The 55,791-nt window shown below is 55.3% G+C and carries 62 protein-coding genes and 1 pseudogene (2 of these 63 running past the window's edge); 18 read left to right on the plus strand and 45 right to left on the minus strand.

The genetic code is table 11. The annotated features are described in order from the left end of the window. The 15 genes in view from AC22LX_RS08965 to AC22LX_RS09035 are tightly spaced (at most 53 nt apart) and all read right to left on the minus strand, a layout consistent with a single transcriptional unit that may run on beyond the window. Positions 1–99, minus strand: the start of a protein-coding gene (locus tag AC22LX_RS08965) for a hypothetical protein (RefSeq protein WP_487333929.1). It extends 1,467 nt beyond the left edge of the window; only the first 99 of its 1,566 coding nucleotides appear in the window; it begins with the start codon at positions 97–99; its stop codon lies beyond the left edge, outside the window. Then, positions 99–2,633, minus strand: coding sequence for a hypothetical protein (locus tag AC22LX_RS08970; protein WP_487333930.1), 2,535 nt, complete (start codon positions 2,631–2,633; stop codon positions 99–101). Before AC22LX_RS08970 ends, AC22LX_RS08965 begins: the two co-directional genes overlap by 1 nt. Before the next feature lie 11 nt (positions 2,634–2,644). Further along, positions 2,645–3,187 (minus strand): virion core protein, T7 gp14 family, encoded by a 543-nt coding sequence (locus AC22LX_RS08975; protein ID WP_047075487.1) that lies wholly within the window; start codon positions 3,185–3,187, stop codon positions 2,645–2,647. Then, the gene (locus AC22LX_RS08980; protein WP_047062739.1) at positions 3,187–3,651 is read right to left on the minus strand and encodes a hypothetical protein; all 465 of its coding nucleotides are present in this window, start codon (positions 3,649–3,651) and stop codon (positions 3,187–3,189) included. Before AC22LX_RS08980 ends, AC22LX_RS08975 begins: the two co-directional genes overlap by 1 nt. Beyond that, positions 3,651–6,128, minus strand: coding sequence for a phage tail protein (locus tag AC22LX_RS08985; RefSeq protein WP_487333931.1), 2,478 nt, complete (start codon positions 6,126–6,128; stop codon positions 3,651–3,653). Before AC22LX_RS08985 ends, AC22LX_RS08980 begins: the two co-directional genes overlap by 1 nt. Further along, positions 6,128–6,733, minus strand: coding sequence for a phage connector family protein (locus AC22LX_RS08990; protein WP_487333932.1), 606 nt, complete (start codon positions 6,731–6,733; stop codon positions 6,128–6,130). The genes AC22LX_RS08985 and AC22LX_RS08990 overlap by 1 nt, the downstream gene beginning before the upstream one ends. Further along, positions 6,733–7,056 (minus strand): capsid staple protein, encoded by a 324-nt coding sequence (gene gp10 / locus AC22LX_RS08995; RefSeq protein WP_032723154.1) that lies wholly within the window; start codon positions 7,054–7,056, stop codon positions 6,733–6,735. The genes AC22LX_RS08990 and gp10 overlap by 1 nt, the downstream gene beginning before the upstream one ends. A gap of 50 nt (positions 7,057–7,106) precedes the next feature. Beyond that, on the minus strand, positions 7,107–7,454 hold the full coding sequence (locus AC22LX_RS09000; RefSeq protein WP_487333933.1) for a hypothetical protein: 348 nt from the start codon (positions 7,452–7,454) through the stop codon (positions 7,107–7,109). Positions 7,455–7,464: 10 nt separating this feature from the next. Beyond that, on the minus strand, positions 7,465–7,902 hold the full coding sequence (locus AC22LX_RS09005) for a Bbp16 family capsid cement protein (protein ID WP_487333934.1): 438 nt from the start codon (positions 7,900–7,902) through the stop codon (positions 7,465–7,467). Positions 7,903–7,955: 53 nt separating this feature from the next. Beyond that, the gene (locus tag AC22LX_RS09010; protein WP_336193789.1) at positions 7,956–8,942 is read right to left on the minus strand and encodes a major capsid protein; all 987 of its coding nucleotides are present in this window, start codon (positions 8,940–8,942) and stop codon (positions 7,956–7,958) included. Between the two features lie 14 nt (positions 8,943–8,956). Continuing rightward, positions 8,957–9,655: a peptidase gene (locus AC22LX_RS09015; protein WP_487333935.1), complete on the minus strand. Its 699-nt coding sequence runs from the start codon at positions 9,653–9,655 to the stop codon at positions 8,957–8,959. An 11-nt stretch (positions 9,656–9,666) separates the two neighbouring features. Continuing rightward, positions 9,667–9,990: a hypothetical protein gene (locus tag AC22LX_RS09020; RefSeq protein ID WP_047062726.1), complete on the minus strand. Its 324-nt coding sequence runs from the start codon at positions 9,988–9,990 to the stop codon at positions 9,667–9,669. Next, entirely contained in the window at positions 9,987–10,286 is a 300-nt protein-coding gene (locus AC22LX_RS09025) for a Bbp19 family protein (RefSeq protein WP_396265546.1), read from the minus strand. The genes AC22LX_RS09020 and AC22LX_RS09025 overlap by 4 nt, the downstream gene beginning before the upstream one ends. Further along, complete coding sequence (locus tag AC22LX_RS09030; RefSeq protein ID WP_487333936.1) at positions 10,283–11,962, minus strand: portal protein; 1,680 nt, start codon at positions 11,960–11,962, stop codon at positions 10,283–10,285. The genes AC22LX_RS09025 and AC22LX_RS09030 overlap by 4 nt, the downstream gene beginning before the upstream one ends. 14 nt (positions 11,963–11,976) lie before the next feature. Further along, positions 11,977–12,183, minus strand: a complete 207-nt coding sequence (locus AC22LX_RS09035) for a hypothetical protein (RefSeq protein ID WP_015370361.1) — start codon at positions 12,181–12,183, stop codon at positions 11,977–11,979. A 656-nt stretch (positions 12,184–12,839) separates the two neighbouring features. On the opposite strand from AC22LX_RS09035, the gene AC22LX_RS09040 reads away from it, so the two are divergent. Both AC22LX_RS09040 and AC22LX_RS09045 read left to right on the plus strand, forming a co-directional pair. Beyond that, on the plus strand, positions 12,840–13,271 hold the full coding sequence (locus tag AC22LX_RS09040) for a hypothetical protein (protein WP_032457426.1): 432 nt from the start codon (positions 12,840–12,842) through the stop codon (positions 13,269–13,271). Positions 13,272–13,370: 99 nt separating this feature from the next. After that, positions 13,371–13,550 (plus strand): hypothetical protein, encoded by a 180-nt coding sequence (locus AC22LX_RS09045; RefSeq protein WP_396265542.1) that lies wholly within the window; start codon positions 13,371–13,373, stop codon positions 13,548–13,550. Positions 13,551–13,579: 29 nt separating this feature from the next. Here AC22LX_RS09045 and AC22LX_RS09050 read toward each other — a convergent pair whose 3' ends face one another. The 15 genes and pseudogenes from AC22LX_RS09050 to AC22LX_RS09120 all read right to left on the minus strand — a co-directional run bounded on the left by AC22LX_RS09050 (position 13,580) and on the right by AC22LX_RS09120 (position 22,708). Then, positions 13,580–15,058 (minus strand): terminase, encoded by a 1,479-nt coding sequence (locus tag AC22LX_RS09050; protein WP_487333937.1) that lies wholly within the window; start codon positions 15,056–15,058, stop codon positions 13,580–13,582. Then, positions 15,055–15,639: a terminase small subunit gene (locus tag AC22LX_RS09055; protein WP_015370358.1), complete on the minus strand. Its 585-nt coding sequence runs from the start codon at positions 15,637–15,639 to the stop codon at positions 15,055–15,057. Before AC22LX_RS09055 ends, AC22LX_RS09050 begins: the two co-directional genes overlap by 4 nt. Before the next feature lie 57 nt (positions 15,640–15,696). Then, positions 15,697–16,026, minus strand: a complete 330-nt coding sequence (locus AC22LX_RS09060) for a hypothetical protein (protein WP_032723400.1) — start codon at positions 16,024–16,026, stop codon at positions 15,697–15,699. A gap of 75 nt (positions 16,027–16,101) precedes the next feature. Beyond that, positions 16,102–16,440, minus strand: a complete 339-nt coding sequence (locus AC22LX_RS09065) for a hypothetical protein (protein ID WP_487333938.1) — start codon at positions 16,438–16,440, stop codon at positions 16,102–16,104. 327 nt (positions 16,441–16,767) lie between these two features. Next, a pseudogene (locus AC22LX_RS09070) lies at positions 16,768–17,076 on the minus strand (DUF550 domain-containing protein); the annotation flags it as partial. Positions 17,077–17,224: 148 nt separating this feature from the next. Then, the gene (locus tag AC22LX_RS09075; protein WP_487333939.1) at positions 17,225–17,530 is read right to left on the minus strand and encodes a hypothetical protein; all 306 of its coding nucleotides are present in this window, start codon (positions 17,528–17,530) and stop codon (positions 17,225–17,227) included. Further along, positions 17,527–17,739: a hypothetical protein gene (locus tag AC22LX_RS09080; protein WP_487333940.1), complete on the minus strand. Its 213-nt coding sequence runs from the start codon at positions 17,737–17,739 to the stop codon at positions 17,527–17,529. The genes AC22LX_RS09075 and AC22LX_RS09080 overlap by 4 nt, the downstream gene beginning before the upstream one ends. Continuing rightward, on the minus strand, positions 17,739–18,260 hold the full coding sequence (locus tag AC22LX_RS09085; protein WP_487333941.1) for a phiTE_015 family protein: 522 nt from the start codon (positions 18,258–18,260) through the stop codon (positions 17,739–17,741). The genes AC22LX_RS09080 and AC22LX_RS09085 overlap by 1 nt, the downstream gene beginning before the upstream one ends. Positions 18,261–18,270: 10 nt before the next feature. Continuing rightward, complete coding sequence (locus tag AC22LX_RS09090) at positions 18,271–19,023, minus strand: hypothetical protein (protein WP_487333942.1); 753 nt, start codon at positions 19,021–19,023, stop codon at positions 18,271–18,273. Next, the gene (locus tag AC22LX_RS09095) at positions 19,020–19,691 is read right to left on the minus strand and encodes a hypothetical protein (protein ID WP_487333943.1); all 672 of its coding nucleotides are present in this window, start codon (positions 19,689–19,691) and stop codon (positions 19,020–19,022) included. Before AC22LX_RS09095 ends, AC22LX_RS09090 begins: the two co-directional genes overlap by 4 nt. Before the next feature lie 189 nt (positions 19,692–19,880). Further along, the gene (locus tag AC22LX_RS09100; RefSeq protein ID WP_193108695.1) at positions 19,881–20,225 is read right to left on the minus strand and encodes a DUF1064 domain-containing protein; all 345 of its coding nucleotides are present in this window, start codon (positions 20,223–20,225) and stop codon (positions 19,881–19,883) included. 136 nt (positions 20,226–20,361) lie between these two features. After that, positions 20,362–21,111 carry a DNA replication domain protein gene (locus AC22LX_RS09105; protein WP_320892871.1) on the minus strand — a complete coding sequence of 250 codons (750 nt, stop codon included), beginning with the start codon at positions 21,109–21,111 and terminating at the stop codon, positions 20,362–20,364. Further along, positions 21,101–22,138: a DNA cytosine methyltransferase gene (locus tag AC22LX_RS09110; protein ID WP_487333944.1), complete on the minus strand. Its 1,038-nt coding sequence runs from the start codon at positions 22,136–22,138 to the stop codon at positions 21,101–21,103. The genes AC22LX_RS09105 and AC22LX_RS09110 overlap by 11 nt, the downstream gene beginning before the upstream one ends. Then, positions 22,135–22,329: a hypothetical protein gene (locus AC22LX_RS09115; protein WP_071609827.1), complete on the minus strand. Its 195-nt coding sequence runs from the start codon at positions 22,327–22,329 to the stop codon at positions 22,135–22,137. The genes AC22LX_RS09110 and AC22LX_RS09115 overlap by 4 nt, the downstream gene beginning before the upstream one ends. Positions 22,330–22,477: 148 nt before the next feature. After that, positions 22,478–22,708, minus strand: a complete 231-nt coding sequence (locus AC22LX_RS09120) for a hypothetical protein (RefSeq protein WP_032723170.1) — start codon at positions 22,706–22,708, stop codon at positions 22,478–22,480. 154 nt (positions 22,709–22,862) lie between these two features. On the opposite strand from AC22LX_RS09120, the gene AC22LX_RS09125 reads away from it, so the two are divergent. The 10 genes from AC22LX_RS09125 (at position 22,863) to AC22LX_RS09170 (ending at position 27,858) form a co-directional block, all read left to right on the plus strand. Beyond that, positions 22,863–23,450 carry a helix-turn-helix domain-containing protein gene (locus tag AC22LX_RS09125; RefSeq protein ID WP_487333945.1) on the plus strand — a complete coding sequence of 196 codons (588 nt, stop codon included), beginning with the start codon at positions 22,863–22,865 and terminating at the stop codon, positions 23,448–23,450. Positions 23,451–23,603: 153 nt separating this feature from the next. Next, positions 23,604–23,753 (plus strand): hypothetical protein, encoded by a 150-nt coding sequence (locus tag AC22LX_RS09130; protein ID WP_162840112.1) that lies wholly within the window; start codon positions 23,604–23,606, stop codon positions 23,751–23,753. Beyond that, entirely contained in the window at positions 23,750–24,052 is a 303-nt protein-coding gene (locus AC22LX_RS09135; RefSeq protein ID WP_487333946.1) for a hypothetical protein, read from the plus strand. The genes AC22LX_RS09130 and AC22LX_RS09135 overlap by 4 nt, the downstream gene beginning before the upstream one ends. 211 nt (positions 24,053–24,263) lie before the next feature. Continuing rightward, positions 24,264–25,085: a PD-(D/E)XK nuclease-like domain-containing protein gene (locus tag AC22LX_RS09140; protein WP_487333947.1), complete on the plus strand. Its 822-nt coding sequence runs from the start codon at positions 24,264–24,266 to the stop codon at positions 25,083–25,085. Continuing rightward, positions 25,082–25,963 carry a RecT family recombinase gene (locus tag AC22LX_RS09145; protein WP_487333948.1) on the plus strand — a complete coding sequence of 294 codons (882 nt, stop codon included), beginning with the start codon at positions 25,082–25,084 and terminating at the stop codon, positions 25,961–25,963. Before AC22LX_RS09140 ends, AC22LX_RS09145 begins: the two co-directional genes overlap by 4 nt. 50 nt (positions 25,964–26,013) lie before the next feature. Beyond that, positions 26,014–26,262 carry a helix-turn-helix transcriptional regulator gene (locus AC22LX_RS09150; RefSeq protein ID WP_047062695.1) on the plus strand — a complete coding sequence of 83 codons (249 nt, stop codon included), beginning with the start codon at positions 26,014–26,016 and terminating at the stop codon, positions 26,260–26,262. Positions 26,263–26,371: 109 nt separating this feature from the next. Further along, positions 26,372–26,668 (plus strand): PerC family transcriptional regulator, encoded by a 297-nt coding sequence (locus tag AC22LX_RS09155; protein WP_032723171.1) that lies wholly within the window; start codon positions 26,372–26,374, stop codon positions 26,666–26,668. Beyond that, a complete protein-coding gene (locus AC22LX_RS09160; RefSeq protein ID WP_015370339.1) occupies positions 26,661–27,251 on the plus strand; it encodes an MT-A70 family methyltransferase in 591 nt (196 codons plus the stop codon). The genes AC22LX_RS09155 and AC22LX_RS09160 overlap by 8 nt, the downstream gene beginning before the upstream one ends. Further along, positions 27,248–27,550 (plus strand): hypothetical protein, encoded by a 303-nt coding sequence (locus AC22LX_RS09165; RefSeq protein ID WP_115234241.1) that lies wholly within the window; start codon positions 27,248–27,250, stop codon positions 27,548–27,550. Before AC22LX_RS09160 ends, AC22LX_RS09165 begins: the two co-directional genes overlap by 4 nt. Next, on the plus strand, positions 27,550–27,858 hold the full coding sequence (locus tag AC22LX_RS09170; protein WP_047075463.1) for a DUF7740 domain-containing protein: 309 nt from the start codon (positions 27,550–27,552) through the stop codon (positions 27,856–27,858). Before AC22LX_RS09165 ends, AC22LX_RS09170 begins: the two co-directional genes overlap by 1 nt. A 16-nt stretch (positions 27,859–27,874) precedes the next feature. Here AC22LX_RS09170 and AC22LX_RS09175 read toward each other — a convergent pair whose 3' ends face one another. The 3 genes from AC22LX_RS09175 to guaB form a co-directional block, all read right to left on the minus strand. Next, positions 27,875–29,125, minus strand: a complete 1,251-nt coding sequence (locus tag AC22LX_RS09175; protein WP_047062688.1) for a tyrosine-type recombinase/integrase — start codon at positions 29,123–29,125, stop codon at positions 27,875–27,877. 192 nt (positions 29,126–29,317) lie between these two features. Then, a complete protein-coding gene (guaA, locus tag AC22LX_RS09180; protein WP_015703162.1) occupies positions 29,318–30,895 on the minus strand; it encodes a glutamine-hydrolyzing GMP synthase in 1,578 nt (525 codons plus the stop codon). A gap of 69 nt (positions 30,896–30,964) precedes the next feature. Continuing rightward, complete coding sequence (gene guaB / locus AC22LX_RS09185) at positions 30,965–32,431, minus strand: IMP dehydrogenase (protein ID WP_015370334.1); 1,467 nt, start codon at positions 32,429–32,431, stop codon at positions 30,965–30,967. A 158-nt stretch (positions 32,432–32,589) separates the two neighbouring features. Here guaB and xseA point away from each other — a divergent pair, with 158 nt between their 5' ends. The 3 genes from xseA to AC22LX_RS09200 all read left to right on the plus strand — a co-directional run bounded on the left by xseA (position 32,590) and on the right by AC22LX_RS09200 (position 35,407). After that, entirely contained in the window at positions 32,590–33,963 is a 1,374-nt protein-coding gene (gene xseA, locus AC22LX_RS09190; RefSeq protein WP_487333949.1) for an exodeoxyribonuclease VII large subunit, read from the plus strand. Between the two features lie 80 nt (positions 33,964–34,043). Next, positions 34,044–35,072, plus strand: coding sequence for a M4 family metallopeptidase (locus tag AC22LX_RS09195; RefSeq protein ID WP_487333950.1), 1,029 nt, complete (start codon positions 34,044–34,046; stop codon positions 35,070–35,072). Beyond that, a complete protein-coding gene (locus tag AC22LX_RS09200) occupies positions 35,069–35,407 on the plus strand; it encodes a protealysin inhibitor emfourin (RefSeq protein WP_047043438.1) in 339 nt (112 codons plus the stop codon). Before AC22LX_RS09195 ends, AC22LX_RS09200 begins: the two co-directional genes overlap by 4 nt. Here the strand turns inward: AC22LX_RS09200 and AC22LX_RS09205 are convergent. The 11 genes from AC22LX_RS09205 to AC22LX_RS09255 form a co-directional block, all read right to left on the minus strand. Further along, positions 35,404–35,619 (minus strand): zinc ribbon domain-containing protein, encoded by a 216-nt coding sequence (locus AC22LX_RS09205; RefSeq protein ID WP_063447472.1) that lies wholly within the window; start codon positions 35,617–35,619, stop codon positions 35,404–35,406. The genes AC22LX_RS09200 and AC22LX_RS09205 overlap by 4 nt on opposite strands. A 117-nt stretch (positions 35,620–35,736) precedes the next feature. Further along, the gene (gene der, locus AC22LX_RS09210) at positions 35,737–37,215 is read right to left on the minus strand and encodes a ribosome biogenesis GTPase Der (protein WP_015370328.1); all 1,479 of its coding nucleotides are present in this window, start codon (positions 37,213–37,215) and stop codon (positions 35,737–35,739) included. Positions 37,216–37,328: 113 nt separating this feature from the next. Continuing rightward, a complete protein-coding gene (gene bamB / locus AC22LX_RS09215) occupies positions 37,329–38,507 on the minus strand; it encodes an outer membrane protein assembly factor BamB (protein ID WP_045392712.1) in 1,179 nt (392 codons plus the stop codon). Positions 38,508–38,517: 10 nt separating this feature from the next. Beyond that, entirely contained in the window at positions 38,518–39,138 is a 621-nt protein-coding gene (locus AC22LX_RS09220) for a YfgM family protein (protein WP_045392715.1), read from the minus strand. 34 nt (positions 39,139–39,172) lie between these two features. Beyond that, positions 39,173–40,447 (minus strand): histidine--tRNA ligase, encoded by a 1,275-nt coding sequence (gene hisS, locus AC22LX_RS09225; protein ID WP_015703166.1) that lies wholly within the window; start codon positions 40,445–40,447, stop codon positions 39,173–39,175. Between the two features lie 89 nt (positions 40,448–40,536). Next, positions 40,537–41,658 (minus strand): flavodoxin-dependent (E)-4-hydroxy-3-methylbut-2-enyl-diphosphate synthase, encoded by a 1,122-nt coding sequence (ispG, locus tag AC22LX_RS09230; RefSeq protein ID WP_015370324.1) that lies wholly within the window; start codon positions 41,656–41,658, stop codon positions 40,537–40,539. 26 nt (positions 41,659–41,684) lie between these two features. After that, complete coding sequence (gene rodZ, locus AC22LX_RS09235; protein ID WP_045392718.1) at positions 41,685–42,683, minus strand: cytoskeleton protein RodZ; 999 nt, start codon at positions 42,681–42,683, stop codon at positions 41,685–41,687. 274 nt (positions 42,684–42,957) lie between these two features. Then, positions 42,958–44,124, minus strand: coding sequence for a dual-specificity RNA methyltransferase RlmN (gene rlmN / locus AC22LX_RS09240; protein WP_015370322.1), 1,167 nt, complete (start codon positions 44,122–44,124; stop codon positions 42,958–42,960). A gap of 349 nt (positions 44,125–44,473) precedes the next feature. Continuing rightward, the gene (gene ndk / locus AC22LX_RS09245) at positions 44,474–44,905 is read right to left on the minus strand and encodes a nucleoside-diphosphate kinase (RefSeq protein WP_004866348.1); all 432 of its coding nucleotides are present in this window, start codon (positions 44,903–44,905) and stop codon (positions 44,474–44,476) included. Between the two features lie 160 nt (positions 44,906–45,065). Then, positions 45,066–47,390: a peptidoglycan glycosyltransferase PbpC gene (gene pbpC, locus AC22LX_RS09250; RefSeq protein ID WP_063447473.1), complete on the minus strand. Its 2,325-nt coding sequence runs from the start codon at positions 47,388–47,390 to the stop codon at positions 45,066–45,068. After that, a complete protein-coding gene (locus tag AC22LX_RS09255) occupies positions 47,391–52,334 on the minus strand; it encodes an alpha-2-macroglobulin family protein (protein WP_487333951.1) in 4,944 nt (1,647 codons plus the stop codon). Between the two features lie 204 nt (positions 52,335–52,538). On the opposite strand from AC22LX_RS09255, the gene sseA reads away from it, so the two are divergent. From sseA to AC22LX_RS09270, 3 genes are all read left to right on the plus strand, one after another. After that, positions 52,539–53,396: a 3-mercaptopyruvate sulfurtransferase gene (gene sseA / locus AC22LX_RS09260; protein ID WP_045392728.1), complete on the plus strand. Its 858-nt coding sequence runs from the start codon at positions 52,539–52,541 to the stop codon at positions 53,394–53,396. Between the two features lie 164 nt (positions 53,397–53,560). Then, entirely contained in the window at positions 53,561–54,211 is a 651-nt protein-coding gene (locus AC22LX_RS09265) for a DUF5066 family protein (RefSeq protein ID WP_045392731.1), read from the plus strand. Positions 54,212–54,310: 99 nt separating this feature from the next. Then, the gene (locus tag AC22LX_RS09270) at positions 54,311–55,153 is read left to right on the plus strand and encodes a hypothetical protein (RefSeq protein WP_049060899.1); all 843 of its coding nucleotides are present in this window, start codon (positions 54,311–54,313) and stop codon (positions 55,151–55,153) included. A gap of 72 nt (positions 55,154–55,225) precedes the next feature. On the opposite strand, the gene sseB is transcribed toward AC22LX_RS09270, so the two are convergent. Further along, positions 55,226–55,791, minus strand: partial view of an enhanced serine sensitivity protein SseB gene (gene sseB / locus AC22LX_RS09275; RefSeq protein ID WP_045392737.1) — the 3' portion only. It continues 211 nt past the right edge of the window; 566 of the gene's 777 nt are visible here — the last part of the coding sequence; its start codon lies beyond the right edge, outside the window; the stop codon is at positions 55,226–55,228.

A 55,791-nucleotide genomic window follows, 5' to 3' on the forward strand; every position in this document is an offset into this window, starting at 1 on the left:
GAATGTCGGTTCATAGTCTTCAGGACGTGCAGGATTAGTTGCAGTTTTATCATCGGTCCATGCTTGGCCTTCTGGCGCGAGTGAAAATACATCTGCCATTATTCAACCCTCACCACGATAGCCTGATTAGTTTTCGGATCGGTCGCCCAGCGGCCACTGCCGCTCACTAGGCGATACTGGTTATTACCAATATTCACCGGCGTAAAGTTTGAGGCTGCATTCACATTAAGCCCTGCATCCTTCAGCGCCTTCTGCGCAGAGACCGTGTACCGGTCTTTAAACGTTGATTTGTCCATCCCGAATGGCATAACCACATCACCACCATTAAATCCTTTGTACACACCGCCAGTAGCATATTGCGCAGCCTTCTCCACTACGTCTGAGTTAGCAGCATCTGTGCGTGTCATCGAGGCGTCACCAGACTGATAGGCGATCCCGGCATAAGCAGCTTTGAACAGGTTGTAACTTAGTTGGCGCGCCTGTGGGTTATTGGCAAATGCATTTCCTACCTGGTCATCAAACGCACGCTTGAGCTTGTCCTCACTCGGCAGTTGAACAGGTGATATGCCAGCATCTTTCATAGCCTTGGTCGGGTTAAGAAGCTGATCGCCAGCCAGAATAACCTTCGATACGTCGTACTTATTCATGGTTGGCTTGTAGCCAATAAACTGGTCGTAGGATATGACCGGGTTTCGGTTGTCATACTGGTTGTCTGGCGTGCCGAGAAGCAGCGCGGAATACGCTGTAGCGGCATTGTTCGGAGCGATTGCAGAGGCTACCTGACGCATAGCCGCCGGCGGTAATGTCTGGCCCATTGTCTGAAGTAGATTAATGGTCTGATCGACGTTTTGCGTTCCTCGCACCTGCTGCGCGAGCGTAGACGCTTCCTCACTTGAGAGAATTGGCGCAGATATCCCGATCTTCTGCAGGTCGGGTTGTGCTGAGAAACGGCGTGAAATTTCCTCAGTAACTGCCTGAGGGGTGTTGTTTTGCATTGGCCTGTATGCACCAATGTCCACGGCGGCGCCAAATGGGTTATTTTGCCGCTCTGAAATAACTTTTGTTGCAGCGGCGGTAACCTGATCATAAAGCGCGGCGCGCGAGGCGTACCCTTCACCTGTCTGTTCCGGCGTCGGCTTCAACTGGTTGACGTATGCCGTGATGCTATTGGTAGGCATGTTGCGGAATGAGCCAATGTACTGCCCGGCGATCTGCGTATTTTTGAACTCGGTGTATCGCTGGTTACCTTCTCGCACGCCATACGCCGCCAGAAACTCCTTCTCTCCTGGCGGGTCAGGGAACTCTACACCGCGCATATAGGCGGCCGTAGCATCGCGAACCACACCATCAATCTGTGTTCTGTATTCCGCCTGCTGCTGCTTGCGGATCTGGTCTGCCTGTCGCAGGAATGCTGCCTGTGATTCAGGAGACGCAGCATCAAAGGCGGCGTTGCCCGTGTAGCGCTTGTTACTGGTAGGAAGCTGTGAAAGCCCTAGCGCAGCGCTGACGCCAGTAGAAAGCTGCTCATTGCTATACGGCTGGCTTCCATTTTCATGCTTGATAATGGCGGCGCACAGCGCCTGCAGAGTATCAGGGTTTGAAGCATCAAGAGGCTGGTCGGCCTTTACTCCGAGTTGCGCACAGACGGATTTGATATAAGCGGCGGTGTCATTGTTATCTGTCGGCGGCGCCCAGCGATTGATAATCTCGCCAACGGTATCAATCCCCTGTCGCTGGTATGAAATCAGGTTACGCCCCAGCGCGCGGATCCCATGTTCCGGAGTCTCGAATTTTGCAAACCGGCCATCACTACCAGTTTGGCCTACCCATGGATTTGATGAACTCGCCTCGAGGTTCCCTGGGTTATTGTTGCGAACGCCGCGCGGGCCATCTGCTGATGCTTCACCACCGCCGGCGACAGCCCGCCGTGATCCGGCTACCGTGTCGCTTAACTCACCGTTGCTCTGGATAAAAGCGATCGAGTTTTCAGCAGACCATTGTGAAAGCGCGCTATCAGCTACTTTCTCTTTGAATTCTATTTTCTTGGCCTGGATCTGTTCAGGACTCCAGCCATGCGCCGCGCCGAAATCATCTATCTGCTGGAAAGCCTGCTGGTTTGCGAGAACGTAGTTTGCATTATCGCCATACATCGTTGCTGCAGTTTTGGCGCCAGTCGCCAGCGTGGCCTGAAACTGTCCCTGCTCATAAGCATTCAGTTGGCTTATTTCATGACGCCCGGCCTGCGATGTGAACTGAATACGCTGCTGCTGAGCCTGCTGCAAGAACCCCTGGCGGGCAGACTCAGGCAGAGTCATCGCAAGTTCCTGCGCCTTTGCGTCAAACAACTGGGTGTACTCCTGGCCTTTGCCAAGAGCGTTTTTACCCTGCTGATTGAGCAGACCGTTTTGCGGGTTAGTCATCAGGTCACTGGCGGTCTGCGTCAGTTGCTGTGATGCGTCCTGAGCCATTGCAACATCAGCGCGCTGTTTAGCCTGACCAAACAAGTCGATCGCCTGAGTGCCAACTGCGCCCAATGCATCGGTAATGTTTGGCTGGTTTACTGCCTGAAATCCCTGGGTTGATACACCGCGGCTTTCAACCTGGCGGCCGGTGACGGTAGGTACGACTGGCATGAATTATCTCCTTATCGCCCGGTTTTGGTGCCGACGGCCGCAGATATTGGTGCTGCGCTACTTTGCGTGAACGGGCTCCAGGTACCGCCAAATGTCTGGTAAGCACCAAAGGCTTTAAGCGGTGTAGACAGCAGGGTCATGGTCGCATTTGCCTTTCCAGCAGACCGAGCGGCTTTAGCCTCTGCGTCATAATTAACAGACTGGACCTGATACCCATACGCCTCACGCTGTGCGTTATTCACGGTTGTAAGCGCATCAAGCGTGCCAAACTGCGCGGTGTCGCCGAAAATATCCAGTGATGTACCAGTGCTTAAATCAGCACCTGTCGCACCCATCGTGGCGGCCTGGGTTCCCGCTGCTTGCCGGTTTCGACGTTGCACCTCTGCAGCCTGAATGTTGCCGCGGTTAACGGCATCCTGCGCCTGTGCTTCAGCAATATCCGCGTTCTGGCTAGCTACCGCTGACTGATATTTTGATTGCTGGTTCTGGTTGTAGGCTGACATTGCACCTATAACTAATGTCGCGCCGGCGGCGATCGTTGCTGGTTCGCACATTATTTTCTCTCCATGTGGAATCGATGAAACGGCAGGCCTTGCACGCCATACGGCGCCGGGTCTTCCAGGGTAAAACCAAGCCAGTGGAGCCACGCCTTTGCGACGTGGTTTCTGGCATCAACATAGTTTTCAAGATACGGGTAAACCGTCAGCATTGCATTGACCACTTTCCGGCAGCGGCGCAGGAATGTACGTTGATATTTTTCAAGTGAATCAGTGCCAACCAGCCAGGGGATGCCACTCCCACCAATCATTGACGCCGGCGCCACACCAAAGATTGTCACCACCTTGCCATTAACCAGCCCGGCGCAGCAGAACGTTGATGTTTTGAGGCCGCATTCCAGCACTCGTTTTGCGCTCCAGCCATTGGTTGCAGAAAACTCCTGCAGGTCAGCGGCGCGCACTAAGGGGAGAATTTCGGCGATATGTGCAGCCGTGGCCGGGACGATTTGAGCATTAATCATCAGAAGCCTCCCACCGTAATACGCGGGATTACAGCCAGGACAGAAAGCGGTAGCGGGTCAGTCTGGCGGATCTTTAAACGTCCGTTCTTTTCCCAAATGCTGTCCAGTTTCACTTCTACTTTCCCGGTAGCGTCTTCAACAGGATCGTCGTAAAACTCAAACTCGCGCTGTGGGTATTCATACCACTGGCCGCCGGGCGTAGACGCCCATATTCCTCGGCTGGCATTTACTACCAGCGTTACAGTGTTGATCAGCTGCTTCTTATCCAGCAGCGTTTCCTGCCCGTTAATATTGATGTCCAGCGTTTCGAATTGTGCGTTTATCGGCAACCCGATATGCACAACACCGCCAGGCTTTTCGAGCGTTACGGCGCCGCCGGTGACGACTTTCTGCGGCTCTACGCTGGCGTCGGAAAGAATGTTGACGGTCTGCCCTTCCAGATGCTCAAGCCCTGAGAAGGTTTGTCTGGCCATTGTCCAGTTTGTAGTTGCGTTATTTTGGAGAACTTCCGGAATATCGCGGTTTGCGGTTATGGTTACTGAGTTGCCGCTTTCCACTGAAATAATGTCACAACGCAACTGCTTGGCTACGTCAGTGCCATCAACCGGATCCGTCCCGGTATACGGAAACTGTATCTGTGCGCCGACGTCGCCGGCGGAAAAGTACGAGCTACCGCTCATCGTCAGAGTGTACGGCACCTGATAACTCCAGTTTCCGCTTCCGCCGCTTATCGTTGCTGTTCTGCCTTCAGTGTTGCGGCCATCATAGCTGAGCCCACTATCAACAAAGAAAGCATCGAGGTCGTTAGTAAACTGCCTACTGGACAGCCGCTCAATGTAGCGTACAACCTGCCCGTTAATGGTTCTGTTCACCACAAAGTAAATGGCGTCTTCACTGCCTTCACCGATGCCGCAGGTGCTTTCATATTTGCCGGCGCTGGATTGCGGAGACCAGGCAAAAACCTGCTGGTCACGCAGATATGTCAGGACCAGTAATTTACCGTCATCACGCACGCAGAACGCGCTGGAGAAAGGCACGATACAGAATGACCAGTCAACAATGCTGCGCTTCTGGAAAAGGTGGTTAGCGAGTATTGTCAGGTCATTACCCTGGAACCCATCAACATCAAACGAATAGGCCAGGTCCCGCACAACGCTACCCTTTTCCTGGATAAACAGCGCGATGTTTGAAACCGCTATCGGAGGCACATCGCTGCTACCATTTGAACCCTGGGAACTCAGAGAGAAAGAGGAAGGCGTAAGTACTTTGTTCTGATCGCCGGTGGCAACAAATTCCCCGCCGGAGGTAAGAACAACCAGTGATCCAACATCAATAAGATGGCGGATTTCGTTCACCTGGCGCCCGGCGTAGGTATAAACGATCCGATCATCATCCTGTACCGGGTTACTTTTCCCGAAGTCTTTATAGTCGCCAGTACGGCTTGCCCAGATGGTTTGCGGATAAGCTGAGGAAGCTGCAAAGTACAGCCGCTGCTGGTAATAGACAACTGTCGCCGGATAGCCATTGACGCTGTTCCATGCATACCGCGCCCACTTATAGCTCGCCTTGTCTGAGCCTACGGCGTTTTCAGGGATGCGTGATATAACATCGGCAGTAGCAGACAGGCCATCTCCGGCGACAGCAGTGATCCGCGCGATACCAAATCCACTGTGCAGGTATTCCCACTGCACGCCGGTATCATCGTCACCAGTCCCACCCCATCCATCCCAGGCCATACCTTCGGTATGCGATGGCCGCAGCGTACCGGTTTTACCTGCTGTGTTCGCCCGGTAGTAATTGCTGTCGGCGCGCCGGATATCATCAATTGCAGTGGTCTTACTGGTTTCCCATACCGGCACTGAGTCAACGGCGGGCTGCTCAAGATAGAATAATTTCCCTACCTGCTCACTGCCGAAAATGGCACTGCTCGCAGTGAGAGTAATAGTGCCGGTCGTGCCGCTGGCATAAACAGTTACTGATTCATCGACGTTAATATCTTCAAATGGGCCATTCTTTGTTTCGACGTCGACAATCTGCCAGTTATCATGTGCGTAGCGGCGTAGCTCTTTTGGCGGGTATGAAGGATGAACAATCGTCATCACGTCTGCGCTTTGCGTGAACTTCAGGCCGAAAACGTCACTATCTGCATACGGTGTTGCCAGCTCATAAATAACATCGCCGGTGGTCAGCACAAGACCGCCATCTTTGATAACGCGCATATAGTTGTGACCAAACTCCAGCGCATAGGTCTGAACCGTTGAGAACTGGAACGGAATTAGCCGGCATTTACGATCCGGGTATTTTGCCGCGGTGATAAACTGCGTGCCCGGACGGTTCTCTACCCCGCCATACTGGCGCACAATAAAGTTATCGCACTTGCGCAGCGCTACCTGGTACTTGGCCATATCAATGCGGCCATACAGGGATGGCGCAATCTCTCCGCCGGAGAAACTCGGTTGTATCCAGCTAACGGCCATCAGCACATCCTCGCTTCAGTAAAGGGATCAACAGGCGGTTGCGGCTCCTGCGATTCGTTCATGCTGTGAGAGCTGGCGCTGAGGATGATTCGGCTATACATGCTGAGAGCGTTATTGCCGAGGTCAGCATTGCCAGTGATAACCATGTTAATAGCCGCGGCCAGGCGCCAGGATAGCGCCTCCTGGAAAATTGAATCGAACATGTTCACATCAGTGATGCGGGAAACATATTTCAGCCAGGCGCCAGGCAAATCTGTATAAATCAACTTCCCTGTACCTTCATTATTAGAACCAGTTATGTACTCAACACGTTGTTCAGCCGTTGGATATCTCACGCCGGGTAGTGGTATTTCGGTGATCCTCAAGCAGTCAGTAGGATATTGATATGCATAAGCCCAGTTTGGAGGAGGATTGTTAGTATCTGCCAGAGCCACAGTTTTGGTGGCAAAGTTCCAGTCGAAATCGGCCAGGACAGCATCACGAATTGATTCGTAATAAAGTGAGCATTGCCCGGCTTCTTTGCTGGCTTCATTCAGGCTGTTAATGCTGCGGTTATTGCCGATATTGCTCAGCGCGCGGTTGCAAATTTCGATAACTGAGGCCATTACTCGCCCCCTTCACCATATAAAGTTTCAGCCGCGGTCTTCGGTGCTTCACCGGACACTGGTGCAAGTGCCATATCAGTGATCTGCAGATCCGCACTACGGAAAGTGCCATCGTCGCCTTCACGTGCCGAGATGCCTTTAATCACTGCTTTAGCCGTAATCATCACCTCAGTGCCAACATTCTGCGGCTGCGCCTTCAGCTTATTCAGGGTGTCATTGTTCAGTGTGATGCATAGCCCCCACGGATATTCATCGCGAGTCTTCGTTTCACCGCTTTCATCCTGGTAGCTGTCGGTACCGGTTTTGAGATTGACCATTTCCATAGAACGCTCCTACAAGAAAGGGGCCTGAGCCCCTTGGTTTAAACTGAGGCTCAGACGCCTAAATCTTTTCGCTTCTCAGCGATCTTCTCGCGGAGCGTTTCGGGTTTGGTGTTGTGATGCGGCTTCTCGTTAAAGAGCAGTTCATACTCTTCGCGGAGCTTATCCAGAGCATCATCATCGCCATGGCCCTCTTCGTTCAGCGGCTCAGACTGTTTGACTGCATTGACCATTGCAACCTTGCCATAGGCTTTAGCTTTGGCCGCCTTTGCCGCTTCGTTCAGCGGCTCAAGCGCAGATCCCGGAACGCCGTCATATTCAACCTCAGAGCCTTCCGGCCAGAGGTTGTTGTGAATATGAGACAAACGCAGCACGCGGTATTTTGCTTTTTCTGCTGACATCGATATCTCCTTAGCCGGTCACTTTAGAGCGAGTCGGATACGGGGTATTCGCATCAACATCCAGGTTGATACCGGAGGTGAACGCGCCGGCGGTAAGCGGGCCAGTGCCCACCGAGTAGTTAACGCGCAGATAGCGCATCACACCTGCGGGAACCTTCGCGGATACCACACGCTTACCAGCCTTCAGAGCAGCCAGCGCCAGCGCGCCACTGTCATAGATGGTCGTCCAGGTGCTGTTGTCAGGGCTGGTCTGCAACTGCACATTCACGGTGGCGGCGCCAGCAGCGGTAGCAGTGGTGTTAACCATCGCCCAGAACTCCAGCGGATAACCAACACCGATATCACGGCGGGTGCCGTCGATTGGCCCCAGGTCAATCACGTCGGTAGAAGCGGCAGTGGCAGTAACCGCCTGCGCTTCGGAGAACATCAACAGTTTGTCGAGGATCATCTTTGTTTCTCCATTGAGCCGCCCGGTAACGAGCGGCTGGTTATAGTCAGGGGTTAAACCACGCGAGCTTCGGTTTCCAGCAGCGCATCGGTTTCACGAATCGGAACGCCGCGGAAGCTGGTCCACCATTCGCCTTCGGTCTCTTTGACGCTGATCGCCAGGGAGGATTTCTCCAGAGACTGAAGGTCAAGAGCCTGGGCTACGGTACGGTTCATGTAGAACACCGGGCGGCCCATGCCACGGTTAGGGATACGGTGCAGCGCTTTCACCATCAGCTTGGAGATATTCGCCGCCGCTGCCGGATCGGACAGGTCGCTAATATCGATGTTCGCGATGCGCACGACATAGCGCCAGTCACGCAGGCAGAGACCGTTGTCCCACTTGTAATGGGTGCGGTAGCCTTCATACTGGCCGCCGTTCGCATCTTTCAGGGTTTGCTGGCCTTTATCTTCCATCTGGATCCCGGCTTTCTGCCCTTTCGGGAAGATGCCATGTACGGTGTTTTCACCCCACACCACCAGCCAGATAGAGGTGTTATCGGTACCGTTACCGCCGGCGTCGATAATGTTCTGTGCGTTAGTTGCCGACAGGTCGGAATAACGCGAAGACAAGCCCATGAACTGCTGCGGGTTAACGCTGGAATCACCATAGAACAAGGTTTGAGCCATCTGCTGATTCATCGCTTCAATGAATGCGCGATCTTCAGAAAGGCGGAATTCAGCAGTATTCCCGTTAAGGTCTGCCAGTGATTTATCGATTTCCGCATAAGTTTCCAGCATGCCAATAGCATCAGTAACCTGAACGGTGGTCGATTTACTCTGCGGAACGCCGTAGTTCAGCAGGCGCCACGTTGCAGACGGCAAGCCGGTGCGCACGGTTGTGCGGTGACCGGTAGGAAGGTTGCCTTCAACGATCAGCATGTCCTGCAGGATCGGGTTAGTCTGGGAGAGAAGCTCGATGATTTTATCAACCTTCCCGTTTGGGTCGATGCGCTTACCCCAGTCAGCCAGCGTCAGCGCATTAATGCCTTTAACAGCCATGGTTATATCCTCTCTTATTTGCCATATAGCACTTCGGCCGCACTACGCTGACCGCTTTCTTTACCTGTAACCATGCCGTCTTCCGACATGGCCTTACCTACTTTGATGAACGCCTTCACCAGTTCCGGGTGGTTACCGAGACCAGTGCCGTTCAGGTATTCCTTCAACTCCGGTGTACCGAAGGTATCCAGAGCGCGCTGCGCAACGCCGAGGTTTGCCGTCAACTTGTCGCCACCGATTTCTTTATCGGCCTTCACAGTTGCCGCCCACTCTTCAGTTTGCGCCTGCCATGCTTCCGCCTGGCGCTGCTGGACGCCTGCCAGAATCTTCGGGTATGCATCGACTAACTTCTGCGCCTGCTCATTGGTCAGGTTCAGCTCGCGCGCTACCGGTTCGAAATCTTTCAGCGCTTCGGTATCCAGCTCAACGCCTTCTCCAGCGGTAAATTCGTATTTCTCTGGCGCACCATCAGGCTTGTCGTCATCTTTCTTTTCTTCCTGCTTGCCATCATCCGGCGCTTTGCTTTCGTCCGGCTTTTCCGGATCAGCGCCATCTTCAGGAGCGTCAGAAGCTGCTTCTGTCGACGCAGGTTTGCCAGCAGGGTTATCACCGGCCGCCGGTGCAGGTTCAGATGCCGCAGCCGGAGCGGCACCACCGTCGGCAGGCTGCTCGTTGCAAAGGCGGCGATACATCAAACGTTCGAACAAATTCATTGCTTATCCCCTTAAACAGGAATTGTTTTGGCTTTTAGCTGCGCAAGGACAGCGTTCAGCGTGGTACGAATCGAAGCGACATCCGTCAGAAGCGCGTTGTATTTCGTCACCAGGTCGTTATGGTCAGTAAGCAGACCAGCTACATCAGAGGCACTCGATGCAGTGTCTGCGGTAGCAGTTGCCGCAGCGGCTGCTGCGATAGTGGCGCCCAACTTAACTCCGCCGTAATCGGTAGTTGTTGGTGGACCAATAACCGCAGCGGCAGGATCTGGAACCTCAACAATCTGTTTATTGCCATCAAAGCGGACGATGCGCTGTTTTTGTAACTGGCTCATTTGGTTACCTCGTTAGCCTCTGCGGCCATCTTCAGATACTGATCAGGGCAATGCACCATGACGCGCTGGAACAGCGACAGCGCATGGTTGCGCTTACCTTCGTTAAATGCTGTAACGTATGGGTCTGGACTGAAGCAGGCTCCAAATACCTGGCCTTCGACCAGGATCTGCCAGACGACGCGGCGGCCTTTCTCGCTATCCATGACAAATTTGATATCGTCGATATCGCGCTGCTCACGCTCGCGCGCCTCTATTTCACGCTCTGCCCTGAGTTTTTCGTCATCGATATCTGTCATTGCTGACCTCCTGCAGGTGCGCCGACGGCGCCAGAGATAGCAGTGAGCACGCTCGGATCTGCGGTCTGCGCTTCACTAAGCGTCTTGGCGCCTTGCGCCGCAGCCATACCCATTGCCATTGCCTGCTGCTGTTGTTGCTGCTGAGCGCGATCCTGGCGAATCTGGTTAACCTGTTCCTGAGGGACAATGACCGTTGGCGATACGCCTGACATTTCAGCGAAAGCGTCAATGGCCTGGTCTGTATCAAGCTTGTCGAGTGCTTCAGGTTTGACCTGAGCAAGCTGGCCAATAAAGCCAACGGTGGATGACAGACTGGATAGACCGATAGATTTCTGCGCCTGCGCCATGACGGAGATGTATTCAATCTTCAGTGGCATTCCCTGAAGTACATCTGGCGGAGGTGGTAAAAGGTTTTTGCGCACCATGATGGAGAAGGTGCGATCGATAAGCGGGTTCAGGCATTCATCGTTCAGACGCTCAAGCACAGGTCCCAGCATCAGTAACTTCTCTTCTTTCATCTCGATCACTGCCTCAACCGGCATAGAGCGCGTGTTGATGTTCTGCAGCATCATGAAGAGGTCGACGAAATAGGCGCTGTTAATCATCTGCCGCGTATCCTGAATGTCAGCGAGAAGATCAGCAGTATTCGGGTTTACCAAGTAGGCAGGTTTTAATCCTTCCTGGCCTGTCATCACATCCAGATACGTCACATCTCCAGGAAGAAGAGAGACGCGCTGTGATTTGAGGGAAGAAGGCCCAACCATCGGCGGGTTAGTTGCCTTGTCGATTAACTGGCTTTTGCGCTTCTGCTCAAGCTGCAGAGCTTTAACCTGACCAAGAGCGATCATGCCAGGGCAGGATGAGCCGTAAACGTCCTCGCCGTTAACTTCCCAGCGCGGCGCCATAATCGGAAATTCATCGAAACCAGACTCACGCAGCAGCTTGTCGTTATCTCCGCCAACTTCAAAATAAACGGATTTGACGCGCTTGTTTTTGCTGTCCAGTTTTCCGGTATCGCGGTCGATGTTGGGATATACGGCATGAATCACTTCGATCCACGTTTCATATGAGCCGGACTCCCACAGCCCTTTGACGGAGGTGCTGACGTTGCTCATACCGAATTCCATCACCAGTTGACGCACGGTCATGGTGAATTTGCGATAGCAGGTATCGACGCTGCCGCGCGCAGAGTTCGCCAGGTAGTAACTGCCGATTGGGAACATCATTGTGCGGATAACGTCTTCGTCATCCTCCAGAACGGCCATCGCACCAGTGCTGTAAGTGCCCAGGCTGCTGTAGAGCAGTGGCAGAGACTGGTACAAATTCGATTTGTTGTAGACCTCGTTCATCCGGCGCTGGACGGCTTCAAGCCACAGCTTAACCGGGCCATAGTCCATCATGTCCGGATCCGGCGTTGCCAGCTTAAACCAGGGGCGCGCTGGCGAAGTGATGCCTGACATCATGCCGCTTGATAGCGTGCGGTTTGCCAGCGTCGCTGTTGGGTCAACAGTCTTTGAATTACGGCGGTCATTGCGATTGACGTCAGTGACCAGGAATCGGGATCCGCGCGGGTTGATAAAGTCGCTCAGCTCGCGCCAGTGCGGCTCGAACGAAGAGCGATCGTTATTGAGCAAAGCCACCTGCTTCAGCAGTTGCTCTTTAATGGTTTCCGCCATATCCCGCGCTCCTGTTACTGACCGAGCAGCGTTTTACCGCTGGTATTGGCGGTGGAGGTGTCACCCTGTGCACTGGTCAGCAGCGTAGAGCTACGACCGGCGGCCGCGCGGCGGCGGCGGGTTTCTTCATCGCGGGAATCGACCACAGCCTGATCCTGTTCCTGCGGTGCCGCCTGAACTTCTGGTGCTGCAGGTACTGATGGCTTGCTGCCAATGCACATATCGATACTCCATACGCGTTTAAATTATTACCAATTTAACCACATATGAATTATTTCGCGTAGTATATTGACTTTATTGGTTGCAATTATTACCTTTAAGGTAACAGCGATGCTGTTGATTCACGGCATATGGCACATGTGTCGTTAGCGGTCCGGCGGGGTTCCTTGGTCTCTTTACCCCCGAGCGGGTAGCCGGAATGTGCAAGCCATCGTTTAGGCACGAAGTTGCAACTCACCATTGTGGCGGTTCGGTGTGACACCTCGGAAGAGACGAGGATGCAACAGGTAAGAGCATTGAAGTGTCCAGTCAGACGCTGGCGATTAGTAAGGGCGGTGCCGCCTGTCAGTGCTCTTTCCGTTGTGGTTTTCCAGATGCTAGTTGGTTCGGTTGCGGCGGATACCAAGGCGACGACGGAAATGCTGACGCACAGCACCACAACCAATTCACGCCTCAGGACCGTGATGCAGTACCAGAGACATTGCTGTGTGTAGACTTGGCGGTGGCAGTTATTCCCTTTCTGACCACCGCCCTTTTTACAGCAGGACGCCATCACGATGACTTCATGCTGTAAACCCTGTGACACCCAGCCAAGGAAGGCACCCTTCATTGCTTCCATTTCGCCCGGTTCGCCGGGCATTTTTTTAAGGTGATTGGAATGAGTAAAGATCTTTTCGACATGAAGCGTCTTCCTGTTGACCGGGTTGCTGCGAGAGTTGTTGGTAAGGGCGTGGATTGGACGCCAAATAAAGTTATTCAAACTGGTGACAGTGATCTACCACTTCCTATTTTTCCGACCTGCAACATTAAAAACCCGCAACATCGTCGTGAAGTTGAGTCGATGATTGGAAGGGTTCGTGGCAGGCTAAAAATCATTGGCCTTGCTGAGCAGCAGGGTGGTGGAAAATCAGGAGCAAGGTACGTCGTTCGCTGTGTTTGCGGAACGTACACCTATCGACGCGGCGCACCATTTAAGAAAAATTCAGATGAATTTGATGGCTGCGAGCGTTGTCGAGAGTTGCTATTCCTTAAGAGAGAGGAAGTTAAACGCAGAACGGGAAAATGGGTAGAATGGAAAGAGTTAATGTAATTCCGTGACATGTCACACTTAATCATCGCATTAACGTTTTGCTTTTGCCTGCCTCCTACCTAACAGGTAATATCAAGCCTCACACAGCAAGGAGGCTTCATGTCAGATCAGGCTTATGATTTAACTAAAATTAAAGAGATCGAACAGACCGATGATGCTCAGAAGGCAAATCGTCTGTTAGCTAATGGATGGGTGTTACTGAAGACTACTGAATCACAGTCTCATGATGATTACGGCGCTTTATATTCCACAGTTTGGTTCACTCTTGGTAAAGAGTGAATAGTGAGCCCGCCGATGTGCGGGCTTTTTTATGCCCATGGGTCATAGTCAGTGATGGCCTTGCCCTGCTGGCCTTGCTGCCCATAGTTAAACTGTTTTTTGGTCACTGGAGCCGCATAGGTAAGTACGTATGCATCAGCATTGTTTGGTGATCGCCCCAGCAGCTCCTTCACTTCTTCCTTGTCCTGCAAAATCTTTCTACTGTCTTTCAGTCTGACTTTGTATTCAGGGGCGCTCAGCTCGTCGGCCAGATCCTGACTATCAAGTTGAGCTCCCAACTTCAGCGCGTCGCGGGCTGACTTATACATTTCCCCGCGCTTATTACCCATTTCTGGATCAGCTGTTCCGCTACCAAACTGAATTAGTGTCCAGGCCCTCCCCCAGTTATCACCAACTGACTTAAGGCCGGTACCATAGCCATAGTCAATAAATACAGCATCAGCCTGATACTGGTCTTCAAAGTCAGCTATCACCTTAGCAAACAACACGTCATCAGTGGTTCGCTGCCACTCTCCAAGCTTTTTACAATGCAACCCCTGCCGTAGGTAGATAACTGCCGGGTCCTTGCCCTGGTGGGACGGGTCTACGCCGAGTACTACTGCGGCATGCTGAACCTGTGCATGAGTGATCACTCTGCCAACTGCGGGTTGAGTCAGGCCAGAAGGAATAAACTGGTTTTCTGACGCATCAGGGAAGATCCCGCGCACACGCACCTTCACGAAGTCGCTATCTTCGCCGTAGTCATCCACCCACTTCTGAAGCTGCTGCTTGTTGGTGCCTTCCACGGTGCGGGAATCAATCTGCGCGCACTTCCAGCGGTGCTTGTATTTGCGGAAGCATTCACGGAAACGCCCGGTGTTGCGCGTCGGGTTACCGAACGCCACCCAGATAATTTCGGTATCTTCGTCCGTCAGCGCACCCTCGGCTACCTCCCACACCAGATCGGCAATGTTGGATGCTTCATCGAATACGACGATGATACGCTTGCGCTCGTTGTGCAGGCCGGCGAACGCTTCTGTGTTGTGCTCAGACCATGGGATTGCGTCAGCGCGCCAGCGTTTGTCGTGGCCGGGATCGTTGCTGTACATCGCCGTGGCGGTACAGGTAAACCAGTCTTTGTTGATAGCAAGGTTCGACCATTTGATGATTTCCGGCCAGGTCTTCGTGCGCAACTGGTTGTCGGTGTTGGCGGTCACCACCACCTTGCAATCCTCGCAGGTGGACATTCCCCAGTTAATCAGCATTGAGATGAAAGCGGATTTACCGATACCGTGACCGGAGGCCCGGGCAATCATCAGCGGCTGGTGACGTGTTTCCGGGTTCTGCAGGTGCTCGCCTATCTCGCGGAATGCATCAGCCTGCCACTGTCGCGGCCCGGTGGCGTGAGCCAGCTCTGTGCCATCCTCGCCCCACGGGAACGCATAAAGCGCATAACCCAGCGGGTCATGCGTGAAACTGGCGATATCGTCGATCAGCTGTTCTTCCGGAGATAGCACGGCATTGGTCACTGGTCGCCACCATTGTGCTCTTTCAGTCGCTTACGCGCGGCGGCCATGCGGTCGGCGATAGTGACGTTCACGTTAACTTCCATGCGCTCTTTGAACGCCATCACGTCGACGTGCTTACCGATTAGCTCGAGGTTCTTCACCTTGTCGGGCCATTTTATTTTCTTGAGGATGGTCTCGATCGTGGTCTCATCCATATTCATGATGGTTGACGACAGGTCAAAGCCACTTAGTGTGGTGCGCCATATCTTCGGCCACTCGCGGATCGGCTTCAGCCCGCCGTCATCATTCAGGATATCCAGCACATCCATCTGGTCGATTTCCACCAGGCGTAGCAGGACATAATCGGCACTGACGCGCAGGCGCTTGTTGCGGTCTTCCATCAGCTCAGCAATTCGTTTCTGAATACGCGCATCGCGCATGTTCTGGCTGGCGAACTTGCCCGCTGTATTTGGTGAGTATCCGGCGTTAATTGCCGCCTGAGTCTGATTCTCAGGGCATTTCACATACTCCTGGCAATAAGCCTCCTGCTGGACTGTCAGCGGCTTGAACTGCGTTGATTTTCGTTTCGGGTCCTTTGGCATGGTAACACTCCGGGTAATTATTACCGCTATGGTAATACTATCATGCCAGCCAGGATGTTACATGATCGGAATATCATCTTCTCTCTGCCAGTCGGCACGATTAACCAGGAACGTCAGCACCCCTTTCACGTCAACATCATCAAGCGCATCGCCTTCAATCGCTTCGCCGTCATCGGTGATGATTGCCTTCCCGCGCACTACTGCAAACTGCAGGAGGCCGCACAGAGATATCAGAATGTTACTCCCCTGCTTTGGCCTGATGGCGGTATTGATAACGGCGTATCCGGCGCTGGTTTCGATAACCCGGCAATTGCCATCAATGTGGCACAGGATATTTGGGGATAGGGTACGCTCGACGTAGTCTTTGGCTGGCGATGGAAAACCCATGATGACCTCACATAAAAATACTGTATATTTAAACAGTATAATCATGTGAGGATTTAGTCAATCTGTCGTGACATGTCACAGAGGTAATTTTGTTTCGTGCCAGCCAAGTGTGGCCCAGCATTGGGAATCGCCAGCGCACGGGCATGACGCCACCGGCAGCGCATCGCCACACTTACCGCAGCGGCGCTTGCTGATTGACTTTATACGGCCGTGCACCCGCGCATCATCCTGGCGGATCAGCAACGCGATGTACTCGGCCATCTCATAGGGATCGCGACCAGGGCGCCGGGCGGCACAATTGCGCGCCAACATTTCCTGCTCCTGCTCATCCAGCACCAGTTCAATCTTGCGATTGCCGGCGGCGGACTGCCGCGCGCGCTGCGCGGCTTTGCGTTCTGCTGGGGATTTACTCACTTCTCTCCTCCCTTGGCGGAGCATCCATTATGACGCGTTGCATGCGACGGACGCATGCCATACGCACCCTGCGCGCTATCTGCTCTATCGCTTTTGCTGGTTTACCTACTATTTTACAGAAAATTAAATTAGGCAGCATGACCGTAAAGACGTACCGGTTGAAGGTCATCACTTCACCTCCTGCGGGGCGGCTGCGAGCATGGCTCGGAACACAGCATTTCCAGTCCATAGCTTATTAAGCGCAGTAGTTTCGATTCTGATAGCACCGGCTCCAGCTGACTGCATTTCTGCTGTAGGCTCCCTCGGCACCATCACGTAACCATCCGGCACTACCGGCGCTGGCTGCGCTTTGATATGCAACCGCGGCTCTCCGTCTTTCGGCTCCGGCCATTCACGTTGTTTGTTCACAGCCAGCTTATCGATCATCGCTTGGGTAATCTGATCATCAGTGATACCAGCCCGGCGCTGGGAGTCCCATAGCAGGAACTGCATATCAGCCCACTCCGACAGGTCGCCAGGCTGTTCAGCGGCTTCCAGCGCTTCTTTGCTAAGGTGCTTCAGTGGGCCAACCGGGCCAACATTGCCGAATGTAGCCTGTGACCACTCGGCGTGATCTTGGCGTACCTGGTTTCTATCCATTGCGGCCAGCGCTAACTTGGCCAGCAGCAGCTCATCTTCAAGGCCACGGCGAATGTTAGTAAAGGCGCTCTGGGTGATCGCAAATTTCAGCGATTCAATTTTTTTTACTGCCAGTGCGCGCAACTGCTCTCTGGTTATGGTTGATTTATTCATCACCGCATAAGTCCTCGTATTTAATAAACTCACCAAAGCACTGGAGCTCTGCGCCAGCCATGAAATACCCAAAAGCCTCAGCTCTTTCACTGTCGCTTTTAAACGTCGCCAGTGGATAGCGCTCATAGAATTTATTGGCGAGGTTCGCTGGTTTTAGTTCAGGCTCGCTGTCCATTGCGGCCAGCGCCATGCGAGCCAGTTCCTGAGACTCTTCATGCGTGGCAATTCGAAGGTTAAAGCCGCTTTGTCCTGCTGCTAATTCTTCCAGGCGTTCTCTGGTTATGGTTGATTTGGTCATTGGTTGGCTCCCCGTGAAATCTTGTGGCCCGGCGCATAGCAGCACTGGCGGTCTTTGCTGATGCGCCAGCCAGCTTTGCGCGCCTGCCGAGAAATGTCTGTCATATTCCGGCCAATAAAATCAGCCTGCCCCTGCGGATAGATTTTCCCTGACTGACAACCTTCACAGTCGCAATACAAATCAGCGCAATATCCCTCGGTGATAGCCATCACTCAGCTTCCACCTTGATGCCAGCGGCAGACGAGAACACCTCAAAGGCAGCCCGCCAGGCATCTTCGCAATATGCAATTGTCATGGTTCCTGTTGTCGCAGGGAGTTTTCCATTTGCCCACTTTCCGAATCCGTATGCTTGGCCATCTTCATCATCCGGCAGCTTCACGGTGACGGTGCGGGACTCCAGCTCGGCGATGCGCTGCTCAGCCGCCTTACGCTTGCGGAACTGTGCCTTACGACTGGCTCTCAGATTGTTTTTAGCCAGTTCAGCCATGTTGAGTTGATGCTCAGCGTTAGCCAGGCGCTGGCGAACCTCATCGTTCTCCAGTTCATCAATTCGCTGCTGCGCCTTCTCCAGCGCCTCTACCAGCTCAGCGGATGACGCCATCCATGCACGCCAGGCCATTTCTGTTGAGGAAAAAGCGTAACCACAATCTCCATAAGCAAGGCTAAGTTTCTGGCTATGTGCCCACGCCTCGAATTTCTCTCGCTGCGCCAGTTCGGTGATATCAGTCATAGTTGACTCCCTAAATCTCAAATGCCAGTTGCGGCATAAAGCGGTCGCGATCGGCGTTATAGTTGAGCGCGCTGGCGCTGTTCATTGACTCGATACGCTCAACGAGTACAGCGGCGCGAGTCTCTTTGCTGGCCGGCGCATAGGCTGATTTCTGCCAGGATTTATCGATGCCGATATTACGGGCTACGTTTGTGCTATCAGCTGACGACAGAGGAATGTGGCGGAATATGTCGGCATTGAGCATGCGCAGGCCATGCAACTTGGCAATCGGATATCCGTTCTTGTCCACGACATGGCGGATTAGGTCACGGAGTTTCGCCCGACAAGCTCTAGGGCGCTTCGCGTCGTACTCTCCCATTGATCCGATGCATACCCGCGGGAACTCATGGCACAGGCGGATGAAGCGTTCATCCGGTTCATTGAAGTGATACACAGGCGCGCCGATAATTTTACCGTGAGGCCACTCGGCAATCAGTGCATCGTTCTCCTCACTCGTTCCTCCGATGACGTCAGGAATTACAGCAAAGGAAAATCGAGGATGGTTCATCCACTTTGCGACAAAGGCGTAATATTCGTTCCAGTCCACCACGCGTTTTTTCGTCCAGAAGCTGAATGCGCCGTTATCCAGAGCAAATGATTGAGTAACCTCGCTAGCCAGTGCTAACTGACCAGCGTTTGCAAAGCTAATGAACGCATGGCGCCCCTTCCACGCCTTCAACGCACAGGTATCTGGCGTGATTGGCCCTCCGTGGAAGTGGATCATTTGTCGGCCCCCTCGCGCAGCGAATCAGCCAGCCATTGCAGATTCATAATCTGAACGCCGATATTGCTGAATTTGTTCTCAAGGTGTGCAATGCCCTTTTCAATTCCGCGCGCCTCAGCTTCGGCTACGATGCGATCGGTGGCGGGGGTATTGGAGTAAACCTCATCGACCGTCTTCACCAAATCAGATGCGTCTTCCATAGCTCCGCGCCAGTCATGACGGCCGCCGCTATGCTCAAGAATTGAAACCGCCAGTGCGCGAATAAAACGGTGACGTTCTCTTACCTGCACATTCTCCGACGCCAGCTGCTTCACCCAGTCCTGCAGGTCTACGCCAGCTGGGCAGCCTGATGCTTCTCGACTCTTCTCAAGAGTGAGCGCCAGTGCAGTTGCTTCTCCGCCATTTGGTGAGAGATTGGAACGTTGCATATCCTTAACGCGGTATGCGCGTACTTTGGTCTCATCAACTCCGCAGCAAATGCACCAACAAACATCTTCCATTTCGTCATGGGATGTTTCGGTCGCGGGAGACTGCACAGGAACATCAACCCAGGTATTTGAGCGAAGCTGATCAATCACCTTGTGAACGAACATCTCGTTAGGCACGCCATGGCGCTTTTGCTCGATGATGGCGTAGTCACCAAATTTGAATTCGATTTCGTTATTCATGAGCACACCCCATTGCGCACAACCATGACGCCAATAGCGATCACCGAGACAATCACTCCCCACACTGCCAGGCATGCACCGATGCCGAGTATCCACGCTTGACGACGACTTAACTTATTCAGATCCATCATTACCCCCGATTACCCACTTAACTTATTGATTCATTTGAAATCTATGAAGATCGTCAATTCAGAACTCTTCGACCTTCCAACCGCCGCCGGCTTTTGCTGGTAGCTTCGTTACCCCGATGATCCGGAACGGATACTGTTCAGCTGCGACTTTGGTTTTCACCCTGGCGTCGTCTGTCCAGTAGCCCTTCACTTCGTGCAATTCCATTTGCCCGCCGGCAAGCATCACTGCGAAGTCAGGCGTGTAGAACGTGTTGTCAGCCAGTCGCAGCTTGATACCTTCGAACCGGTACCAGGCTATTTCCCCGTAGCGCTTACGCAGTTCAAGCTCTTGCGCATAGGCGGTTTCGGTTTTGTTCATCTGGCCAGACTTGAGCCTTCCGAGTGCCTGAAGTTGTTTCTTCATGATTTACCTCTTAGGTAATTTAAATCCATATACGGATTATATTCAATAGCTATGCGCATTTATTTTTACCCTACAGGTAACAATTGAGGCGTAAAAAAATGCGCTACCGCGCCGCTGTCGCTTCTCAGGATGGATGTCAGCCCCTGAATCCTTGCGGGATACTCGTATCCGGCACAGATATGGCGTTTACATCCCGCCTGGTAAGTGATTCCTTTAGCTCGAAAAGCCCTTTCCACCCCTTGGCCATGCTCTGCTTCACGATCTGCATCTGTCGTTCATGGTTCCCACCAGAAAGGTTTATCAGCTCTGTGATGGCTGCTCCCTCGCTCCTCTCTGTAGGGGCATAAGCTTTGAATCGCATTTCAGCCCGATATCTTTTCCACTCATCCCATGCACTGGCATTGAGTTGCTCAGGATACGGATACTGTTTCAACTGCTTTCTATCCCGTGGGGGGTTGGGGGGATCTATATCTTTTATATCTTCTCTTCTCTTCTCTTCTCTGGTCCGCATTTCGTCCGCTTCTGATGCGGACATTTTGACGACATTTCTCTTAACTCTTTTCCTGTCTGCGTCCTGTGCCCGACGCTTTGCAGACTGTCCGTTATGGGCTTCAAAGCGCGGCATTACTAGGCTTTCACCATCTTCTTCAAGCCATCCAACTGCCATCATCGCCCGGGCAAAGCCTGGAAATCCGATGAGATCATCAAGCGTCTCAGGACTGTAACCGTCAAGAAAACCATCAACAGAATGGACATCAAAAAGACACCATGCGGAATGTAGTCCGCCAACTATCCGAAGTCTGTCCGCTTTCAATGCGGACGCCATGCGGACAACTTTTGGATGCGTATGAAGGTCAGCGCGCATCTTTATCCAGTCACCGGCCATCGTTTACCTCCACATAAGAACGAATGAACTCAGCGGCAGCCTGAGCGTTTATGGCGTTGCCGTAGCCTTTGAGTCTGCCGACGCGGTTGCTGCTTGCCACTCTTGCCACCCCGGGCTCGACTCGTCCCAGGTGTGCGGCAGCCCCATCAACCAGCGGGAATGTGCCGGGTTCAACTGGACGCCATTTCCCATCTCGACATAAGAGCCAGTCCGCATCTCGCCAAAAACTGTTAACCTCAAGGGCCCGCATGTGTACGCCTGGCGCGTCAACTGGTCCAGTCGTTCCTTCCCGTCCCGCTGCGCTGTCATTCCCGCCGTATCTTTCCAGTCGCGTGACGTTGGCGTTACCCAGCCCGCCATCTTCACCAGCCCGGCAAGATTCTCCAGCCCTCTCTTTGTTTCTGGCTGATCCTTTGTGTTCGCGACCGGCGTCGGCCAGCCGGACATCATCGCCGCCGTTTGAATATTCATCCCGCCCTGGCGCCCGGACGTTCCCGCGCCGGTCACTGACGACGCTGTTGGCGTTGGCCACCCAGTAGGCCCGCTCTCTGATGTGCGGCGCACCGATGCCCTCTGACGTAAACGGCACAAGCCCGAAGGCGTATCCCACTCCTTCCAGATCTGCTTGTACAAGGTCGAACCATGTGTTTGCGTTACCGCTTGCAACCTGTTCGCCAAAGACATGCTGAGGTCTGCGCTCGCTGATGAGATGGAAGAAGTGGGGCCAAAGGTGCCGCTCGTCAGCAAACCCATCGCCTTTGCCTGCCGCGCTGAAAGGCTGGCACGGGCAGGAGCCAGTCCAGACCGGGCGATCGTCATGCCATCCTGCGAGGCGGAGGGAATGGGACCAGACGCCAATTCCGGCGAAAAAGTGGCACTGGGTAAATCCTCTGAGGTCGTCAGGTGTGACATCTTCAATACTCCGTTCGTCAACTTCGCCCGGGGCGATATGCCCGGCGGCTATGAGGTTACGCAGCCATTGAGCTGCAAAAGGGTCTATTTCGTTGTAATACGCGGCGGATGTCATGCCTCACCCCTTGCAGCTTTCAGGGCGCAGGTAAATTCATCGCGGTGACGGTGTGCGCTGTTCATTGCGCACTCAACGCATGTTCCGTTCAGAACATAACGCTCTGCAAGATGACCATTACGGCAGCGCTTTCCGGTGAAGTACCGGTTAAGACCGGCCTTCGCCGCCTCCATTCTGGTAACTATCTTCACTTTGCTGTCTCCATTTGGTTATTGTTATCGGTCATTTTGTGCTGAGCATGAAAAAAGATCAACCGTATGTGGATAATTATTACCTTTGGGGTACGAATAGATATGAAAAGACCGCCAGAAGGCGGCCTGAAGGGGAATTTTTAGGGGATCAGGAGTAGAAGAAGTAAGCCAGTTCAGGCTTTGATTTAACCCATTCGCGGGATTTGCAAGCCTTAAATAGCCCATTCATCAATGCCTTACCTGGCATCTTGCGCTTACCGGTCAGGTGAGTCTGGATGTAATGGCTGGTCGTTCCTGCCTCTTCTGCGAACGCTTCACGCTCATCCGGCGTCAGCGCAAGCCAGTGCTTTTTAAAATCGAACTGCGTGTTCTCGCTCATAACTATTGCCTGATATTTATTTCAGATAATGAATATTCACCCATAAGGTAACAAAAATCAATGTTTGTTACCGCAGGGGTGCATTTACCCGAGAGGTAAAAAGGCAGTAAATTGAAACACTAAATGATTCACATATGAGAAATATTTTACTGACATGAAAAGCATCCACGATATCCGGCGCGAAAACCTGAAAGAGCTGATCTACCGTGAGTTCAACGGAATTCAGTCTCGCCTGGCGGAGCGGATGGAGACCCAGCCAAATCTGATTAACCGCTGGGCAAGCGGCAAAAAGATAATTGGTGACGTGGCTGCGCGTAAAATTGAGAAGGCCGCTAACAAGCCGACCAACTGGCTCGACATCGATAAATTCATGCCAGTACATGAAGAGGTGCAGGATGTAGACTTCGGAGAGATTGGCAAGCTGGCATCATGGAACCTTAAACGCTGGATGAGCGAGAACCGAAACCTGTCATCTCAACAGCGCCTGGCGGAAGAGTCTGGCGTCAGCCAGTCTACAATTAACAGATTCCTCAACAACGAGGCCAGCATATCCATCACTAACCTGGCGGCGCTGGCTGAGCCGTTCGGGCGCCATGCCTACGAGCTTTTGCTACCACCAGATGACCCGGCGGCCATCGAATATGACCGCGCCAGGTACAAATTGTTACCTGAGTCCGACAAGATGGCGATCGAGAGCTACATTGATTTCGTGATTGTTAAGCACGAAAAGCCTCATCAATAATCCCATAATAAACAACAAGTAAGCCGCCATTGAGCGGCTTTTTTCATGCCTCCACCATTACCCCTCGGGTAATTTTTTACGTTCATATCTATTGACTTCAAATCACATACGGATAATTATTACCTCAACGGTAACAGACCGAGGTAACAAATTATGCAGTGGAAGATCATCAACGGTTGGTACTGCGTTACGGCATGCGGGCTGATGAGCTGGAAGTTTCGCACGCTGACAGAGGCCATTAGCTGGGCATTCGTTAACAAGCTGGCGGCCAGGACTGAAATGGATATGGGGGTGAGCAAATGATTTCAACTCAACAGCAACGCAACCTGCAAAAAATCATGGCTGGTTTTGATCGCGACTACCGCGTCGCCGAGATGCTTCACGAACGCCAGGTTGAACTGCAGGAAACTCTGAAAACTGAATACCTGCTTCCGGCATTCGACAATTTGCGCCGCGCTGGCGTCCGTCAGGAAATCATCAATGCCGCAGTAGAAAGCGTGGAGTTTGAAGAAACACTGGTGGCATACATCAGCGTACTGACCGGGATCGTTGGCAAATGGGATGTAGCAGACCAGATCGACAGCGCGAGGACGGCGGCATGAAACCAACTCTATACCAATTACTAACAATGGGAACATTTAGCTATTCGCAGATTGCAGCCATGTTAGGAATTCGGAGAACAACAGTTCACTGGTTTGCTCTTGAGCTTGAACGCCGCGGATGGATAAAAATCAGACCATCACATATTGACCTGATAGGAAAATCGTATGGTGAAGCTATCAGATGCCTGTGTGGGAAGATCGGAGTAAAGCAATGAAACCAGGCATTTATCACGATATCAGCAACGAGGATTACCACGCCGGTGACGGCGTGAGTAAGTCGCAACTGGATATGGTTGCAAAGAACCCTGCCCTGCTGAAATGGATAAAAGCGGCGCCGGAGGATGAAGAGAAAAAGTCTGCGCTGGATATGGGTACCGCCCTGCACTGTCTGCTGCTTGAGCCGGAAGAATTCGACAAGCGTTTCATCGTGGCGCCGCAATTCAACCGCCGTACTAGCCAAGGGAAAGCTGACGAAGAAGCGTTCCTGAAAGATGTTTCTGACATGGGAATGACGGTGATGGACGCCGAACAAGGCCGGAAACTGAAACTTATGCGCGAAAGTGCCATGGCTCACCCGGCGGCGCGCTGGATGCTTGAAGCGCCAGGATTCTGCGAAACATCGATGTACTGGAATGACGATGAGACCGGCGAGTTGTGCCGGATCCGTCCTGATAAGTGGCTAAACGAGCACAACGTGATTGTCGACGTGAAGAAAGTGGCAGATATGGACCGCTTCGCCCGCCACATCGAGGAGTTTCGTTACCACGTTCAGGATGCCATGTACCGGGAAGGTGCACAGAAAGTAACTGGTGAGCCACACGGATTCTTCTTCCTGGCAGTAAGCGAAACGATCGACTGCGGTCGATACCCGGTACGCGTTTTCGAACTTGATGCACCAGATGTTGATGCGGGCATAGCGCTGTTCCGTCGGGATCTGAATACCTATCACCAGTGTCGCCTTACAGATGAATGGGGCGGTGTGGAAATTATTAAACGCCCTGAGTGGGCACGCAAACAGGATATGTACGTATGAGCAACGATATCGCAATTACCTCTCAGCCCGGCGCTACCGTCGGCACCGCCGCGGCTATTTTCAGCCCTGAAGGCATGGATCGTCTTGTTCGCTTTGCAACTCTGATGGCGGACAGCAAGGCAACCGTTCCGCAGCACCTTGCAGGAAAACCTGCTGACTGCCTTGCGGTAACAATGCAGGCGGCGCAGTGGGGCATGAACCCGTTCGCAGTGGCGCAGAAAACGCATGTTGTAAATGGCACGCTGGGCTATGAAGCGCAACTGGTTAACGCCGTTGTTTCGTCTTCCAACCTGCTGGCCACCCGCCTGAATTACCGCTGGGATGGCGACTGGTCGAAGGTAAACGGAAAGAGCGATAAGTCACCATCACTCACCGTCACTGTTTCAGCTGTCCTCAAAGGAGAGTCAGAACCGCGTGAACTGACGATCAGCATGGCTCAGGCCGGCGTCCGCAATTCCCCTCTCTGGGAACAGGATCCACGTCAGCAACTGGCTTACCTGTGCGTTAAGCGCTGGGCCCGTCTGCACGCCCCTGATGTTCTCCTTGGTGTCTACACGCCGGATGAGTTGCAGGAAGCGCAGCCACGTGTTGAGCGTGACATTACGCCAGCACCAGCTACTGCATCAGGCATGAACAAACTAATCAACACGAAGCCAGAGCAGATCCAGGAAGAGCGACAGCGCAAAGCTGATGACCGTGATCCTGATGAAATGCTGACAGCATTCACTGATGCAGCAATGAACTACAACACCATTGCTGATCTGGATAAGGCATACAAATACGTTGCAAAAAACCTCGCTAATGATGATGAGCGCCTGGCGAAAGCAACGGACGTGTACACCATCCGCCGCGACGAACTTAACGAAATCACGATGTAACCACCACCGCGGCGCCACGCGCGCCGCACCTGTATCAAAGAGAGGTTTTTATGAAAGGTGCTTTAGGTAAGAAGGAACTCCTGGCGGTGGTGCCACTGTCATGGAGCACGATTGACCGCCTGGAGGCTGCAGGCGAATTCCCTAAGCGTTGGTATATCACCGACCGTCGCTGTGCATGGACTAAGGAAGAAGTTGAAAAATGGCTTGATGAAAGAAAGGCCAATAGCCCTGAGGCATACACAGGAAAAAAGCCACCGGTTGATCAGAGAGTTTATCGCCCGGTGAGTTCCGCAGCATGAAGGCGTTAGCGCGCCATTGGGGAAAGTGGTCAGGTTGGTACTGGTACCTGCCCGCTGTATCCGCCTGGCTATTTCTGCTGGCGGTCATATTCGTAAAAGGCTGGATAAGATGAGCAAATTAACCAGATTGCAGAAGTACCATCTCGGCTACGCGCCGCGCAGATCATTGAAGGTAGTCGCCGAATCACCGGCAGCTCTGGAAATCGAACGGCGCGCCATCTCACGCGAAGAACGCGGACAGTTTCGACTCGCATCACGACTTTGGCTTGAATGTCTCGATGTCGCACAAACTGAAGTGGAAAGAGCAAGGATCGCCATCCGCCGCGAGCAGTGCATTACCAAAAGCATGAAGTTGCGCCGTGGAGAATACAACGGGATCGGATGCCGAGGGGTGGTTTATGACTAAGTACACCCTGATTTATGCGGATCCGCCTTGGGTATACCGCGATAAAGCCGCAGACGGTAACCGCGGCGCCGGGTTCAAATATCCGGTGATGAATGTGCTGGATATCTGCCGACTTCCGGTGTGGGAGCTCGCCGCCGACGATTGCCTGCTGGCGATGTGGTGGGTGCCTACTCAGCCGGTTGAGGCGCTGAAAGTTGTTGAAGCATGGGGATTCAAGCTTATGACCATGAAGGGATTCACCTGGCACAAGACAAACAAGCACAAAGGTAACAGTGCGATCGGCATGGGCCATATGACCAGGGCGAATAGTGAAGATTGCCTGTTTGCGGTACGTGGGAAACTGCCGGCGCGCATGGATGCCTCTATCTGTCAGCACGTCACGGCGCCACGCCTGGAGAACTCGCGCAAACCAGACGTTATCCGCGAGAAACTGGTGCAACTGCTTGGCGATGTATCGCGCATTGAGCTATTTGCCCGCCAGTCATCGCACGGTTTCGATGTGTGGGGGAATCAGTGCGCGGCGCCGGCGATAGAACTGCTGCCAGGCTGCGCAATACCGGTAGTGAATACGGAGGCAGCATGAATATCTACGATGAGCCATCCATGATCCGCCAGCTTGAAGAGGCCCGCGCAGTTATCAATCAGCGCAATGGTGAAATACTGCGCCTGCAGAGAGAAGCTGAGCGTTACCGAGAGCAGCGTGATTCAGCAAATGCAATGGTAACTTTTCTTCGTGACTTGCTGGCGAAAGGCACAGCTCTGCTACCTCACCAGTCCGTCATTGTATTGAACCATGCATACGAGCATCTCAGGGAATGTCCGTACTGCCACAAACTTCACGATGACAGACTAACGTGCACCGCATTTAATGAGGTTAACTGATGAGCACCAAGCACCAAATCAATGAATTAAAGCAACGAATAGATCCGGCGGTGCTCAATGCGGCCGCCGATGAATACGCGGATATGCTGATTACATTATGCCTGTGCATGAAAATGGCTGGCCCGACTCGCGCAAACATTCGCGGCTGTGCTGTCATGCTGAAACAACGCCTTGTGACATGTCACAGCAGAAATGCACTGGACACCATACTAAATAGTTGGGATCCGGTTGGTGCATTTCTGAGTATGCGCCGCGAAGCAAACGAGGCGGCCTTATCTCACGGAGATCCGATTGACGTGTTCGTATAGCCGCCAGCCGGCGGCTTTACTTCCCATCCATCCATTTTTCAAACGCAGACGGGGAGAACGGCACCAGGTCGTAATGCTCCCCGTTTATCCATGCATCAATCATATCAGCCCACTGCTGCAGCATGTACGCGCGCTGCCGAGAATACTCAGCACGGTTGTACACTGCGCGGACGCCCTTCTGCTCATGCGCTAATGCCTTCTCTATCCAGTCAGACGGGAATCCTGCCTCATGCAGCAGGGTGCTTGCCGTGCGGCGAAGGTCGTGAACGGTGAGAGGCTGTATGCTTTCACCAGCATCTGTAGCTGCCGCCACCGCCCGATCGATAACTGAATTCAGCGCCGCATTAGAAAGCGGCTTACTGGTGCTGTATCTTCCAGGCAACAGGTAATCACTTCCACCAGCACACATCTGCAGGCCAACCATCAGATCCTGAGCCTGTGACGGCAAATAGATAACATGCTCACGGCTCGCCTTCATTCTGCCGGCGGGAATAGTCCACGTTGATTTTGCGAAATTAACCTCACCCCAGGTGGCCAGAGTGAATTCACCTTTCCTCACCATGGTGATAAGAATGAGCTTTACCGCCAGCTTGAGCGTTGGCAATGTGCTGACGGTATCAAGCGCGCGGAAAAGCACACCAATCTCTTCAGGCTTCAGGCAGCGGTCACGCGGTTTAAACGTGGCAATAGCGCTTGGCTTAATATCTGCCGCCGGATTGAAAAAACCATGCCCGCGGTCGTTGGCATAGCGATAAACGCTGCTGATAATCTCTCTTGCCTGTACTGCTGTCGCCCGCCCGCCACGTTCAACTATCCTGTCGCACAGATCCCTCACCATCCTGGTACTGATCTCACCCATCAGCTTGTTACCCAGCGCAGGAAGAATATCCCTGTCGATAACGGCCTGCTTCATATCGCGCGTACTGTCGGCGAGAACGACATGCTTCATATAACTGTCGGTATGTACCGCAAAGGTTTCCTGACCACGTAGTTGCTTAATACCGTCACGCTTTGCTGCAGCAGGCGACACTCCTGACTTCAAGAGTATTTTTGCATCAACCAATTCCTGCCTGGCTTCGGCAAGCGATATACCGTCACGGCCATACTGACCAATGACAAGCGTTTCCCGGCGCCCATTGATTCGGTAGTCATAGCGGAAAGAGATGCTGCCTGACGTGAGCACGGCTACATACAGGCCATCACGATCTGTAACTTTATAGAGTTTCTCTTTCGGCTTGAGGTTTTTTAATTTGGTATCGGTAAGCACTGTTCACCCATTTTTTCATCCATGCTTTGACGGTATGAGAGTATACCTTTAGGGTAATACCGTCACGCGTACCGTCAAAAAATGTGGTGTAGAGTGAATAGATATGAGTAGATATAAATAAAAACCCCCTGTAAAAACAGAGGGTTAATTTAGAAAATGAATAGAAATGATTAGCTATGAACTAGCTGTAAATCATTCCCACTCAATAGTCGCTGGCGGCTTGCCGCTGATGTCGTACACCACGCGGGAAATACCGTTAACTTCGTTGATGATGCGGTTGGAGACGCGGCCGAGGAAATCATACGGCAGGTGCGCCCAGTGCGCGGTCATAAAGTCGATGGTTTCTACCGCACGCAAGGAGACGACCCAGTCGTACTTACGACCATCGCCCATCACACCGACGGAGCGAACCGGCAGGAACACGGTGAATGCCTGGCTTACTTTGTCATACAGGTCGGCTTTGCGCAGTTCTTCAATGAAGATAGCGTCCGCGCGACGCAGTAGGTCGCAGTACTCTTTCTTCACTTCGCCAAGTACGCGAACGCCGAGGCCCGGCCCCGGGAACGGGTGGCGGAACAGCATGTCGTACGGCAGGCCCAGCTCCAGACCAATCTTACGCACTTCGTCTTTAAACAGCTCTTTCAGCGGCTCAACGAGGCCCATCTTCATTTCTTTCGGCAGGCCGCCAACGTTGTGGTGAGACTTGATGACGTGCGCTTTACCGGTCGCGGAAGCGGCGGATTCGATCACGTCAGGGTAGATAGTGCCCTGCGCCAGCCATTTCACGTCTTCCAGCTTCAGCGCTTCTTCGTCAAACACTTCAACGAAGACGCGGCCAATGATTTTACGCTTCGCTTCCGGATCGTTTTCGCCCTTCAGCGCGGTCAGGAAGCGATCTTCCGCCGCAACGTGTACGATGTTCAGGCCGAAACGGTCGCCGAACATATCCATAACCTGCTCGGCTTCGTTCAGGCGCAGCAGGCCGTTATCCACGAATACGCAGGTCAGATTTTTACCGATGGCGCGATGCAGCAGCATCGCGGTAACGGAAGAGTCAACGCCGCCGGACAGGCCGAGGATGACTTTATCTTCACCCACCTGCTGACGAATACGCTCAACCGCGTCGTCGATGATCTTCGCCGGCGTCCACAGCGCTTCACACTGGCAGATGTCGCGCACGAAGCGCTCCAGCATACGCAGCCCCTGACGGGTGTGGGTGACTTCCGGGTGGAACTGTACGCCGTAGAAGCGTTTTTCTTCATTCGCCATGATGGCGAACGGGCAGCTCTCAGTGCTGGCGACGGTCACAAAGTCGGAAGGGATAGCGGTGACTTTATCACCATGGCTCATCCACACGTCCAGCAGCGGCTTACCGTCAGCGCTCAGCGCATCTTCGATGCCTTTGATCAGCGCGCTGTCGGTCTGCACTTCCACCTGCGCGTAGCCGAACTCGCGCTCGTTGGAAGCTTCAACGTGACCGCCCAGCTGCATAGCCATGGTCTGCATGCCATAGCATACACCGAAAACCGGTACGCCGGCTTCGAAGACGTACTGCGGCGCGCGCGGGCTGTTGTCTTCGGTAGTGCTTTCCGGGCCGCCGGAAAGAATGATGCCGTTCGGGTTGAACTCACGGATTTGAGCTTCGGTCACGTCCCAAGCCCAGAGTTCGCAATAGACCCCTAACTCACGTACGCGACGTGCAACCAGCTGGGTGTACTGTGAACCGAAGTCCAGGATAAGAATGCGATGTTTATGAATGTTATCCGTCATTGACGTTAATTCCAGAGAAGTAGCGATGATTGAATAAAAATCGCCCGGCGCGTAGCCGGGCGATGAAAATCAGGAGCCCATGCGGTAGTTCGGGGATTCCTTGGTGATCGTCACGTCGTGAACGTGGCTCTCCTGGATGCCCGCGCCGCTGATGCGCACGAACTCTGCTTTGGTACGCAGTGCGTCAATAGTACCACAACCGGTCAGACCCATACAGGAGCGCAGGCCGCCCATCTGCTGGTGAATGATCTCTTTCAGGCGGCCTTTATAGGCAACGCGGCCTTCGATACCTTCCGGTACCAGTTTGTCAGCGGCGTTATCGCTCTGGAAGTAACGGTCAGAGGAACCTTTGGACATCGCGCCCAGGGAACCCATACCGCGGTAGGATTTATAAGAACGGCCCTGATAGAGCTCGATTTCACCCGGGGATTCTTCGGTACCGGCCAGCATGGAGCCTACCATCACCGCGGCGGCGCCTGCGGCAATCGCTTTTGCGATATCGCCGGAGAAGCGGATACCGCCATCGGCGATAACCGGAATACCGGTGCCTTCCAGCGCTTCAACCGCGTCAGAAACAGCGGTGATCTGCGGAACGCCTACGCCGGTAACGATACGGGTAGTACAGATGGAGCCAGGGCCAATACCCACTTTCACCGCGCTGACGCCCGCTTCCGCCAGGGCACGAGCGCCCGCGCCGGTCGCCACGTTGCCGCCGATGATTTGCAGGTCAGGATATTTAGCGCGCGTTTCGCGAATACGCTGCAGAACGCCTTCGGAGTGACCGTGAGAGGAGTCGATCAGCAGAACGTCAACGCCTGCGGCGACCAGCGCGTCAACGCGCTCTTCGTTACCGGCGCCAGCACCAACGGCGGCGCCAACGCGCAGACGACCGTGCTCGTCTTTACACGCATTCGGTTTACGTTCCGCTTTCTGGAAATCTTTTACGGTGATCATGCCGCGCAGATGGAAGCTATCATCCACTACCAGCGCTTTTTCTACGCGTTTTTCGTGCATTTTCGCGAAGACTACTTCACGGCTTTCGCCTTCACGCACGGTGACCAGGCGCTCTTTCGGCGTCATATAAACGCTGACCGGCTGATTCAGGTCGGTAACAAAACGCACGTCGCGGCCGGTGATAATACCGACCAGTTCGTTGTCTTCGGTCACTACCGGATAACCGGCGAAACCGTTACGTTCGGTCAGTTCTTTCACTTCGCGCAGGGTGGTAGTCGGCAGAACGGTCTGTGGATCGCTTACCACGCCGGATTCATGTTTCTTCACGCGGCGGACTTCTTCAGCCTGGCGCTCGATTGACATGTTTTTATGAATAAAGCCGATGCCGCCTTCCTGGGCCAGGGCAATTGCCAGGCGCGCTTCAGTTACGGTATCCATCGCCGCGGAGAGCATAGGAATATTCAGACGAATCGTTTTCGTCAGCTGCGTGCTGAGATCGGCGGTATTCGGCAGAACGGTAGAATGAGCGGGAACAAGGAGGACGTCGTCAAACGTCAGGGCTTCTTTAGCGATACGTAGCATGGGCAATATCTCGACCAGGGTGGATAAATATTGCCGTGGCATTATACAGAGCGTAACCGATTGCATCCACCCTTTTTTGCAAATAATACTTGCGATCCCCTCTCAGCGCGTTACTATCGACTGAATAACCTGCTGATTTAGAATTTGATCTTGCTCACATGTTGCCATCTCAATCCCCTGCAATATTTACGGTCAGCCGCCTGAATCAGACGGTTCGCTTACTGCTGGAACGCGAAATGGGCCAGGTCTGGATAAGCGGCGAGATCTCTAACTTCAGCCAGCCCTCTTCCGGCCACTGGTACTTCACCTTAAAAGACGATAACGCCCAGGTGCGCTGCGCGATGTTTCGCAACAGCAACCGCCGCGTCACGTTTCGCCCGCAGCATGGCCAGCAGGTGCTGGTTCGCGCCAACATTACGCTTTACGAGCCGCGCGGCGACTACCAGATCATCGTCGAAAGTATGCAACCCGCCGGTGAAGGCCTGCTGCAGCAGAAATATGAGCAGCTCAAAGCGCTCCTGACGGTGGAAGGGTTATTCGATCAAAGTCACAAGCAGGCGCTCCCCTCACCCGCGCACTGCGTCGGCGTTATCACCTCCAAAACCGGCGCCGCGCTGCATGATATTTTACATGTGTTGAAACGACGCGATCCCTCGCTGCCGGTGATCATCTATCCCACGGCGGTGCAAGGCGATGATGCGCCGGGGCAAATCGTGCGCGCGATAGCAATAGCCAACCAGCGCCAGGAATGCGACGTGCTGATCGTCGGGCGCGGCGGCGGTTCGCTGGAAGATTTATGGAGCTTTAACGACGAACGGGTCGCGCGGGCGATCTTCGCCAGCCGCATTCCGGTAGTGAGCGCCGTCGGCCATGAAACCGACGTCACCATCGCCGATTTCGTCGCCGACCTGCGGGCGCCGACGCCCTCTGCGGCGGCAGAGATCGTCAGCCGCAATCAGCAGGAGCTTCTGCGTCAGCTACAGTCCGGCCAGCAGCGCCTGGAGATGGCGATGGATTACTTCCTCGCCAACCGCCAGCGCCGCTTTACGCAGTTGTTTCACCGCTTACAGCAGCAGCATCCGCAACTGCGTTTAGCGCGTCAGCAGGCCGAACTGGAACGCCTGCGTCAGCGGATGCGCTTTGCGCTGGAAAGCCAGCTCAAACGTGCCGACCAGCGCCAGCAGCGCGCCGCGCAGCGGTTGAATCAGCAAAACCCGCAGCCGCGTATCCATCGCGCGCAGTCGCGTATTCAGCAACTGGAGTATCGTCTGGCGGAAAATATTCGCGCCCGACTGAGCGAGCAGCGCGAGCGTTTCGGCAATACCGTGACGCATCTGGAAGCCGTCAGCCCGCTGGCGACGCTGGCTCGTGGCTATAGCGTCACCTCAGCCGGTGACGGCAAGGTACTGAAAAAAATCAAACAGGTGCAGGCTGGCGATGTTGTCACTACCCGGCTGGAAGATGGTTGGGTCGAAAGCGAAGTGACAACCATTACCCCGGTGAAGAAAACGCGCGCCCGCAAAAAAGTCTGATTATCCCCCCGTTTCAAGCGGGGATAACTATACTGCTGTCATGCCCTTTTAACACCGTTCATCCGGCCAGGGAGCGTGATATGCCAGATACTTGTCCTCGTTTCGTGATTCCACCCTACATTTTACGCCGTATTGTCGACCATGGTTCCGTTCAGCAGCAGCGCTGCGCGCAGCAAACGCTGAGCCATGTACAAACCCTGATGGCGCACGTGCCGGGCCGCCCCGCCGCCGCCCATGTCCCCACGCCAGGCCAGCTTGAGCGCGACATTTACGATGCCAGGCAGACTCAGGAACTTCCAGGATTCCAGGTGCGCTTTGAAGGACAACCTTCCAACGGCGATGTCGCCGTGGATGAGGCCTACGACTATCTCGGCATCACCCATGAGTTTTTCTGGAAGAGCTATCATCGCGATTCGCTGGACAACCGCGGATTGAAGCTGACCGGCAGCGTCCACTATGGTCACGAATATCAAAACGCCTTCTGGAACGGGCAGCAAATGGTGTTTGGCGATGGCGATGGCGAGATCTTTAATCGTTTTACAATTGCGATTGATGTGGTGGCGCACGAGTTAAGCCATGGCGTTACGGAGAGCGAAGCCGGACTTATCTATTTCGAACAATCCGGCGCGCTCAATGAATCGCTTTCCGATGTTTTTGGCTCGCTGGTCAAGCAATATCAACGCCAGCAAACGGCAGATAAAGCAGACTGGATAATTGGCGAGGGGCTCCTCGCGAAAGGGATTCACGGCCAAGGACTGCGATCGATGTCGCATCCGGGGACCGCCTATGATGACCCCATTCTTGGCAAAGACCCGCAACCCGCCCATATGAAAGATTTTGTGCATACCCAGCAGGATAACGGCGGCGTGCATATTAACTCCGGCATTCCTAATCATGCTTTCTATCTCGCCGCCAGCGCGCTGGGTGGTTTTGCATGGGAAAAAGCGGGATACGCCTGGTACGACGCGGTTTGTGATAAGTCACTGGCCAAAGACGCCGATTTTTCAGCCTTTGCCAGACTGACGATTCAACATGGCGAAAAACGTTTTGGTAAAGCGGTCGCCGATGCGATTCGCCAAGCCTGGGAGGGCGTTGGAGTCACATTATGAACGAGGCCGATCTTAGCGATGACGCGATTATTGAACTGGCGCGTGAAGGCGGTGTCGCCTGGTTCCCGACGCTTAGCGGCATGCGTAAGATTGTCGTAGCGCAACTTAACGAGCAACAAAAACAGCGCATCGCCGCAATACTGCAGCAGTCGTTGCCGCTCGGCAAGCCGCCGGGGCAGCCGGATTCCCCGGGTAGCGGCGACCAGCGTTTCTTTCGTATCCAAATAATCAGCGCCCAGCACTATCACAGCCTGATCATTCTCATCCCGGAAGAGCGGGCGCCGGAGGCGCTGGTTGAACTCTGGCGAAATGGTGAAGGCTGCGTTAGCGATTAACCGAGCACAAATTCGACGCGTTTTTTCGAAATCAGTCCGTGGCCGTGCTGGCAGAAATAATCCACCGCACCGCACGCCTTCAGCACTTCCAGCGGCTGATGGCAGTCCGGGCAGCGCGCCTCTAAAGCAAAATCTTTCTCACAGTGCGCGCAATGCGCGCTGTTGCCTTGTGCTTCCAACCGGGCATGACAAATGGGGCAATTGAATTCCATGGTGTCTCCTTCTCATAATGAATAGCATGAGTTTATCACGTCATACGTCAGCGTTGCTGACCCGGCGAAGCGTTGAATAGGGTAGATAAAAAAACCCGCCAGCGGCGGGTTTCTGCATTATTTGCTTTTCTTGATATGTTTAATCAAGCGTTTACGCTTACGCATCTGGTTCGGCGTCAGGGTATTGCGTTTATTGGCAAACGGGTTTTCCCCTTCCTTGAACTGAATGCGGATCGGCGTACCCATGACATCCAGCGATTTACGGAAGTAGTTCATCAGGTAACGCTTGTAGGAATCCGGCAGGTCTTTCACCTGATTGCCGTGAATCACCACGATCGGCGGGTTATAACCGCCAGCGTGCGCATACTTCAGCTTCACGCGGCGACCGCGTACCAGCGGCGGCTGATGGTCTTCTGCCGCCATGGTCATAATACGCGTCAGCATGGCGGTACCCACGCGACGGGTGGCGCTGTCGTATGCTTCACGCACCGATTCGAACAGGTTGCCGACGCCGCTGCCGTGCAGAGCGGAGATAAAGTGCACGCGGGCGAAGTCGATGAAGCCCAGACGGAAGTCGAGGGTTTCTTTCACCTGCTCTCTCACTTCCTGGCTCAGGCCATCCCATTTGTTGACCACGATAACCAGGGAACGACCGCTGTTAAGGATAAAGCCCAGCAGCGATAGGTCCTGATCGGAGATGCCTTCACGGGCATCAATGACCAGCATCACCACGTTGGCGTCTTCAATCGCCTGCAGCGTCTTGATGACCGAGAATTTCTCCACGACGTCGGTAATTTTGCCGCGCTTACGCACACCAGCGGTATCGATAAGCACATATTCGCGTTCATCGCGCTGCATCGGAATGTAGATGCTGTCGCGGGTTGTGCCCGGCATATCGTAAACCACCACGCGATCTTCGCCGAGAATACGGTTAGTCAGCGTTGACTTACCGACATTTGGACGACCGACGATCGCCAGCTTAATCGGGAGATCTTGCGGGTTGAAGTCGTCTTCCGGCTCTTCAACTTCTTCGCCGTTTTGCTCGGCTTCAAACTGCGCCCAGTAGGCGGCGTCTTCATCCACTTCTTCCTGCGGATTAACCTCATCCACCCACGGCAGCAGCACATGTTCCAGCAGGCTGGTAACGCCGCGACCGTGCGAAGCGGCGATCGGATAAATATCGCCCAGCCCCAGCGACCAGAAGTCGGCCATCGCCTGATCGACGTCGATGCCGTCAGTTTTGTTCGCCACCAGGAAAGTCGGTTTTTCGCGAGAACGCAGATGTTTGGCGATTGCGGAATCCGCCGGCATCAGGCCCGCGCGCGCATCAACCATAAACAGCACCACGTCGGCCTCTTCAATCGCCAGCAGCGACTGTTCCGCCATCCGGGTTTCCACGCCTTCTTCCGTACCGTCGATACCGCCGGTATCGATACAGATGAATTCGCGGCCTTCCACTTCAGCACGACCGTACTTACGGTCGCGAGTCAGCCCCGGGAAATCCGCGACCAACGCGTCACGAGTGCGCGTTAAGCGGTTGAAGAGCGTGGATTTTCCAACGTTAGGGCGCCCGACAAGCGCGACCACAGGTATCATGTTAAATGCCTCATACAAATTGCAATACAACCTCATTTTACGAGGTTTTTTAAAAAGTCAAAACGGCCCCTGTCTGTCAGGAGCCGTTTATTAAAGCGATACTACCGCGCGAGTTAACGCGTGATTGAATACAGCGTACCGTCTTTGGCCTGGATAAGCAGGCGACCGTCGGCGATAACCGGGTCGGTCAGGAAGCCGGAACTATCGACTTTCTGCTGCGCCACAAAGTGGCCGTCTTCCGGATTGATCCAGTGCATGTAGCCTTCGCTGTCGCCTACCACCAGGCTGCCGTTATACAGCGCCGGAGCGGTCAGCAGACGGTGCAGCAGATCGCTCTGGGTCCACAGCGTTACGCCGCCATCGGTGGTCAGCGCCAGCAGGCGGTCATTCTGATCGACCAGATAGATACGATTGCCGTCAACGATGAAATCGTTCACTGAACCCAGTTCGCGTTTCCAGATAATCTGGCCGCTGCGCAGATCCAGCGCGGTCAGGTTGCCATTATAAGCCAACGTATAAACAACGCCATTAACGATAACCGGCGTGGTGTCAACGTCGTTCAGACGGTCGATCTCAGTCGGGCCGGTAGCCGTAGAAATACGCTGCTGCCAAATCATCTGCCCCTGCTGCATCAGCACGGCGCTGACGCGGCCGTTATCGCCGCCGACAATTGCCGCGCCATAAGCGGTGGCCGGAGCGGATTCACCGCGCAGGGAGAGCGCCGGCATGTCCAGGTTCACGGTCCATTTTACCGCGCCGTCGGTTTCGTTCAGCGCCTGCAGCTGACCGTTACTGGTATGCACCAGTACCATGCCATCGCTAACGACCGGACGAGAAATCGCTTCACCCGCAACACGGCTCTGCCACGCAACGGTACCGTCGCTGGTATTCAGCGCGAACAGCTGCGCCTTTTCAGTACCAACATAAACGTGGCCGCCGGAAACGGTCAGCCCGCCGGAGAGCAGCGCCGGGGCGCGCGAGAACCAGCCGTCTTTTTCCGCCAGGTTCACCGACCAGACTTCTTTTCCGTCTTCAGCGTGCAGCGCTTTCACGGTGCCTTTACGGTCAGCCGCATACACAACGCCGTCAGCAAACGCCGGGTGCAGGTTGGAATAGAAATCACCGATACCATCGCCAACTGAAGTGCTCCAGGACGTGGACGGCGTAAACTGGTTTTCCACCGTCGGCAGCGGTGACATTTTCACCACGTCTTCTTCGCTGTTAAACAGCGAGCAACCGCTCAGTAAGGTGACGGAAAGCAGCCCTGGCAAAAGTAATTTACGCAATTGCATCGAGTCCCTCTCAGATGGACAAATTATTTATTTTCATACGCATCATTTCGCTGAGCGCTGGCGATGCATCGCTTTTCACGCCTGCTTCCCAGGCCGCGCGGGCGCCCTGCTTGTCGCCTTTGCTCAGCAGAATTTCACCACGCAAATCGGCGACGATAGCGGTCCAGCCTTCGCCTTTAATGCCTTCCAGGGTTTTCAGCGCCGCATCCGGCTGCTTGAGCTGCAGCTGTACGCGGGCCAGACGCATATTGATAACCGATTTCAGGTTATCATCGGAGGCGGCAGTCAGCCCTTGTTGCAGCTGCTTCTCCGCGCCCTGCAGATCGTTTTTGTCGACCAGACGCTGCGCGAGCTCCAGCGATGCGAACGCGCCATAGGTGTTTTTACTGTCGGCGGCGAATTTCTCCGCTGCGGTCAGCGTTTCAGGCGTACCCGATTTCAGCGCGGAAATGGCATTTTCGTAGGCCAGAGAGGAATCCCGGGCCGAATCCAGCTGATGGGAAGTCCAGTAGCGCCAGCCAACCAGCGCGCCGATCCCTAAAATCACCCCGACGGCCAGCGCTTTACCGTTCTCGGCAAAGAAACGCTTGAGGGCGTCGACCTGCTCGTTTTCGTTGTTGAAAGTTTCCACGCAGTCCTTCTCCTGACTAATGGTTTCCGGGAAATTAACCCAGAAGTGTGCGCAAATGCGCGGCAACGCTATCCTGCGTTACGGTAGTTTGCTCACCTGAGCGTAAATCCTTCACTACCACGTTTCCGTCAGCAATTTCTGACTCACCAACCACCAGCGCGACGCGCGCGCCCCACTTGTCAGCGCGAGCGAACTGCTTCTTAAAGTTACCGCCGCCGTGGTTAGTCATCAGCTTAACGCCGGGCAGCGCATCGCGAACCTGTTCAGCCAGACGCATTGCTGCGGACTGAGTATCGGTACCGGAGGCTACCAGGTATATATCGACAACAGGATCGGCTTTAAATTCCGGATTGACTGCCTGAACCAGCAAAACAAGACGTTCCAGGCCCATCGCAAAGCCAACGCCCGGCGTCGCGCGACCGCCAAGCTGCTCAACCAGACCGTCGTAACGGCCGCCGGCGCAGACGGTGCCCTGCGAACCGAGGCTGGTGGTGACCCACTCAAATACGGTGCGATTGTAATAGTCAAGCCCGCGCACCAGACGCTGGTTGACGGTATAGCGAATTCCGGCCGCGTCGAGCAGCGCGCACAGACCGGCGAAGTGTTCTTTGGACTCGTCGTCCAGATAATCGCCCAGCGCCGGCGCATCGTTCAGCAGCGCCTGTACTTCCGGATTTTTAGAGTCCAGCACGCGCAGCGGGTTGGTATACATGCGGCGTTTGCAGTCTTCATCAAGCTTATCTTTAAATTGTTCCAGATAGGCAACCAGCGCGTCGCGATAGGCGGCACGCGCCTCCAGCGAACCGATGGAGTTCAGCTCAAGGCTGACGTGATCGGAAATGCCCAGCTCGCGCCACCAGCGCGCGGTCAACATGATAAGCTCGGCATCGATGTCCGGCCCCTGCAGGCCAAAGACTTCCGCGCCAATCTGATGGAACTGACGGTAGCGTCCTTTCTGCGGACGTTCGTGGCGGAACATCGGCCCCACGTACCACAGACGCTGTTCTTGATTGTACAGCAGACCATGTTCGATGCCGGCACGTACGCAGCCCGCCGTTCCTTCCGGACGCAGCGTCAGGCTATCGCCATTGCGGTCTTCGAAGGTATACATCTCTTTTTCAACCACGTCGGTCACTTCGCCGATCGCGCGTTTGAATAACGGGGTCTGCTCTACAATCGGCAAACGAATTTCGCTGTAACCGTAGCTACCAAGCACCTGCTTCAGTGAGCCTTCAATGCGCTGCCAGAGAGCGGTTTCGCCCGGCAGATAATCGTTCATGCCACGGATGGCTTGAATGTTCTTTGCCACGTTTATTCTCTTTATATATAAAAATGAACCCCGGCGCCTTGCGCCCGCAGGTTCAATCATACACGGGAAGCGTATTGCTTCCCAACACGTTATTTTGCTTCAACCTGCTGAACTTCAATACGACGCGCTTCATCCAGCATGGTGGCTTTCGCGCGGATACGCGCTTCCAGCTGGTCGATCATGTCATTATTGTCCAGTCGGTCTTTGCGCACGCCGTCTTCGTACAGGCCGCTTTTCTTGTTGCCACCGGTGACGCCGAGGGTAGAAACCAGCGCTTCGCCTGGGCCGTTAACCACACAGCCGATGATCGAAACATCCATCGGAGTGATGATATCTTCCAGACGCTGCTCCAGCGCGTTCACCGTACCGATGACGTCAAACTCCTGACGCGAGCAGGTTGGGCAAGCGATGAAGTTAATACCGCGGGAACGGATGCGCAGCGACTTCAGGATATCGAAGCCGACTTTGATCTCTTCCACCGGATCGGCAGCCAGCGACACGCGCAGGGTATCGCCGATCCCTTCAGACAGCAGCAAACCTAAACCGATCGCGGATTTTACCGCGCCGCTACGCGCGCCGCCGGCTTCGGTGATCCCGAGATGCAGCGGCTGATCGATCTGCTTCGCCAACAGGCGATAGGATTCAACGGCGAGGAAGACATCAGAAGCTTTTACGCTAACTTTGAACTGATCGAAGTTCAAACGATCGAGATGATCGACGTGACGCATGGCGGACTCTAACAGCGCCTGCGGCGTCGGCTCGCCGTATTTTTCCTGCAGATCTTTTTCCAGCGAACCGGCGTTGACGCCGATGCGGATAGGAATGTTTTTGTCGCGCGCGCAGTCCACAACCATGCGGATACGCTCTTCGTTACCTATGTTGCCTGGGTTGATGCGCAGGCAATCAACGCCATATTCCGCGACTTTCAGCGCGATACGGTAGTCAAAGTGGATATCGGCGACCAGCGGGACGTTGACCTGCTGTTTGATGAGCTTGAAAGCTTCCGCTGCGTCCATCGTCGGGACGGAAACGCGGACGATGTCCGCGCCCACGCGCTCCAGCGCTTTAATTTGATTTACCGTCGCGGCCACATCGGTGGTGCGAGTATTGGTCATCGACTGTACGGCGATGGGAGCCCCATCGCCAATCGGCACATTACCAACGTAAATGCGTTTGGACTTTCTACGTTGAATCGGAGCCTGGTTATGCATGAAAAATCTCCCGCGTTACCCGTCTGTTACTGCGCCGGTGATTGTTCGGCATTAAGGGTCAGACGCGCAACCTGGTTAGTTCTGATAAAACGACTCAAATCGACTGGTTTGCCCAGATACTGGATTTGTACCGCAGCCGGGGCGCCGATTTTCAGCTTATACGGCGCCTGACCGCTCAGGTTCAGGTTCCCGCCTTTACGCTGCAGGCCGCTGAACAGTTTTTTACCGGTCGCATCGCTCACTTCCAGCCAGCAATCGGCGCTAAAGTTCATTACCAGATCCTGAGCGGAAGCCGCCGCTGCGGCATTGGCCTGATCGGTAGGCAATGCGGAGGTCGGGGCTGGCGCAGCCGGCGCGGTGGCGGCGGTATCGACGTTCGCCTGCGAAGGGGCGACCACGGCGTTGTTATCCGCCGGCGCGGAGGTAGCCGCTGGCGCGCTCGCGGCTGGCGCAGTCGAGTTATCGACCGGCGCGCTATTGGTATTGGCTGCCGTCGTATCCGGCGCGTTATTCGCCGAACCGGTGTCCAGCGGAATTGACTGGCTGCCGCTATCGCTACTGTTCAGATCGCTGGTGGATTGATCGGCCATGCTGGTGATCTCTTCCTGCTGCGCTTTGTGGTCTTGCCACCACCATGCGCCGCTCAGGCCGATAACCACAAACAAAATCAGCCAGGTAAAGCTCATCAGCCAACCGTCGCGTTTTTTACGACGTTTACCCAGCGAGAAGCTCTGCATCGGCGCCACTTTGGCGGCGCGAATTGGCGCTTGCTTCGCCATCATCGGCAGCAGTTCTTCTTCCGGGATATGTACGAGGCGAGCGTAGGAACGGATATAGCCGCGCAGGAAGGTCGAAGCGAGATCGGCTGGGGCCTTATCTTCTTCAATATCACGAACCGTGGAAACCTTCAGGCATAAGCGTTCAGCCACCGCTTGCTGGCTGAGTCCGAGTTGTTCGCGGGCATTACGCAGGCGCGCGCCCGTAGAGTTTGCTTCTTGATGGTCTTGAGTGGCTTCAGTATTCATTCGCTACAACTACTGGTACGTGAAATTTAAAGTTCAGCGCGGGAAAGAGCCTGCGCCGCGAGACACTGCTCAACGTCAACCGACAGTATAAGGCTGTCCGGGCGACTATCACAGAGACTTATCAATATTGAATGCTAAGCGGTTGTTGTACCGCTACATACTGCCTCAAAGTCGACAAAAACGCACCGTAATTATTAACCGAATCAGCGTATTTCGCCTGGCAATTCGACATATTTATGCAGCGCGCAGCGAAAGCTGTGCGCTGCATAACTTATCAGACGGCTTTCACGTCGATCGCTTCGCCCTGCATACGCTTACGCAGCGTACGTTTAGTACGGTCGATTACGTCGCCCGCCAACTGGCCGCAGGCAGCATCGATATCGTCGCCGCGGGTTTTACGCACGATGGTGGTGAAACCATATTCCATCAGCACTTTGGAGAAACGATCGATACGGCTGTTAGAACTACGGCCATACGGCGCGCCCGGGAACGGGTTCCATGGGATCAGGTTGATCTTGCACGGCGTATCTTTCAGCAGCGCCGCCAGTTCGTGGGCGTGCTCGGTACCGTCGTTGACGTGATCCAGCATGACGTACTCGATAGTCACGCGGCCCTGGTTGGCGTTGGACTTCGAAATATAGCCGCGCACCGAGTTCAGGAAGGTCTCAATATTGTACTTTTTGTTAATCGGTACAATTTCGTCGCGGATGGTGTCGTTCGGCGCGTGCAGAGAAATCGCCAGCGCAACGTCGATCATGTCGCCGAGTTTATCCAGCGCCGGCACCACGCCGGAAGTGGACAAGGTCACGCGACGTTTGGAGAGACCAAAACCGAAATCATCCAACATGATTTCCATCGCCGGAACGACGTTGTTGAGGTTCAGCAGCGGCTCGCCCATACCCATCATTACCACGTTGGTAATTGGACGTACGCCGGTAGTCTTCACCGCGCCGACGATTTTCGCCGCGCGCCAGACCTGGCCGATAATTTCGGAAACGCGCAGGTTACGGTTGAAGCCTTGCTGAGCGGTGGAGCAGAATTTACATTCCAGCGCACAGCCAACCTGTGAAGAGACGCACAGCGTAGCGCGGTCTTCTTCCGGGATGTAGACCGTTTCAACGCGCTGATCGCCAACGGCAATCGCCCATTTGATGGTGCCGTCGCTGGAGCGCTGCTCTTCAACGACTTCCGGCGCGCGGATCTCGGCGACTTCCTTCAGTTTGCCGCGCAGGACTTTGTTGATGTCGGTCATTTCATCAAAGTCATCGCAACAGTAGTGATACATCCATTTCATCACCTGATCGGCGCGGAAAGGCTTCTCGCCCATGTTTTTGAAAAACTCGCGCATCTGCTGACGGTTTAAATCCAGCAGGTTGATTTTGGCATCTTTATTCGGCACCGTCAGAGCGGCGGTATCAGGTGTGACAATTTGTTCAGACATAATTTTTCCGGCCTCGTTATTACACGTTATGGCCCCAGGTGGGTTGAAAAAGAAACGCCCCGGAGAGCGACTGCTCGTCCGGGGGCGCTATATTCTACAAATTCTGGCGCATCATTGCCACGTTTGCACAAAGCAATGATAAAAAAATCTGTAACTGACTGCTCAATCCTCTAAGGCTTTTCGATTGTCAGGCCACGCCGCGACGGTCGAAAAGACGAGGGTCGTATCTCCAAAGTATTTCAGGTCACAGCGAGGCGGCGAGTTCGCAAATCCCCGGGAGCATAGATAACTATGTGACCGGGGTGCGCGAATGAAGCCAACAAAGCTGTGGCGTGAAAGACGCAGGAGATTAGCGAGTGCGCGGGCAAACCTCGCCTTCAGCAAAGAAGAACGCGATTTCGCGAGCAGCAGACTCTACAGAGTCGGAACCGTGGGTGCCGTTCTCGGTGAAGCTGTCAGCGTAGTCAGCGCGCAGGGTACCGGCCAGGGCGTTGTCCGGGTTGGTCGCGCCCAGCAGGTCACGGTGACGCTGAACCGCGTTTTCGCCTTCCAGTACGGAAACCACGATCGGGCCGGAGGTCATGAACTCAACCAGACCGTCGAAGAACGGACGGCCTTCGTGCTCAGCATAGAAGCCGCGAGCCTGCTCAACGGTCAGATGCAGCATTTTGGTGCCGACGATTTTGAACCCTGCAGCTTCAAAGCGAGAAAAGATGCTGCCAATAACGTTTTTTGCCACCGCGTTTGGTTTGATGATGGAAAAAGTACGTTCAATAGCCATGATTACCTCTAATTAAATGTTCTGTTGTTGCACATACGATCGTATGGCCTGGCGCGCATTATAATGAGCAACGTCGGCGATGCCTACGGACGAAGGTAACATTTTGTTAAAATAAGATGAGTATTAGCAACACAAACCGCCAACAACAGATTTACCCTGTTTATTGTAGGGTGAAATTGGCGGCCGCCGTTTGCCCCGCCTCATCCATTACCACCAGTTGCCACTCGCCGGGCTTATCGAGCGTAATTATCGTTCTTGCGCCCGCTGCCTCTAACGGTTCACCGTTAATAAACCACCAGCGCCGCCCTTCTCCACCGCTCGTTTGCACGGGTAACATCACCCGCGCCTCGCCCGGGAGCCGTTTTATTACCGCCCCTTCGCGAATGCCGGAAAGCACCAGCGGCGCGGCATCCTGAGTCTGCAGCGGCGGACACGCCTTCGATGCCGTGCCCAGCCGCGCCCGGCGGCGCTCGCTAACCGGCAGCCAGGGTTCTAACGGTAGCGGCCAGACATCAACAGAAGTTTCTGTCGCGCCCGGACAATCCGCGGCGACCCGTTCTCCTGCTGCGTTACGCCACACCGGGAAGCGGATACCGCGCACGCCCTCCTGACCCGGCAACAGCAGCGTCGGCGGCTGGCTGGCATCCAGAAGCCAGCTGGCTAAGCGCCGGCGGCAGTTGCTATCGCCAACCGGCAGATCCTGCCCGCCGGGCCAGCAGATAGTGCCGCGGCTGACCGACGGCGGACGCGGGTCGACCGGCAGCCCGCCGCGGCTCATTAACGGACGCGCCAGCAGCATATTATTGACCTGGTTTAACAGCGGCACGGCGCTGGCAAAACCAAACTGCCCCACCACCGGCGTACCGTCTGGCCGTCCGGTCCAGATGCCAATCAAATAACGCGCGTTGAGGCCTACCGCCCACGCATCGCGATAACCGTAGCTGGTGCCGGTTTTCCACGCCAGCGGCACCGCTTGCGGCAGCGACGCATCGGGTAACGGCTGGGCTTCGCCTGCCAATATCCGCCGGGTGATCCACGCCGCGCCTGGCGACATTAGCGCCCTTTCCACCAGCGGGTCGTCGGGTTTCATGCGCAGCCGCGCCGCTTTGCCATGACGGGCGAAAGCGCCGTACGCCGCGACAATATCTTCCAGCCTCGCTCCAGCGCCGCCGAGGATCAGCGACAGATTCGGTTCAGCGCCAGCGGGCAACATCAAGGGAAGGCCGGCATTGCGTAAATTAGCCGCAAAGCGTTTGGGTCCATAGGCCTCGAGCACCTGCACCGCCGGCAGATTCAACGAACGCACCAGAGCCTCGCTGGCGCTCACCGGGCCATGAAACCCGCTGTCGAAATTACCGGGGCGATAATCGCTAAAGCGCCGCGGCACATCCTGTAATAGCGATGCCGGGTGAATCAGCCCGTCATCCATCGCCATCGCGTAGATAAAGGGTTTCAGCACCGAACCCGGCGAGCGCACCGCCGAGACCATATCAATGTGGCCGAAGCGGCTATCGTCGCGGATATCCGCCGATCCCACCCAGCCGCGGACTTTCATATCAGTGTGATCGACGACGACAATCGCCAGTGAGCTGCGCGGCGGCAGACGTGATTTCCAGTTCATCGCCAGATCTTCAAGCTGCCGCTGGAGCCCGGCATCGAGCGTTGTCGTCACCTTTTCATCACGACTTGTCGCCAGCGCCCGGCGCGCAAACAGCGGCGCCAGCTGCGGCATCTGCCGCGGGAAAAGCCACACCGGCTCTTCCATCGCTTCCTGTACCGCCCGTTGCGGCCAGACGCCCTGGCTGAGCATCCGCTCCAGCACCTTATCGCGAGCGGCCTGGGCCCGCTGCGGCCAGCGGTCCGGGCGTAAACGGCTCGGCGCCTGAGGCAGCACGGCCAGTAGCGCCGCCTCGCCGTAGCTGAGCTGGGCGGGCGGTTTGCCGAGATAAGCCCAGCTGGCCGCGCCGATCCCCTGTAGGGTGCCGCCAAACGGCGCGCGGTTCAGATACAGGGTAAGAATTTCGCTTTTTGACAGATGCCACTCCAGCTGCAGCGCCCGCCATAGCTGGCGTAGCTTGCCGCCAAAGGTGCGCGGATGAGGGTCGAGCAGACGCGCCACCTGCATGGTGAGGGTGCTGCCGCCAGATATCACCCGCCCGGAAGTAAGATCCTGCCAGGCGGCGCGCAGCACCGCGAAGGGGTTGACCCCCGGATGTTTCCAGAACCAACGGTCTTCATACTGAATGAGCGCCTGCAGATAGCACGGCGAAACGTCAGCGATAGCCACCGGGTAACGCCAGACGCCCTGCGCGTCAGCAAAGCGCCACAGCGGCGTGCCGTCTTCCGCCACCACCACGCGGGCAGGAGTGACTTCATGTAGCGGCAGCGGCCACAGACGGTCGGCGGCCAATAGCGCCAGCCACGACAGAAAAATAAACGCCGCCAGCCAGCGCCAGCGGCGTTTTATGCGAGGTAATGCACGCATTTACGGCGTAACGGTAAGCGGGCCGCTGGCCGCCCCTGTTGCCCGCCACTGCGGTACATACATCGATTCCACCTGCGGCTGCGGAACCTGATAGGTGCCAGGCGTCACCGCCCGCGCCAGATAGACCAGCGTCACCGGCTGACCTTCATTAATGGCGACTGCGGCGACAAAGCGGTCGTCGCGGAACTCGATATGCTGAATATCCGCCTGCTGCATCTGGTTAAGCAGATTTTGTACCGCTTCGCCATTCTCCTGCAGGCTGGCGCTGCTATTGGCCAGGTTCTGGTTTTCCAGCTCAAGGCCCGCCGGCAGCAGATCGACCACCAGCGCGTCAGGAACGTTACGTTTGGCGGTCACCTCCAGCTTGACCAGCACCAGTTCGCCGCTACGCAGCGAGGTCAGCGATTTCTGCTGTCCGTGAGTATCGAAAATGGCGCGTTCAATCCCCAACACGTTGCCGCCCGGCTGCGGCGCGCTTTGCGGATAACCGCTGCTATCGAGACGCAGCCACAGCGGCTGATTGCCGGTATTCGTCACCTGTAGCGCCGCCAGCCGATCGCCGTCGAGATTGCGGGTTTGCGCTTTGTCGCTGGCAAGCGGCTGCGCCTGCAGCGAGGTTTGCGCCTGCCAGTTGCCCGGCAGGTCGGCGAGGGTACGCCCGGCAAGGAACAGCGCGTTGGTTTCCTGGGTCGACAGCCAGCGCTGACCGAAGGCTTCTTCCGACAAGCTGCCCAACAGCTGATTTTGTACCTCCGGCAGCAGCTTGTTCTCTTCCAGCAGCGCCAGTTTCAGCGCATCATCGCGAAGTTGGCTGCCGTAATCGCCCAGCCAACGATTCTCATCCTGGCGCGGCGTGGCAACCGCCAGCTTCATGGCCTCATCGCCGCGCGGCGCATCGCCCATGGTTTTCAGCGCAATACCGAGTTGCAGCAGCGGTAGTCCGGATCGCGCCTGTTCGTGACGGCTCCAGATTTCACGCAAGGCGCCGAGCGGCGCTTTTTGCTGGCGCGCCAGCACCAGCGCGGCGTAGGCCTGAGCGGCAAAGCGGCTGGCCTGCGCATCGTCGCTGTAGCGCACGGTCATCAAACCCGGTTCCTGCAGATAGCGCAGCAGGCGCTCGTTCCCCTTATTAAGGGCGTTGACCGGCACGCTATAGCCTTGCTCGCCCGCGCGGACGAGGAAGTCCATGGCGTAGGCGGTTAACCAGTACTCTTCCGGGCCCTCTTTATCCCAGAGCGCAAAGCCGCCGTTTTCCAGCTGCATCTGCAGCAGGCGCGAGATACCAACATCGACCGCCGCGCGGCGTTTCTCATCGCTATCACCGCTGATCCCCAGCGCTTTTAGCTGCGCGGCGCTGGTGTACAGAGAAGGGAACAGGCCGCTGGCGGTCTGTTCAAGGCAGCCGTAAGGATAGGCTTTCAGCTCGCGAATATAGCGGGCGAGATTCAACGGCGGTTTACCGCTGAGCAGCAGTTGGCCCTGCAGCGTTTGCGGGGCGAACCCCTGACTCTGCGCCGCCGGCGCCTGCCAGCTTTCACCAGGTTGTAGCACCGCGCCGCTATTGACGGTCTGGGCCGGGAATGCCGGACGCACGCCGATTTTCCACTGCTTTTGCAGCGGCGCGAAGGTTTCGCCCGGCAGATTCAGGCCGCTGATGGTGGCATTGACCTGACCATCGCCGAATCCCGCTAACGCGGTCACCGGTATAAACAGCGTGCTGCGGGCGCCCGGCGCCAGTTGTACTGGCGGCAGTTGGCCATCGGTCAACGTGACCAACCCGCTGGCGGTAAGATGCACCTGCAGGGTTTGCGGTTTGTCGGTCAGATTACTGAGATCCAGCGCCAGACGCGTGGCGTCGCCGCTGGCAAGGAAGCGCGGGGTATTCAGTTCCGCGATAACCGGGGCGGCAACCACCACTTTATCTTCGCTGCTGCCGAAGTCATCTGCCGTCCACGCCTGAGCCATCACCCGCAGCTCGCCGTTAAAATCTCCGATGGGCAACGTCACCGTGCCTTCGCCCTGGTCATTCAACACCACCGGCTGCGCCTGCTGGGCGACGATCGTCACGTGATTAACCGGCGGTTTACCGCCGCGTTTCAACTCGTCGCCATCGCCGCCGAAGCGCAGGCTGGCTAAACGCCCCTGCCCTTCGATTACCTGACCATAGATGTCATAAATATCCGCGCCGTAGCGCTTCTGGCCGAAGAAGGCGTTCCACGGATCCGGCGTGGCGTAATCGGTAATATTCAGCACCCCGCTATCCACCGCCGAGAGCAGAACGTTAACCTGTTTCGGCACCTCGCCCTCCTTGACGCTGGCCTTCACTTTCACCGTCAGCGGCTGATTCGGGCGCATTTTCTCCGGCGCATCCAGCGCCAGAGACAGACGGCGGTTTTCATCGCCCAGCGGCAGATGCAGCAAGCCGACCGCGCGTTTCGGCGTCGCCGAGCGCGATTTATCGCCGGGGCGAACCACCAGCGTGCTGAGGTAGAGGTCGTGGCGATTCCAGGCTTTATCGACCGGAATCGACAGATCCATGCCCTCCGCCGGGACGTCAATCTCCTGCCACCACAGCGGCCCTTCGCTGGATTCCACCATCGCGTAGCCTTTACCCGCCGCCGGAGCGGCAATATGCAGCTTGATGGTGTCGCCCGGTTTGTAGCCTGGTTTGTCGAGCTTCATCGTCACGCGGTCAGGACGCGCCGCGCCGGCGCCTTCGCTGTTATCCTGCCAGCTATAGCCTACCCAGAAGCGCACGCTGCTGACGACGTCGTCCGGCCCCTTCACCTCAAGACGATACGAGCCCCACTCCACCGGGAAACTTACTTTGCCGGTCTGCCCGGCCTGCAGATCCAGCGACGTTTCGCCCTCCTGCAGATCTTTTTGATCAAACTGCGACTGCCAGCCCTCACTATCGGACCAGTTCCAGTAGTAGTCGCGCCGCTCGCGGATCAGCCGCACCTGCAGACCGGAGACCGCTTTTTTCTCGCCTTTCGCGTCGGCATAGACGATGTCAAAAGCGGCGTTACTGTTTTCATCCACCACCGGCTGTTTCACCGTGGTATCGGTGCGGTAGTCGTAAACGTCCTTCAGCGTAAATTGCGGGCGGATCCCCGGCAGCGCCTCGGCAGGCCAGATCGGCTGCTGTACGGTGCGGGTCACCGGACGGCCGCCTGATTCCAGCAGGCTGGCCTGCAACACCACCTGCAGCGGCGAGTGGCTATCCTGCCACTGGCTCGAAGTCGTCACTTCTCCATGGCCTTTTTCATCCAGCGTCAGCTGAACTTCGTCCAGGCTGCGGGAGAGGTTTTCTTCCGCGATATCGCCGAACTGGAAGCCCGGCAGCGCCGCGACGGCGTCGCGCAGCGGGCGCAGGAACAGTTTGCCCTGCAGTTGGTTGCCGCTGGCCGGCGCGCCGTAGAGATAGGCGCCGCTGACGCTAAAGGCGACGTCGGCATCCGGGGCTATAGGCGCGGACTGCGGTGTCAGATTCAGCGCCATGCGTTCGGGCATAAAGTCTTCGACGTGGAAATCCCACTCGCGGGGTTGATTATCGCCGGTGCTGGCGCGAATGTGCCACATACCGGTGGCCGCGCCGCTGTCGAGCGGATAAGTAAACTGATACAGGCCATTGACCGGTTTGCTCATCACAGAGCGAATCACCTGGCCATCCGGCTGCACCACTTCCAGCTTCACCGGCTGCTCCGCCAGCGGTTTACCATCGCCGTCGCGCAACAGCGCGTTAAGAATAACCGTTTCCCCCGGGCGATAGAGATCGCGCGGGCCAAACATAAAGAACTGTTTACTGAAGCCAGGAGCGCCAGCGATGGAGAATTCCGCCAGATCCAGCGCCGGCAGTTTAAGGTCAAGCAGCGTAGTCTGCCCGTCTTTACGCGCCAGCAGCAGCGCCGCTTCTTTGTCGGTTTGCAGAGTAACATGGCCTTGGCTATCGCTTTTCGCCTGCGCCAGCGTCTGCCCTTTGGCGTTTAGCAGTTGCACTTCAATTCCCGACTGCGCGGCGCCATTTTCGAGGCTCTGGGTGAAGACATCGAGCCGGTTGTGGTAGCGATGCGCCGAGACGCCGATATCGCTGAGGGTGAACAGCGTTGCCGCGTTACTGTAGCTATAATGACCCGCCGGGTTCATCACCGCCACATAGACGCCCGGCTGCTGGAGCGGCTTGATGTCGGTAAGCGGCAGCAGCAGCTTTTCACGGGTATTCCGCGCCGGGTTGAGATCGAAGCGTCCGCTATAAACCAGATCGGCCATCTTCAACAGTTCGTCAGATTCCCAATTGCTTAACGAGTTACGGTATTCCCACTGACTGACGAAGGCTGAAAGTGATTCCGGCTTAATCCGGAAGAAATTGACGTCGACATTGTCGACGTTCAGCGCCATCACCGGCAGCCCGGCGACCACTTTCCCCGGCAGCAGCGAGCCGCGACTGGCGAAACCGACGCTCGGCGCGATATCGCGGGTGGCGATGGTTTTTTCAAAAGGGCTGCCGAGGGTGGCGTCATTGAGGGCAATGAGCGTTGGATCAACGGTGACGATCAATTCACGCTTTGGCTCGAGATGGCGCAGACGCAGCTCTTTGAGATTCGGCGCCAGCTCCCATGCGCCGTCAACCTTGCCGCTTTTCTTATCGACCAGATGGACGCTGCGGGAAAAATCCTGATCCGGCTTGAGCGGAATGGAGAAGGTCAGCACCAACGTCGCCGCGCCATCGAGCTGCACTTCAGAAGCGTCGAGCACCGTCAGCGCCTTGCCCTGGCTTTTTTCTTTTAACGTCGCCAGCTGGGCGCTATCCGGTTTTTTCGCGCTATCGGCAGCGCCTTTGTCGGCCGCCGATACGGCCTGCGGTTCACCGCTGTTATCGCAGCCGCTTAATGATAGTGCGGTAAGGAGCGCCAACGATAGCGCCGCTAAACGAAATGGTTTCATCCTTCTAACCCCTAGGCCCAGAGCCTGATGCAATCAATAACGTTCTATTATGCGTCATCGCGGCGATTCTCAACAGCTACCAGCATAGAAACCGCCTATGAATCGGGAAACTCCGTGACCGCCTCCCCACTCCCGCGTCCTTAACTTGTCAGCCCTTTATAAAACGCCGACAATTCATTGATCGATAATAAAACGGAGGCACTCATGTCCACCTCATTCTTTGTCGCCGCCGACTGGCTGGCGGAACATATTGATGACCCGCAGATTCAAATTCTGGATGCGCGGATGGCGCCGGCAGGTCAGGAAGCGCTGCGCGATATGGCGGCGGAATACCGCGACGGGCATATCCCCGGCGCGGTTTTTTTTGATATCGAAGCGCTGTCTGACCACACCAGCCCGCTGCCGCATATGATGCCGCGGGCGGAAACTTTCGCCGTAGCGATGCGCGAGCTTGGCGTCAGCAGCGATAAGCATCTGGTGGTGTATGACGAAGGCAATCTCTTCTCAGCGCCGCGCGCCTGGTGGATGTTACGCACCTTCGGCGTCGAAAAGGTATCGATTGTCGCCGGCGGCCTCGAAGGCTGGCGTCGCGACGAATTGCCGCTGGAAAAAGGCGAACCGGACCTGCCGGAAGGCGAATTTGAGGTGAACTTCGATCCTGAGGTGATCAAACGCTTAACCGATGTGCTGCTGGTCAGCCATGAAGGATCGGCGCAGATCGTAGACGCCCGCCCGGCGGCGCGTTTTAACGGCCTGGCGGATGAACCGCGTCCAGGCTTACGCCGCGGGCATATCCCCGGCGCGCTTAACGTCCCGTGGACCGAGCTGGTGATTAATGGCGAACTGAAAACCGTCGATGAGATGAACGATATTTTTGCGCGTCAGGGCGTTGATTTTGCGCGACCGATTATCGCCAGCTGCGGTTCCGGGGTTACGGCGGCAGTAGTGGTACTGGCGTTGACCACCCTCGGCGTCAACGGCGTGTGCCTGTACGATGGTTCATGGAGCGAATGGGGCGCGAGAACGGATTTGCCGATCGAGCCGACCCCTGCCGCTGAGTAAACGCGTCGTGACTGCGGGTCCCCCCTCCCGCAGTCCCTAAATAATTTCTGATTTTCCCCGCCCCTTTCTTCTGCTTCTCGATAAACCGGTTACTCTACCCTGCCGCAGGATTTGTACCTGCCGAATTTGCTCTACCGCCACCCAATTTATAAGGAAATTGAATAATGGCCTTTTCATTACAGAACCTCATGGATGTCGTAAAAAAGCACAATCGCAATCCCTCTCCTAAACCTATGCCGGAAGATGAGGTGGAGCGCCTGCGGGTCAGGAAATACCGCGATCCGCAAAATAGCGAAACCGTGGCGCTTCCGGACAGTTTGAAAGCGCTGTTGGCCTACGATTGTCAACTGAAAAGCCCCCACGGTCAGTTGGTGCTGGAATCGGTTGTGGACTCAATTGATGAACATGGCGTCCTGCTTTCCGACTCGCTGGATGAAGATGCTTATTACATGAATGGTCTTGATATGGCCGGGCTGGACTTTGAAGAGCTGACGCCAATCTGGAACGACGATCCGCGTCTTCCTGCCCTGATTCGCATCAGCCATTCCGGCGATCAGCAGGTATTTATCTATGTCACCGAGCGTGATGAACAGGGTGAATATCCTGTCGTCCGCTTCGAAGGTAAAGAGAATGACCTCTGGCTGGCGGAATCGTCACTGATTGAATATCTGCAAGGGGTCTTTACCGATGAGGAAGAGAGCCATGACGAATGGCAGCGCCAGCGGGCCCTCAACGAGGCACGCGATGGCGCCTTGCTGGAGCTGGAATATATTCATGAGGATCTTTACGCCAGGCTTGAAGGCTGCCCTGACTAATTCACGGTCTCGCCTCGGATGGCGAGGTTAACGCGCGCCGCCGGGGCTGCTCCAGGAGAGCGCCTTTTCCGTAACCTGATGTCACCACAAGGAGTGAAAATGGCATTAGTCTCCACCCCACATTCTGCTGATTCATCTCGCCTGCCCTGGCTGGGAGGCATAACCGGCCTGCTGGCGGGCGGCATCATTCTTTATTTTTGGCCGGAATGGAACCGGGCATGGTTAAGCCTGGTTCCTGCGCCGGTTTCCGTTTATACCCGCTTTCTCGGAGTCACTCTGGAACAAGTTCCGTTGATAACCTATTTCCATCAGGCGCTGCTGGGTTTTCTGATGGTACTGCTTGCTCCCGGATACGGTAAATCGACCCTTGCCGCATGGATGCTGCATAGCCCATCGCCATACCGCCGCTGGCCGGGCGAGATATTACGCGCCTGGAGCATGAAATTTGGCCTGCTGGTCATTGTCTTTTGCAATCTTTTCTTTTTGTCCAGGGTCGGCTCCGGGACTCTGGCGTTATATATCTTTTTTCTCCAGCACGTTAGCGTTGCCGCTGCGGTGGCGTCAGGCGTACTGCTGCTGCGTGATGCCCGACGCCTGACCCGCACGTCTCATGCTCAGCTGGCGGACCTGCACCTTCTCATGATACTCACGCTGGGGTGCCAGACGATTTTGCCTGCACAGATCGCGCTAATGAGCGCCCGCGGCGTGAACACACCGTTAGGCTGGTACATTGTTATCGCGCAGATGGCAGGCGTGTTACTGGCGTTAATACTGGTCGGCGGGCTGGTGGCAACGATACGTTCTCTGTTGGGCGAAAAGAGGTGTCGGGCCTGGCGCGGTGATATGGCGCTCTTCAACGGCATTGTTACGCTGTGCGTGACGGGATTCCTTATCTATAACATGGTGTCAGCCTATCCGCGGATCTTTGCCGCCCTGCATTGACCTTTGCAAACCCGATTTTCGGCCTCGCGCAGAAGACATAAAAAAACACAGCGGGGGCTAACGCCCCCGCTTTCAGATAATCCGGTTCTGCTTGAAATCGCGCAGGAAGCTGCCCCAGCGCTTTTCATAGAACGGCGTGATATGGGCAATCATAAAGTGGCTGATGCCCTTCTCTCCTTCAACCACCTGACAAATATCGATAGGTTCATCGCCAGGCAGGGTATCGGTGGCCACGCTGCCGGTGGTCTGGATAACGGATTCAATATCCCCTTCCGCTTCAATACCGATCAACAAGTTGGCCGGCGCGTCGGCGCTCTCTTTAATCGAGCACAGAAACGCCCGCTTGACGGTCTTCAGCGTTTTGAACAGCGTGGTCAGCGAATCCACCATCTGCGCCGGTGGTTCGGCGACCTCAGACAGCAGCAGCGCTTCGCCGCCTTCCAGCACCGTCTGGGTACTGAGCGGGCTGCCCTCTTCGCCCAGCAAATGGCTGATTTCTCGCGGGGTGAACTCTTTGCCGCTCGGCAACTTCGGGTTGAGGAACAGCGATTCGCCCAACGTCATCGCCATCAGCGTGCGCGCTGGCATCATCACGAAGGCCTGTTCCTCTTCTACCGCCTGCTGTAGCGCCTCCAGCG

The organism is Klebsiella sp. PK01 (assembly GCF_057624675.1).

Excerpts from the sequence above, each read along its gene's own strand:
- AC22LX_RS08970 (WP_487333930.1), bottom strand. The coding sequence starts at position 2,633 with ATGCCAGTCGTACCTACCGTCACCGGCCGCCAGGTTGAAAGCCGCGGT.
- AC22LX_RS08975 (WP_047075487.1), bottom strand. The coding sequence starts at position 3,187 with ATGTGCGAACCAGCAACGATCGCCGCCGGCGCGACATTAGTTATAGGT.
- AC22LX_RS08980 (WP_047062739.1), bottom strand. The coding sequence starts at position 3,651 with ATGATTAATGCTCAAATCGTCCCGGCCACGGCTGCACATATCGCCGAA.
- AC22LX_RS08985 (WP_487333931.1), bottom strand. The coding sequence starts at position 6,128 with ATGGCCGTTAGCTGGATACAACCGAGTTTCTCCGGCGGAGAGATTGCG.
- AC22LX_RS08990 (WP_487333932.1), bottom strand. The coding sequence starts at position 6,733 with ATGGCCTCAGTTATCGAAATTTGCAACCGCGCGCTGAGCAATATCGGC.
- gp10 (WP_032723154.1), bottom strand. The coding sequence starts at position 7,056 with ATGGAAATGGTCAATCTCAAAACCGGTACCGACAGCTACCAGGATGAA.
- AC22LX_RS09000 (WP_487333933.1), bottom strand. The coding sequence starts at position 7,454 with ATGTCAGCAGAAAAAGCAAAATACCGCGTGCTGCGTTTGTCTCATATT.
- AC22LX_RS09005 (WP_487333934.1), bottom strand. The coding sequence starts at position 7,902 with ATGATCCTCGACAAACTGTTGATGTTCTCCGAAGCGCAGGCGGTTACT.
- AC22LX_RS09010 (WP_336193789.1), bottom strand. The coding sequence starts at position 8,942 with ATGGCTGTTAAAGGCATTAATGCGCTGACGCTGGCTGACTGGGGTAAG.
- AC22LX_RS09015 (WP_487333935.1), bottom strand. The coding sequence starts at position 9,655 with ATGAATTTGTTCGAACGTTTGATGTATCGCCGCCTTTGCAACGAGCAG.
- AC22LX_RS09020 (WP_047062726.1), bottom strand. The coding sequence starts at position 9,990 with ATGAGCCAGTTACAAAAACAGCGCATCGTCCGCTTTGATGGCAATAAA.
- AC22LX_RS09025 (WP_396265546.1), bottom strand. The coding sequence starts at position 10,286 with ATGACAGATATCGATGACGAAAAACTCAGGGCAGAGCGTGAAATAGAG.
- AC22LX_RS09030 (WP_487333936.1), bottom strand. The coding sequence starts at position 11,962 with ATGGCGGAAACCATTAAAGAGCAACTGCTGAAGCAGGTGGCTTTGCTC.
- AC22LX_RS09035 (WP_015370361.1), bottom strand. The coding sequence starts at position 12,183 with ATGTGCATTGGCAGCAAGCCATCAGTACCTGCAGCACCAGAAGTTCAG.
- AC22LX_RS09040 (WP_032457426.1), top strand. The coding sequence starts at position 12,840 with ATGAGTAAAGATCTTTTCGACATGAAGCGTCTTCCTGTTGACCGGGTT.
- AC22LX_RS09045 (WP_396265542.1), top strand. The coding sequence starts at position 13,371 with ATGTCAGATCAGGCTTATGATTTAACTAAAATTAAAGAGATCGAACAG.
- AC22LX_RS09055 (WP_015370358.1), bottom strand. The coding sequence starts at position 15,639 with ATGCCAAAGGACCCGAAACGAAAATCAACGCAGTTCAAGCCGCTGACA.
- AC22LX_RS09060 (WP_032723400.1), bottom strand. The coding sequence starts at position 16,026 with ATGGGTTTTCCATCGCCAGCCAAAGACTACGTCGAGCGTACCCTATCC.
- AC22LX_RS09075 (WP_487333939.1), bottom strand. The coding sequence starts at position 17,530 with ATGACCAAATCAACCATAACCAGAGAACGCCTGGAAGAATTAGCAGCA.
- AC22LX_RS09080 (WP_487333940.1), bottom strand. The coding sequence starts at position 17,739 with ATGGCTATCACCGAGGGATATTGCGCTGATTTGTATTGCGACTGTGAA.
- AC22LX_RS09085 (WP_487333941.1), bottom strand. The coding sequence starts at position 18,260 with ATGACTGATATCACCGAACTGGCGCAGCGAGAGAAATTCGAGGCGTGG.
- AC22LX_RS09090 (WP_487333942.1), bottom strand. The coding sequence starts at position 19,023 with ATGATCCACTTCCACGGAGGGCCAATCACGCCAGATACCTGTGCGTTG.
- AC22LX_RS09095 (WP_487333943.1), bottom strand. The coding sequence starts at position 19,691 with ATGAATAACGAAATCGAATTCAAATTTGGTGACTACGCCATCATCGAG.
- AC22LX_RS09100 (WP_193108695.1), bottom strand. The coding sequence starts at position 20,225 with ATGAAGAAACAACTTCAGGCACTCGGAAGGCTCAAGTCTGGCCAGATG.
- AC22LX_RS09105 (WP_320892871.1), bottom strand. The coding sequence starts at position 21,111 with ATGGCCGGTGACTGGATAAAGATGCGCGCTGACCTTCATACGCATCCA.
- AC22LX_RS09110 (WP_487333944.1), bottom strand. The coding sequence starts at position 22,138 with ATGACATCCGCCGCGTATTACAACGAAATAGACCCTTTTGCAGCTCAA.
- AC22LX_RS09120 (WP_032723170.1), bottom strand. The coding sequence starts at position 22,708 with ATGAGCGAGAACACGCAGTTCGATTTTAAAAAGCACTGGCTTGCGCTG.
- AC22LX_RS09125 (WP_487333945.1), top strand. The coding sequence starts at position 22,863 with ATGAAAAGCATCCACGATATCCGGCGCGAAAACCTGAAAGAGCTGATC.
- AC22LX_RS09130 (WP_162840112.1), top strand. The coding sequence starts at position 23,604 with ATGCAGTGGAAGATCATCAACGGTTGGTACTGCGTTACGGCATGCGGG.
- AC22LX_RS09135 (WP_487333946.1), top strand. The coding sequence starts at position 23,750 with ATGATTTCAACTCAACAGCAACGCAACCTGCAAAAAATCATGGCTGGT.
- AC22LX_RS09140 (WP_487333947.1), top strand. The coding sequence starts at position 24,264 with ATGAAACCAGGCATTTATCACGATATCAGCAACGAGGATTACCACGCC.
- AC22LX_RS09145 (WP_487333948.1), top strand. The coding sequence starts at position 25,082 with ATGAGCAACGATATCGCAATTACCTCTCAGCCCGGCGCTACCGTCGGC.
- AC22LX_RS09150 (WP_047062695.1), top strand. The coding sequence starts at position 26,014 with ATGAAAGGTGCTTTAGGTAAGAAGGAACTCCTGGCGGTGGTGCCACTG.
- AC22LX_RS09155 (WP_032723171.1), top strand. The coding sequence starts at position 26,372 with ATGAGCAAATTAACCAGATTGCAGAAGTACCATCTCGGCTACGCGCCG.
- AC22LX_RS09160 (WP_015370339.1), top strand. The coding sequence starts at position 26,661 with ATGACTAAGTACACCCTGATTTATGCGGATCCGCCTTGGGTATACCGC.
- AC22LX_RS09165 (WP_115234241.1), top strand. The coding sequence starts at position 27,248 with ATGAATATCTACGATGAGCCATCCATGATCCGCCAGCTTGAAGAGGCC.
- AC22LX_RS09170 (WP_047075463.1), top strand. The coding sequence starts at position 27,550 with ATGAGCACCAAGCACCAAATCAATGAATTAAAGCAACGAATAGATCCG.
- guaA (WP_015703162.1), bottom strand. The coding sequence starts at position 30,895 with ATGACGGATAACATTCATAAACATCGCATTCTTATCCTGGACTTCGGT.
- guaB (WP_015370334.1), bottom strand. The coding sequence starts at position 32,431 with ATGCTACGTATCGCTAAAGAAGCCCTGACGTTTGACGACGTCCTCCTT.
- xseA (WP_487333949.1), top strand. The coding sequence starts at position 32,590 with ATGTTGCCATCTCAATCCCCTGCAATATTTACGGTCAGCCGCCTGAAT.
- AC22LX_RS09195 (WP_487333950.1), top strand. The coding sequence starts at position 34,044 with ATGCCAGATACTTGTCCTCGTTTCGTGATTCCACCCTACATTTTACGC.
- AC22LX_RS09200 (WP_047043438.1), top strand. The coding sequence starts at position 35,069 with ATGAACGAGGCCGATCTTAGCGATGACGCGATTATTGAACTGGCGCGT.
- AC22LX_RS09205 (WP_063447472.1), bottom strand. The coding sequence starts at position 35,619 with ATGGAATTCAATTGCCCCATTTGTCATGCCCGGTTGGAAGCACAAGGC.
- der (WP_015370328.1), bottom strand. The coding sequence starts at position 37,215 with ATGATACCTGTGGTCGCGCTTGTCGGGCGCCCTAACGTTGGAAAATCC.
- bamB (WP_045392712.1), bottom strand. The coding sequence starts at position 38,507 with ATGCAATTGCGTAAATTACTTTTGCCAGGGCTGCTTTCCGTCACCTTA.
- ispG (WP_015370324.1), bottom strand. The coding sequence starts at position 41,658 with ATGCATAACCAGGCTCCGATTCAACGTAGAAAGTCCAAACGCATTTAC.
- rodZ (WP_045392718.1), bottom strand. The coding sequence starts at position 42,683 with ATGAATACTGAAGCCACTCAAGACCATCAAGAAGCAAACTCTACGGGC.
- rlmN (WP_015370322.1), bottom strand. The coding sequence starts at position 44,124 with ATGTCTGAACAAATTGTCACACCTGATACCGCCGCTCTGACGGTGCCG.
- ndk (WP_004866348.1), bottom strand. The coding sequence starts at position 44,905 with ATGGCTATTGAACGTACTTTTTCCATCATCAAACCAAACGCGGTGGCA.
- pbpC (WP_063447473.1), bottom strand. The coding sequence starts at position 47,390 with ATGCGTGCATTACCTCGCATAAAACGCCGCTGGCGCTGGCTGGCGGCG.
- AC22LX_RS09255 (WP_487333951.1), bottom strand. The coding sequence starts at position 52,334 with ATGAAACCATTTCGTTTAGCGGCGCTATCGTTGGCGCTCCTTACCGCA.
- sseA (WP_045392728.1), top strand. The coding sequence starts at position 52,539 with ATGTCCACCTCATTCTTTGTCGCCGCCGACTGGCTGGCGGAACATATT.
- AC22LX_RS09265 (WP_045392731.1), top strand. The coding sequence starts at position 53,561 with ATGGCCTTTTCATTACAGAACCTCATGGATGTCGTAAAAAAGCACAAT.
- AC22LX_RS09270 (WP_049060899.1), top strand. The coding sequence starts at position 54,311 with ATGGCATTAGTCTCCACCCCACATTCTGCTGATTCATCTCGCCTGCCC.